This is a genomic window from Mycobacterium sp. NGS67, assembly GCF_059812185.1.
The window spans coordinates 1-56,195 of sequence record NZ_JCALCF010000001.1; the positions used below are offsets into that span (position 1 = coordinate 1).

Sequence of the window (56,195 nt, forward strand, 5' to 3'; positions counted from 1 at the left end):
TCCCTGGCCTCCTTCCCCGACACTTCCTCGGTCTGGATCGCGGCCAGCACCATGCGCAACGTCGCGGTACGCAGCTTCTCCTGCGCTTTCATCGCCTCGGTCAGGTCAGCCCGAAGCCGGGCTTTCAATTCCGCCATTGTTCAGACGCTACGCGCACGGTGGTGAGTGCAGGACCGACGTTGAGAATTGCAGCGACCATCTACAGGATGGACCCCATGACGAATGACGACAGCGGCTGCCGACGGTGAGCACGCTGCCGCCTGACGCACCGCCGCCCGCGTACGGTCCCCCGCCCGCGTACGGTCCCCCACCTGCGTACGGTGCCCCGCCTGCGTACGGTCCCCCGCCTGCGTACGGTCCGCCGCCTGGCTACGGTCCCCCGCCTGGCTACGGTGCCCCGCTTCAGGGCTACGGCGCCCCGCCTCCCGGGTACGGCCCCCCGCCTGGCTACGGCGCCCCGCCTCAGGGCTACGGCCCCCCGCTGATCCCGGGCGCCGCGAAACCCGGCATCATCCCGCTCCGACCCCTGACCCTCAGCGACATCTTCAACGGCGCTGTGGGCTATATCCGCGCCAACCCGAAACCGACACTGGGCCTGACGGCCATGGTGGTGGTCGTCATGCAGGTGCTTTCGCTGCTGCTCACAATCGGCCCGCTGACCGCCGCCAACAGTTTCGATTCCGAGGGTGCCGAACCGAACCTTGCGGCGGTAGGTGCGTGGACGACATCGATAGGTGGCAGCGCGCTGGTCGGTTGGCTGGGCGGAATTCTGCTCAGCGGGATGCTGACCGTCGTCGTGGGGCGTGCGGTGTTCGGTTCGCCGATCACCATCAGCGAGGCGTGGGTCAAGGTACGCGGTCGGATCCTTGCGCTGCTGGGTCTGGCGCTTCTCGAGGCCGCCGGTGTGGCGGTGATCGTCGGATTGGTCGTGGTGATCCTGGTAGGAGTCGCGACCGCAGCCAACGGCGCGGTGGCGGCAGTGCTGGGTTTCCCGCTGCTGCTGGCCGTGGTGGCACTGATGGCCTATGCGTACACCGTGCTGATGTTCGCCCCGGTGCTGATCGTGCTGGAACGGCTGCCGGTCTTCGACGCCATCACGCGGTCATTCGCTTTGGTACGCAATGGTTTCTGGCGGGTCTTCGGTATTCGGCTGCTGGCTGCATTGGCTGTCGGGATTATCGGCGGCGCGATCGCGATGCCGTTCGGCATCGTCGGCGAGATAGCGTTGATGGGCGCGTCGGGCACCACCGCACTGCTCGTCGGCACCACCCTGTCGACCATCGGAGGGGCCATCAGCCAGATCGTGACCGAGCCGTTCCTCGCCGGGGTGGTCGTGCTGTTGTACACCGACCGGCGGATCCGGGCCGAGGCGTTCGACCTGGTACTGCAGACCGGTACGGCCGGCGGTCCGGTCGAGTCCACCGACAATCTCTGGCTGACGCGGCCCTTCTGACGGACAGCCGACATGCCTGCCATCGACATCGATCGCGATGCCGCCCACGACGCCGCGCAACGCGAACTCAACAAACCGATCTACCCCAAACACTCGCTGACCGACGAAATCATCGCCAAGATCAGTGAATTCCTGTTCCGGGTGCTGCAGAAGACCTCGTCGGTACCGGGTGGCTGGTTCACCGTCACCGTGCTGCTCATCCTGGTGGCGATCGCCATCGCAGTCGCCATCCGAATCGCCCGGCGCACCATACGTACCAATCGCGGCGGCGACTACGAGTTGTTCGACGCCGGCCAGCTGACCGCGGCCCAGCATCGAGCCACCGCGGAAGCACTTGCCGCCGAAGGGAATTGGGCGGCGGCGATTCGCCATCGGCTACGCGCGGTAGCCCGGGAGTTGGAGGAGACCGGTGTGCTCACCCAGGTCCCCGGACGCACCGCCAACGAACTGGCCTCCGACGCCGGCTCAGCACTTCCGCATCTGGCCGGCGAATTGTCCCAGGCGGCAACGGCATTCAACGACGTGACTTACGGCGAGCGGCCGGGCACCCAAGGCGCCTATCAGATGATCGCCGATCTCGACGACCATCTGCGGTCGCGTTCGACGGCTTCGTCGGTGGTGGGACAGCCCCCGACACCGAACGCATGGGCGCAGATCCGGTGACGACGACACATGTGGCACCCGGCCCGGCCCGACAGCGACGCCCCTGGCGCGGCGTCCTGCTCGCGCTGGCCGCCCTGGCCGTCGTCGCCGCAATCACCACGTACCTGACCGCGCCGCGGCCCGGCGGCACGATGGACCCCGAAGCCACCAGCCCGTCGGGTGCACACGCGCTGGTCACACTGCTTCGCGAGGGCGGCGTCGAGGTAGTGGTCGCGGACAGCGTCGCCGACGTGGAACGCGCGGCCCGGCCCGACGCACTGCTGCTGGTGGCACAGACGCAGTACCTGAGCGACAACTCCCTGCTGGCTCGCATCGGGAAAGTGCCCAGCGATCTTCTGTTGGTGGACCCCACCACCCGGGCGCGCACGGCGTTGACACCGCAACTGCGCGTCGGCGCCGCGAGCAAGTTCGACAACGAGCCCAATTGCTCGTTACCGCAAGCCAATCGGGCCGGAACGGTCAACTTCGGATCCAGTGAGGCATACCGGGCCAAGGGCGACCTGGACCTCGTCAGCTGCTACGGCGGCACGCTGGTCACCTACCGGGATGAGGGCCGGACCGTCACGGTGGTGGGCAGCAGCGACTTCATGACCAACGACGGGCTCCTTGAAGAAGGCAACGCGGCGTTGGCGATGAACCTCGCCGGCATGCGACAGCGCCTCGTCTGGTTCGCACCGCAACACGTCGAAGGCCACAAATCCGCGCCCAACTCGATCTCCGATCTGATCCCGGACAATGTGACGTGGATCGTCTGGCAGCTCTGGCTGGTCGTCGCGCTGGTGGCGTGGTGGAAGGGACGACGGGTGGGTCCGCTGGTAGCCGAGGAGATGCCGGTGGTGGTCCGCGCCTCCGAGACGGTAGAAGGCCGGGGCCGGCTGTACCGCTCCCGTCGCGCCCGCGATCGTGCCGCCGAAGCGCTGCGCACCGCCACGCTGCAACGATTGGCCCCCCGGCTGGGTCTGGGTCCCGACGCCGCACCGGGCGCGGTGGTGACGACGGTGGCCCGGCGCAGCGGGACCGACCCGGACTTCGTCCAGTACCACCTGTACGGGCCGCCGCCGGACAACGACACCGACCTACGAAACCTCGCTCTTGCGCTCGACGACATCGAAAGGCAGGTCACCCACTCGTGACACAGTCCCCTCCCGCACAATCCCCGGTCGCAGACCAGGCTCGTGAAGCACTGCTGGGGTTGCGCACCGAGATCGCCAAAGCCGTCGTCGGCCAGGACGGGGTGATCAGCGGCCTGGTGATCGCGCTGCTGTGCCGCGGCCACGTGCTGCTGGAAGGCGTTCCCGGCGTGGCGAAGACGCTGATGGTGCGGGCACTGGCCGCCGCTCTGCAGCTGGAGTTCAAACGGGTGCAGTTCACCCCGGACCTGATGCCCGGCGACGTCACCGGCTCGCTGGTCTACGACACCCACACCGCGGAGTTCGCCTTCCGGCCCGGTCCGGTGTTCACCAACCTGCTGTTGGCCGACGAGATCAACCGCACCCCGCCCAAGACGCAGGCCGCGCTGCTCGAGGCGATGGAGGAGCGTCAAGTCACCATCGACGGTGCACCCAAGCCGTTGCCCGACCCGTTCATCGTCGCGGCGACCCAGAACCCGATCGAGTACGAGGGCACATATCAACTGCCCGAAGCCCAGCTGGACCGGTTCCTGCTGAAGTTGAACGTGACGCTGCCACCGCGGGACGCCGAGATCGCCATCCTCGGCCGGCACGCCCACGGTTTCGACCCGCGCGATCTGTCGGCCATCCAACCGGTGGCGGGACCCGCCGAACTGGCGGCCGGTCGGGAAGCGGTGCGGCAGGTGCTGATTGCCGACGAGGTGCTCGGCTACATCGTCGACATCGTCGGGGCCACCCGTTCCTCCCCCGCACTGCAGCTGGGCGTCTCGCCGCGGGGCGCGACCGCACTGCTGGGCACTGCCCGGTCCTGGGCGTGGCTGTCGGGACGCAACTACGTCACCCCCGACGACGTGAAGGCGATGGCCCGCCCGACGTTGCGGCACCGGGTCATGCTGCGGCCGGAAGCCGAATTGGAAGGCGCCACCCCGGACGGCGTGCTCGACGGCATCCTGGCCTCGGTCCCGGTGCCCCGCTAGTGATCCTTACCGGACGCACCGGGCTGCTGGCACTGATCTGCGTCCTGCCGATCGCGGTATCTCCCTGGCCGGCAAGGGCTTTCGAGATGCTGCTGGTGGTGTTGGTGATGTTGGTGGCGATCGACGTGGTGCTGGCGGCCAGTCCCCGCCGGCTCAGTTACACCCGTTCGCCGGACACCTCGGCCCGGCTCGGCCAACCGGTGGACGCCGGCCTGACGATCCACAATGCCGGTGTGCGCCGGTTCCGGGGACAGGTGCGGGACGCGTGGCCGCCCAGTGCGCGCGGGGCGCCGCGCGTCCACCGGCTGGCGATCGCCCCCGGCCAGCGCGAGCAGATTGTCACCCAACTGCGGCCGGTTCGGCGCGGCGACCAGCGTGCGGCGGTGGTCACCGGCCGGTCGATCGGACCGCTGGGATTGGCCGGGCGGCAGAGTTCGCAGTCGGTGCCCGGACACGTCCGGGTGCTGCCGCCGTTCCTGTCCCGCAAGCACCTGCCGTCGCGGCTGGCCAAGCTGCGCGAGATCGACGGCCTGCTACCGACTCTGATCCGCGGGCAGGGCACCGAATTCGACTCGCTGCGTGAGTATGTCGTCGGCGACGACGTGCGGTCCATCGACTGGCGGGCCAGCGCACGTCGCACCGACGTCATGGTCCGTACCTGGCGGCCCGAACGGGACCGGCGCGTGGTGATCGTGCTGGACACCGGACGCATGGCCGCGGGGCGGGTCGGTGTGGATCCGACGGCGGCCGATCCCGCGGGATGGCCACGACTGGACTGGGCGATGGACGCGGCATTGTTGTTGGCGGCATTGGCATCCCGCGCGGGTGACCATGTCGACTTCCTGGCCCACGACCGGGTCAGCCGGGCCGCGGTGTTCGGCGCCTCACGCACCGAACTGCTTGCCCAACTCGTCGACGCGATGGCTCCGCTGCAACCGGCGCTCATCGAATCCGATTGGCGGACAATGGTTGCCACCATTCTACGGCGCACCCGACGGCGGTCGCTGGTGGTGCTGCTGACCGACCTGAACGCGACCGCGCTGGACGAGGGCTTGCTGCCGGTGCTGCCTCAGCTGTCGGCCAAGCACCACGTCCTGGTGGCCGCGGTAGCCGACCCGCGCATCGATCAACTGGCCGCCGGGCGGTCGGACGCGGCGGCGGTGTACGACGCGGCGGCGGCCGAACGCTCCCGCAACGAGCGACGGGCCATCGCCTCCCGGCTGCGGCGCAGTGGGGTCGAGGTCGTCGACGCGCCGCCCACCGAGATCGCGCCCGGGCTGGCCGACCGCTACCTGGCGATGAAGGCGACCGGCCAGTTGTAACCGCGCGCCCATTGTGAATCCTGCGACGCATCTACGGCGTGTCGTGTCGTGAGATTCACGCTCGCGCGGGGCTTCAGCTGGTGGGTACGACGTCGGGCGCGTCCTCGATATCCCCGGTCTCCCCGGCGGCCACCCCGCGGCGCCCGAAGTAGACGACGTAAGACAGGAATGCCACTTCGGCCAGGACGCCGATACTGATCCGGGCAAAGGTCGGCAACGGCGACGGCGTCACCATCGCTTCGATAAGTCCCGAGACCAGCAGCACGCCTACCAGTCCGACGGCGACCGACACGACTCCACGGCCTTCCTCGGCCAGCACCTGTCCGCGCGGCCGATCACCAGGGGATATCACCGACCAGCCGAGCCGCATCCCGATCGCGGCGGCCAGAAACACCGCCGTCAGCTCCAGCAATCCGTGCGGCAGCAGCAGGCCCAGCAGCAGCCCGCCCTTGCCGGCCGGGAACATCAAGCCGGCGATCACCGCCACGTTCGCGGCATTGTCGAAGAGCACGAACGGTATCGGTAGACCCAGCACGACCGACATCGCGATGCATTTGGCCGCCACCCAGGAATTGTTCACCCAGACCTGCAGGGCGAATGCCCCGGCGGGGTGCTCACTGTAATAGGACTCGACGTCGTGGTTGATCAGTTCGTTGATCTCGGCGGGTGTCCCGACCAGCGACTGCACCTCGGGGTTGCCGGCGACCCAGAGCGCCATGATCACGACGACGGCGAAGAACGCCGCTGCCGTCGCCGCCCACCAGCGCCACGCCCGGTAGGCGACGACGGGAAAGGACACCGTCCAGAAACGAACGAAGGTACTGGTCATCGGGGCGTGCGCGCCGGTGACCGCAGACCGTGCCCGGGCGACCAGACTGGACAGCCGGCCGGTCAGCAGGGAATCGGAGGACACCGAACGCAGGATCGACAGATGGGTGGACACCCGCTGGTAGAGCTCGACGAGTTCGTCGATTTCGGCACCGGTCAACGAGCGACGCTTCTTGATCAACTGATCGAGCCGGTCCCACGTGCTTCGGTGGGTCAGCAAGAACGCGTCGACGTCCACGCTGCGCAGCCTACCGGCCACTTCTCAGCCTGTAGCGTTCCCAGGTATGTCGGAGGTGGTGACCGGGGACGCCGTGGTGCTCGACGTCCAGATCGCGCAGTTACCGGTGCGGGCGCTGAGCGCGATCATCGATATCACCGTGATATTCGTCGTCTACTTCGTCGGACTGGTGTTGTGGGCGGCCACGTTGTCGCAATTCGACCAAGCGCTGACCGTGGCGTTCCTGATCATCTTCACGGTGCTGGCGATGGTCGGTTATCCGGTGATCATTGAGACCGCGACGCGGGGCCGGTCGCTCGGCAAGATGGCACTGGGCCTGCGAGTGGTGTCCGACGACGGTGGTCCAGAGCGCTTCCGGCAGGCGTTGTTCCGGGCGCTGGCCGCCGTGATCGAGATCTGGATGCTGTTCGGCAGTCCCGCGGTGATCTGCAGCCTGTTCTCACCCAAGGCTAAGCGGGTGGGCGACATGTTCGCGGGCACCATCGTGGTCAGCGAGCGCGGTCCCCGGCTGGCGCCGCCGCCGATGATGCCGCCACAGCTGGCCGGCTGGGCGGCGTCGCTGCAATTGTCCGGGCTCAGCGCCGGCCAAGCCGAGATCGCCCGTCAATTCCTGTCCCGGGCAATGCAGCTCGACCCGAGGCTGCGTGACCAGATGGCCTACCGGATAGCCGGTGAGGTGGTATCGCGGATCGCGCCGCCGCCACCGCCGGGGGCGCCGCCGCAGTTGGTGCTCGCCGCGGTGCTGGCCGAACGGCATCGTCGCGAGCTGGCCCGGCTGCGGCCGGCCACGCCGCCGCAGGGCTGGCCGCAACCCCAGGGGTGGATGCCGCAGGGTGCGGGGCCGTGGCCAGTGCCGCAGGGCGCGGGTCCGTGGCCAGTGCCGCAGGCACCGCCGTCGCCCCCGCAGGGCGCGGGTCCGTGGCCAGCGCCGCAGGAACCATCGCAGGCACCGCCGTCGCCCCCGCAGGAACCATCGCAGACACCGCCCTCACCCCCGCAGACACCGCCATCACCCCCGGTGAGCGCGGACGCCGGCGGGTTCGCGCCGCCGAGCTAGAACTGCGCGACGCTGGCGGCAAGGAGGGCGACGTCGGTCACCAGCAGCCCCAATCCCGCCAGTGGCACCGCGACGCCGCCGCGTCGCTTGGCGGTGAAGACCGAGGCGACGATGACCAGCAGAGCCACCACCGGCGGGCCGTAGAACAGGACGTCGAAGTCGATCCCTCTGCCCAGTCGCGGGCACCGGTTCTCGCTGCACGAGTCGGTGCTCATGACCGCCCCGAGGGCAAAGAGCATCACGATGGCGGCTCCGGGCACCGTCAGCAAGGCCAGCACCCAGTTGACCCGGACGCGGGTTTTGGCGCCGTCATCTGGGCGGTAGCTCGGATCGGCCAAGCTCCCCGGACCCGTCCGTGCCACCAGGTCGCGGTGGTTGCCATTCATGGGTCAGGCACTTACCCGGACCCGGGGTGATGCAAACCGGGACTTCCAGCCCCCGGATGGACCTACGTTGCATCACGATAGTTTCCGATATATCGTTATAGTCAGCAAAACACACCAACCTAAAGGACTTGACTATGAACACCCCTTTCACTCCCCCCAATGGGCCGTTCGGCCCCCATCCAGGCACCGGATTCGGCTTCGGTCCCGCACAACGCCGTGCATTCCACGGCGCCAGACGACAAGCCCGCCGCGACTTCATCGAGACTCTCCGCGGCAACGCCGGTGAGCACGACGGGCCGTTCGGTTTCGGCCCGGACTTCGGGCCCGCCCCCGGCTTCGGGCCAGGCTTCGGATTCGGCCGGCCGGCATTCGGTGGACCCCGCGGCGGCGGGCGTCGCGGCGGTCGCGGCCGTCGCGGCGACGTGCGTGTGGCGATCCTGGTACTGCTCGCCGAGCGGCCCATGCACGGCTACGAGATGATTCAGCAGATCGCCGAGCGCAGCAACGGGATCTGGAAGCCGAGCCCGGGTTCGGTCTACCCGACCCTGCAGCTCCTCGCCGACGAGGGGCTGATCACCGCGGACGAGACCGACGGCAGCAAGAAGCTATTCGCGCTGACCGAGGACGGCCGGACCGCGGCGGAGAACGTCGGGACGCCGCCGTGGGACGAGATCGCCGAAGGCGTGGACCCCGCGCACCTCAACCTGCGGACCGCGGCGCGTCAACTGTTCGGCGCGGTCGGACAGTCGGCGCACGCCGCCAGTCCCGAGCAGCAGCAACGGATTGTCGACGTGCTCAACACGGCCCGCCGCGAGATCTACGGCATCCTCGGCGAGGACTGAGCCTCCCCCGCCGCGAGCGCGCTCAAATGTACGGCTGTACCGGCGTGCCGGTGTACATATGAGCGCGTTCGCGGGCGGCGTCAGGACACGTCGACCCAGTCCAGGGTCCGCTGCACCGCTTTGCGCCAGCCTTCGTAACCCTCGGCGCGCTGGTCGTCGTCCCAGTTCGGCGTCCAGCGCTGGTCTTCCTGCCAGTTGGCGCGCAGGTCGGACGGGTCCGCCCAGAATCCGACCGCCAGGCCCGCCGCGTAGGCGGCACCCAGCGCCGTGGTCTCGGCGACGACCGGCCGCACCACGTCCACTCCGAGCACGTCGGCCTGGATCTGCATGCACAGGTCGTTGGCGGTGATGCCGCCGTCGACCTTCAGAATCTCCAGGCGCACACCGGAATCGGCCGCCATCGCCTCCACCACGTCGCGGCTCTGGTAGCAGATCGCCTCCAGGGTCGCGCGCGCCACGTGCGCGTTGGTGTTGTAGCGCGACAGGCCCACGATCGCGCCGCGGGCGTCGGATCGCCAATAGGGGGCAAACAGACCGGAGAACGCCGGAACGAAGTAGACCCCGCCGTTGTCGTCGACCTGCCGGGCCAGGGACTCGCTCTGTGCGGCGCCGCTGATGATGCCCAACTGATCCCGCAACCACTGCACCGCCGACCCGGTCACCGCGATCGAACCCTCAAGCGCGTAAACGGGTTTGGCGTCACCGAACTGATAGCAGACAGTGGTCAGCAGACCGTTTTCCGAGCGCACGATCGTCTCACCGGTGTTCAGCAACAGGAAATTGCCCGTCCCGTAGGTGTTCTTGGCCTCACCGGAGTCCAGGCACACCTGGCCCACCATTGCGGCGTGCTGGTCACCGAGCACACCGGTGATCGGGACCTCACCGTCGAAGGGACCGGAATCGGTGGTAACGCCGTACGGCTGCACCGGGGACGACGGTTCGATCCTGGGCAGCATCTCCCGCGGGATATCGAAGAACGACAACAACTCGTCGTCCCAGTCCAGCGTTTCCAGGTTCATCAACATGGTCCGGCTGGCGTTGGTGACATCGGTGACGTGCACGCCACCGTGCGGGCCCCCGGTCAGGTTCCACAGCACCCACGTGTCGGCGGTGCCGAACAGCGCATCGCCCCGCCCGGCCGCCTCGCGCACGTCATCGACATTCTGCAAGATCCACTGCAATTTCCCGCCCGAGAAATACGTCGCGGGCGGCAGGCCGGCCTTGCGGCGGATCACGTCACCGCGGCCGTCGCGGTCCAGCGCGCTGGCGATGCGGTCGGTGCGGGTGTCCTGCCAGACGATCGCGTTGTAGTACGGCCGTCCGGTCTTGCGATCCCAGACCAGCGTCGTCTCTCGCTGATTGGTGATGCCAAGCGCCGCAATGTCTTTCGTCGTGACCTTGGCAGAGTTCAGCGCCGTGCGCAGCACCGAGACGGTGCGCTCCCAGATCTCCACCGGGTTGTGCTCGACCCAGCCCGCCTTCGGCAGGATCTGCTCGTGCTCGAGCTGGTGCCGGGCGACTTCGGTGCCGTCATGGTCGAAGATCATGCATCGGGTGCTGGTCGTGCCCTGGTCGATGGCGGCAATGAGATCAGGAGATTCGGCCAACGTTGCGCTCCTCGGATCCGGCACTGGCTGTAATCGTCCAATGATTGCTTCATCGTTCATGATTGCTTATATGGCTGCTGACATCGAGGGCATGCCGCGCGGCGGTCCCGACGCGTCGTGGCTGGACCGGCGGTTGGAGACCGACCGGCTGGAGTACATCGACCGCGACGACGTGGCAAGGAAGAAGCGCGCGGCGATCCGCTCACTGGACCGCGCGGGGCGGCTGTTCGGGTTGCACAAGACGGTCGCCCGCATCGTGCTCGAGGAAGTGCGCGCCGCGCCCGAGCCCAAGATCCTCGAACTCGGATCGGGCCACGGCGGACTCTCCCAGACGCTGCTGAACCTGCATCCCAGCGCCCAACTCACGGTCACCGACGTGGACCCCTCGCTGGTGGCCGCGATCGGCACCGGCGCGCTGGGCTCGCACCCGCGCGCGAGGATCCGGCAGCTGGACGCCACCGACATCGACGCCCCCGACGGCAGCTACGACCTGGCAGTGTTCGCATTGTCGTTTCATCACCTGCCGCCGCCGCTGGCGTCCCGGGTGTTCGCCGAAGGCACCCGGGTCGCGGACAAGTTGGTGATCATCGACCTGCCGCGGCCACCGTCGCTCCTGCACATCGTGCGGCTGGCGCACATGTTGCCGTTGACGATGTTCGCGATGCCCCACGACGGGGTCATCAGCTCGCTGCGGGCCTACAGTCGCTCGGCGCTGCTGGCACTCGCCCGGCACGCCGACCCTACGATTGAGGTCACGCTGCGCGGCGGCACCGTGTTCAACAGGTCGTTGCGTCCGCTGCCGCAGATCGCGGTGGCGACCCGTCGCGATCGTTCAACCTCGGCTTAGAAAGGGATCTGTGGGCGAAGAGGTCAAATGCACCACGTACGACCCCGAACAACGGCGGGAGTACCGGCACAAGGTGCAGCTGTGTCTGGACGTCTTGGAGAAGATGCTGGCCCGAACCAGCTTCGACTTCGAGCGCCCGCTGACCGGCATGGAAATCGAATGCAACCTCGTCGACGCCGACTACCAACCCGCGATGTCGAATCGGTCCGTGCTGGCAGCGATCGCCGACCCGGCCTATCAGACCGAATTAGGCGCCTACAACATCGAATTCAACGTGCCGCCGCGCCCGTTACCCGGACACACCGGACTGGACCTGGAAAGCGAGGTGCGGGCCAGTCTCAACGACGCGGAAACCAAGGCCAACGCCGGCGGTTCGCACATCGTGATGATCGGCATCCTGCCCACCCTGATGCCCGCGCATCTGGACGACAACTGGATGAGCGAATCCAAGCGCTACACCGCACTCAACGAGTCGATCTTCACCGCTCGCGGTGAAGACATCCCGATCGACATCGCCGGCCCGGAGCCGCTGAGTTGGCAGGCTGCCTCCATTGCGCCCGAATCAGCTTGCACCAGTATGCAATTGCACCTGCAGCTGGCCCCGGACGACTTCGCCGCCAACTGGAACGCGGCGCAGGTGCTGGCCGCGCCGCAACTGGCGCTGGGTGCGAATTCACCCTTCTTCTTCGGTCACCGACTGTGGGCCGAAACGCGCATCGAGCTGTTCGCACAGTCCACCGACACCCGGCCCGAGGAGCTGAAAACTCAAGGCGTGCGGCCCCGGGTGTGGTTCGGCGAACGGTGGATCAGCTCGGTCGCCGACCTGTTCAAGGAGAACATCCGCTACTTTCCGTCGCTGCTGCCCGAGATGTCCGAGGAGGACCCCGAAGCAGAGCTGAAAGCCGGACGCGCGCCGCAGCTGTCCGAACTGCGGCTGCACAACGGCACCGTCTACCGCTGGAACCGGCCGGTGTACGACGTCGTGAACGGCCGCCCGCACCTGCGGCTGGAGAATCGGGTACTCCCCGCCGGCCCGAGTGTCGTTGACATGGTGGCGAATTCGGCTTTCTACTACGGCATGCTGCGCACGTTGTCCGAAGCCGAGGACCCGCTGTGGTCACACCTGAGTTTCCCGGTGGCACAACGCAATTTCCTGCAGGCCGCGCGCCAGGGCATCGATGCGCGGCTGCACTGGCCGGGAGTCGGCGAGACCAGCACGCGAGAGTTGGTGCTGAACACCTTGCTGCCGATGGCGCATGCGGGTCTGCAGCGCTGGGGTGTCGACGTGGAAGTGCGTGACCGCTTCCTGGGCGTCATCGAGGGCCGGGCCAAGGCCGGGCGCAACGGCGCGACGTGGCAAGTGGCCACCGTTGACGCGCTGGAAAGAGGCGGCATGGACCGGTCGCGCGCCCTGGCCGAGATGCTGCGCCGGTACTGCGAGCACATGCACGCCAATGAACCGGTGCACACCTGGGACGTCTAGCCGCGCGTACGTTGGGAACATGACCACACCCGAGGTAATGGACTGGGACGACGCGTACCGGGAGAAAGTTTTCGACGCGCCGCCGCCGTGGAACATCGGTGAGCCGCAACCGGATCTGGCCGCGCTGATCGCCGCGGGCAAAGTGCACGGTGAGGTGCTCGACGCCGGATGTGGGGTGGCCGAGTTGTCGCTCGCACTGGCCGCCGAGGGTTACACCGTAGTCGGTATCGACCGCTCGCCCACAGCCATTGCCGAGGCCACCAGGGCCGCCGAGACGCGGGGGTTGTCCACGGCCACATTCGTTGCCGACGACATCACCAAGTTCTCCGGGTACGACGGCCGCTTCGGCACGGTGATCGACAGCACGTTGTTCCATTCGCTGCCGGTCGCAGACCGCGACGCCTACCTGAGCGCGGTGCATCGCGCTGCGGCGCCGGGGGCCGATTTCTACGTTCTGGCATTTGCCAAGGGCGCGTTCCCGGCGGAGTCCCCGGTCAAGCCCAATGAAGTCGACGAGGACGAATTGCGCACGGCCGTCGGCAAGTACTTCGAGGTCGACGACGTGCGGCCGGCAGCGGTGCACGGCAACATGCTCGAGGTACCCGGCATGCCGCCCTGGCCGCATCCGCGCGACGACAAGGGCCGCGTGATGATGCCCGCCTACCTACTGAGCGCGCACAAGGCTTAGGTAGTGCCTTGCAGGAAGATGCCCGCCAAGTGGTGACCGACGTTGGACAGACCCGAGACCACGCTGTCGACCGCGAGCGGCAGCGTGCCGACGTTGCCGAATCCGGAGATGGCACGACCCCAGTTCGAGATACCTGATATGCCGTCGCCGAAGACGTTCAACCCCGAGCTGGACAACAATCCCAGTGGATTCTGGTTGACGAAGCCCGACAAACCGGTTCCCCGGTTGTAGAAGCCCGAGCTTCCGCCGACGCCACTGTTGAAGAAGCCGGACGACGGGTTGTCCACCGCGTTGAAGAAGCCGGGGACCGGTGGGAGCTGAATTTCGGCGATCGTGGTCGCATCCAAAGTGATGCTCGGGATGTCGATGGCCGGCAGCAGGAAGTCGCTCAGTCCGATCGGCGGAATGGTCAACGGCGGAGTGGCGAACGGCCGGATGGTTATCTCCGGAAGGTCGAACTGGCCGAGGTTGATAGGCGGGATGGAGATGCCCGGCAGGCTGAACCGTGGCCAGCTGACCGTCGGTAGGTTGAACGGTTCCAAGTGGATTGGCGGGATCGTGATGGGGTCGATCTTGAAGCCGGAAAGGGTAATCGGCGGAATACTGTAGGGATCACCACCGGGGCCGCTGATGGTGAGTGTCGGCAGCGTCATGGCGCCGATCTGAATGCTGGGTAAGCCGAACTGGCCGATAGAGCCGCCCGCATTACTGATGGAAATCGGAATGGTGAACGAACTCAGGGTGACACCGAGCTCAGGCAAGATGATACCGGTATCGATCAGCCGGATGAGCGTCTGGCCACCGCCGGCCACACCGATGACGAAACTCGGAATCGACAGCGTCGGAATAGTAATCGGCGGCACGGTAACCGACGGCAGACTCCACGGATCAATCGTGACCAGGGGCGTCTTGAAAAGTGGAATCTCAATCCGGGGAAGGGTTACCTGTGACACCTCGAGAGGCGGCGTGGTGATCTGCGGCAGGTCGAACCCACCTATGCGGAAGGAGGGCAGCGATCCGGGCTCGATAATGATCGGCGGAACCGTGATGGCCGGCAGTTCGAATTCGGCCAGACCGATCGGCGGCAGGACGAAGCCCGGGAACTGGATCGACGGGATGGAGATCTCGGGCAGGTCGAACGCACCTACCGGGATCGGCGGGATATGTATGGGGGGCAGCGTGATATCGGGTGTGCCGATCCTGAAGTAGGCGCCGCCTTGCTGGTTGCCGGTGAAGAAGAACCCGTTGTTCTGGTTGCCAGAGTTGTAAGCGCCCGTATTTATGCTGCCGGAGTTGGCGAATCCGGTATTGGTGTTGCCGGTATTGAAGCTGCCGGTATTGATCGATCCCGGGTTGACGTCGCCGGTGTTGTAGTTGCCGACGTTGTAATTGCCCGAGTTGGTCGTGCCTGCGTTGAAATTGCCGGTATTGAAGGTGCCGGGATTGAAGAATCCCGTGTTTGCGATACCTGAATTACCGAGCCCGGTGTTGTAGCTGCCGGAGTTGAAGAGACCAAAGTTTCCGGTACCGGAGTTGAAGAAGCCGATGTTGCCGTTCCCGGAGTTGAACAAACCGATGTTGTTGGTGCCCGAGTTCAGTTGGATCCCGGTCTGGTTGTTTCCGGTGAGCCCGATGCCGACATTGTTGTTCCCGGTATTGGCGAAGCCGATATTGAAGTTCCCCGCATTCGCGAATCCCTGATTGCCGGTGCCGAAGTTGCCCAGCCCCAGATTCGAGATGCCCAAGTTACCCCAACCGAAATTCGAATCGCCGAAGTTTCCAGATCCGATGTTGAAGTTTCCGAGATTGCCGTTGCCGAAGTTGGCAATGCCGACGTTGCCCAGGCCGATGTTGGAAGCGCCGACGTTGGCGAGACCGATTGTGATGTCGAGTGTCCTGGTGGCTGCTGCGGCTAACGGCGTGCCCGCGGCCGCGCCGAGCAGGCCCTTCAACGGCGCGACAAACGGCTCGAGTGCTGACACCGCTGCCGACGCTCCGCTGTAGTAGCCGATCATCGCGGCTACATCCTGCGCCCACATCTCCTCGTAGACGGCCTCGGCGGCCGCGATCGCCGGCGCATTGAATCCCAAAATGTTCGACAGCACCAACTGCACGAAGTTGGACCGGTTGGCGGCCACCGCGAGCGGATGCACGGTCGCGGCCACTGCCGACTCGAATGCGCTGACGACCGCTTTGGCCTGCGCGGCCGCGCCGAGCGCCTGAGTGGAAGCCGCGCTCAGCCAGGCGGAGTACGGCGCCGCCGCCACCGACATCGCCGCGGACGCCGGGCCCTGCCATGCCTGACCGGTCAGGCCCGAGGTGACAGAGGCGAATGATTCTGCCGCTGAACTCAATTCGGCGGCCAGAGCATCCCAGGCGCCGGCCGCCTCCAGCATCGGGCTTGGTCCGGCACCGGTAAAGAGTCGCAACGAGTTGAGTTCTGGCGGCAACACAAAGAAGCTCATCGGAAACCTTCCTGACGGGGCCGACGTCAAAGCGGATCACCGGGCAGGGTGCACAGGCGCCCACCCTGTTCATGCACCTCAACACGTACCGAGCGTCAAGCTACTCCACACACGCGCAATATGACCAGTGCTTCGCCGCGATTCCCAGACCTTTTGCACGGAGCCAGGGCTCCGCGGCGCAGTCCTGGTTTTGTATTCAAACCGCGGCGGTCGCCGCCGTCGCCTCGATCAACGTCTCTGCGAATGTCTCCAGATCGTCCGGTGTGGTGTCGACGTGCGGGGAAATGCGCAGCACTGGCGTCGTCAGCTCCAGCGGAGCCCGTTGCACACCCGCGTACGTCGTCAAGATCCGCCGCTCAGCCAGCAACCAGGACCGGACGGCCTCGACGTCGGCACCGTCCACCGGCAGCAACGTGGTGATGGCACTGGATTCTTCGACCTCCTCGACCACCAGCCACCCGTCAACGTCGGCCAGCAGCGAACGCGCCGCCGCCCCCAATTCCGCCAGCCCGGCGCGCACCTCCTCCGGACCGTAGGCCAGGTATTCGCCTACGGCCACCGAAAAGCCCACTCGCGCAGCGACATTGGCCTCTCCGAAGCCGAGCTGAGAACCCGGTACCCGCGGCGCCAACCGCGCCAACAGTTCCGGCCGCACCGCGAGCACGCCCACCCCGCGCGGTCCGGCGATCCACTTGCGCGACGAGGCATAGGTGACGTCGGCGCCCACCGCGCAATCGATCTGCCCCAGGGCTTGCGCGGCATCCACCACCAGCGGCACACCCAGTTCCCGGCACAGCTCCGCCGTCATCGCCAGCGGTTGCACGGTGCCGCGGTGACTGGCCACCGGCGTCAAATGCACCAGGTCCGGCGGATTCTCCTGCAGCACGAACGCCGCGTCGTCGATCGCCAACCGTCCGTCGTCGAGCGTCGGCAGCTGGCGTACCTCGAATCCGTGCGCGGCCATCACGGCCAGGTTCGGCCCGTACTCGCCCGGTAGGCAGGCCAGCGTGCGGCGGTCGCGCGGCCAACTGCCCAACAACAGATCCAGGGCATGCAACGAACCCGTGGTGAAGACGACTTCGGCGTCGGGCGCACCGCACAGCGTCGCCACCGCGGCGCGTCCGGCATCCAGCACCGGCTCGGCCGCGTCGGCCGCCACGTAGCCTCCGACCTCGGCCTCGTGCCGGGCATGCCGGGCGGCGGCGTCCATCGCGGCGAAGCCCTGCCGTGAGCAGGCCGCGCTGTCCAGGTGCAGCCCGGCCACCGGGGGGCGGGCGTCGCGCCAACGCTGTGCCAGCGAGCTCATTTAATGGCCAGCGACAGACCGAAGTCACCGGGGGCGTCGGTCCACCACCGGATGCGACGCAAACCCGACTCGGCCAATTCGTCCCCGACCGCATCCGGACGGAATTTGCAGGACACTTCGGTGAGCATCTCTTCACCGGCGTCGAAGTCGACGGTCAGGTCGAGAGCACCGACGTGGACCCGCTGCCGACGGTCCGAGCGCAGCCACATCTCGATGCGTTCCTCGTCGGCGTTCCACCGCGCGACGTGCTGGTAGGCGTCGACGTCGAAATCTCCGTCGAGTTGCCGGTTGATCACCGCCAGGACGTTGCGGTTGAAGCGGGCCGTCACCCCGGCGGCGTCGTCGTAGGCCCGGACCAGGCGACCGGTGTCCTTGACCAGATCGGTGCCCAGCAGCAGGCTGTCGCCGGGCGACATCACCCCGGACAGAGCCGCCAGGAACTCGGCGCGCGGCCCCGGGGTGAGGTTGCCGATAGTGGAGCCCAGAAAGACGAACAGCCGGCGGCCGCCCTCGGGGATCTCGGACAGGTGCTCTTCGAAATCGCCACAGACCGCGTGGATCTCGACTCCGGCGTACTCCCGCTGGATCGCCTCCGCGGCGGTCGCCAGCATGCCCGCGTCGACGTCGAACGGCACGAAGCTGCGCAGGGCACCGCGCTCGCACAGGGCGTCGAGCAACATGCGGGTCTTTTCCGACGTTCCACTGCCCAGTTCGACCAGGGTGTCGGCCTGGCTCGCCGAGGCGATCTCGGCGGACCGGTCACGCAGGATCGCGGCCTCGGCACGGGTCGGGTAGTACTCCGGTAGCCGGGTGATCTGGTCGAACAGGTCGCTGCCGACGGAGTCATAGAACCACTTGGGCGGCAACGACTTCGGTGTCTTCTGTAAGCCGTGGAACACGTCGTGACGCAACGCGTGCAGAGCGGCGTCCTCGGCGAGATGATTCGACAGCGTCAGCGTCATTCGAGTCCTTTCGGCGGTGCAGTGCTGTTCAGAGGAGTCACGGTCACGCCGTCGGCGTCGACTTGCACCAGGTGGCGGTCGGGCACGTCTGTCCAGTTCGGGTCGTCGTCATAGGGTTCGCTGGCCAGGACGATCCCGTCGTCGCGGCGCAGGATGGACAGGGTGTCCCCCCACGCGGTCGCGACGAGCCGAAAACCGTTGGCCGCCAGAATGTTCAGCCTGGCCAAGGGGTCGGCGGTGCCGATCTCGATGACGGTGTCGCCCAACGCTTCCATGCCACGGTCGAAGATGGTTGCCGCGAGAAGCGCGCTGTCGCAGGAAGATTCGGCGGACGAAGAGGGCGGCAGCACGGTGCGGTCGACGACGCCGTTGTGCGACAGCAGCCACTGGCCGTCGGTGAAGGGCGCGGTCGCGCTGGGTTCGATGGGCATGCCGAGGGTTGCCGACCGTACCGCCGCCACCACGCAATGGCTGTGCAGCGCAGGGGCGATGGACTCGAAGGACGCCTCTCCCCACAGCGGCGCCGCGCTGCGCCAGCGTCGCGGGGTGGTCGCATCGAAGAAACCGACGCCCCAACCGTCGGCGTTCATCAGACCGTGCTTCTGCCGCCGCGGGGCGTAGGACTGCACGCGCAGGCCCTGCGGCGGGTCGAGCACCAGTGACGAGACACTCACCGCGGCGCCGAGCCATCCCAGATGACGGCACATCAGACGGGCGCCTCGACGTCCCAAGCCAGGCGCACACCGGAGAAGATCTGGCGACGGTAGGGGTGGTCCCAGTTGCGGAAGCTGGGCCGCAGAATCGACGACGCCACGGCCCACGATCCGCCCCGCAGCACCCGGTAGTCGCCGTCGAAGAAGGGCTGCGAATAGCGCTGGTAGATCATCGGCACGAAGCCCGGCCACGGCCGCAGTGGAGAGCTGGTCCACTCCCACACATCGCCGAGCATCTGCTCGACCCCGTAGGCCGACGCGCCGGCGGGGTATGCGCCGACGGGTGCGGGACGCAGGGCGTTGCCGTCTAGGTTGGCCTGCTCACCGGACGGCTCGTCGTCTCCCCAGGGGAACCGACGGCGCGCCCCGGCCACCGGATCCCACGCGCAAGCCTTCTCCCATTCGACCTCGGTGGGCAGTCGGGCACCGGCCCAGGCCGCGTAGGCCTCGGCCTCGAAGTAGCTGATGTGCTGTACCGGCTCATCGGCGGGGATGCGCTCGACGTAGCCGAACCGGGTGCGCGTGCCGGCGTTCCAGAACTGCGGCGCAGTAAGCCCCGCTTGCCGGCGATGCTGCCAGCCCCGATCCGACCACCACCGGGGCTGGGCGTAGCCGCCGTCGTCGACGAATTCTTGCCATTCCCCGTTGGTGACCGGCACCCGCCCGATCCGGAAGGCCGGCACGTCCACGACGTGCGCGGGTCGTTCGTTATCCAGCGAGGACGGCTCGGTCGCAGCGTCCACGCCCAGCACGAAGGGCCCGCCGGGCACCAGCACCGACGTGCCCCGCACACCGTCCCGGCCGGGCGGCAACGCGGCGGTATCGCGCAATAGCGGCACTCCGGTGCGCAGGTTCAGCGCCTGCAGCATGGTTTCCCCGTGCTGGTTCTCGTGGCTGACGACCAGCCCGAACTGGAAGTCGCCGGCATCCTCGGGAAGGGCGTCGAGAACGTCCAGCGCCGCCGAGCGGACGGTGCTGCAGTAGGTCCGCGCCTGGGTCGGCGACAGCAGAGGCAGGTCCACTCGGCTGGCCCGGGAATGCACGAACGCGTCGTAGAGCCTCTCGACCTGCGGTGACAGCGTTCCGGGGCGGTTCGGGTCGCCGTCCCGCAGCAGCCAGAGTTCCTCCTGCTGACCGATGTGGGCCAGATCCCAGACCAGCGGGCTCATCAGCGGGTCGTACTGCCGGCGCAGTTCGTCGTCGTCGAAGTCGACCAACCGCAATGTGCGTGTGCGTGCCCGCGCCAGATCGTCGGCGAGGCGTTGTCGTGCGATCACGACTCGCCCAGCGCCAACCGGGAGACCACACCGGCGATGCCGTGTTGGATCACCCGCTCGGAAAAGTCGTCGGCCGGGCTGCGTCCGACTTCGACGTCGAGCATCAGCCGCTGCATCGGTTCGGCCAGCTCGGCCGGCGCCCGTTCGGCGGCAATGCCGACGCAACGGTTGGCGGCGGTGTAGAGCCGCCGGTCGCGCAGCCCGAGCCGGGCCGCGGTGTCCCAGGCGGTGGCCACCGACTCGACCGCCTCCGCCGCGAGGTCGGCCGCGACGGGATCGTCGAGCAGGGTCACCAACGTGAACACCAGCGCGGGCCAGACCGCCTCGGGCACGCTGTCCAGATAGCGGATTTCCAGCCACTGGCGCGGCCGCACCGGCGGGAACAGCGTGGTCAGGTGGTATTCCAGATCGGCCTGGGTGGGGCGGCGACCCCCGAGCAGCACCCGCCCGTCCACCCAGTCGGTGAACGGCACGTAGTGCGTGATCGCGGTCGCCTGCTGCGGGTCCGCACTTCGGAGCAACATCACCGGAGCCTTCAACGCGTACCGCGCCCAGTCGGTGCCGGGATCGTCAGCGCTGGCTCCGAGGATCGGTCCGCACCGTGCGGAGTCCATCTGTCCCCACACCCGCTGTCGGGTGGACTGCCAACCGGAGAACTCGCCGCCCAGCATCGGTGAGTTGGCGGCGATCGCGATCATCGTCGGCCCCAGCGCGTGCGCCAGCCGGACCCGCGCGGGCCAGCCGGCCTGCGGTCCGGCGTCCAGGTTGACTTGGATCGACGCCGTGGAGGTCATCATCGCCGCACCGGCAGCCCCGCTATGGCTGGCGGCAAAGAACTGTTCCATCGCTCGGTAGCGCGCGCCGGGGTGGATCCGCGCCGGTGACCGCAACGGATCGGTGCCGAGCAACACCAACCCCAGGCCCGCATCGGCAAAGGCGGACCGGAGCTCGGCCTGGTCGCGTTTCATCGCATCGATCGCAGCGAGCGCCCCGTCGGCCGGCGGGCCCGAAAGCTCGACGGCGCCACCGGGTTCGACGGTGATGGCACTGCCGCCGGGTAGCGGACTGAGCCACTTGATGACGCGCAGGATCTCGTCCCAGGCCGGCCTGCGAAGCGGATCGGCCGGGTCGAAACAGTGCGCCTCGACCTCCAGGCCGATGCGCCGCAGCGGACCGTCCGCCAGACAACCGTCGGCGATCTGCTGCGCGACGGCCGCCGAGCTGCCCAGCTCCGCGTCGCCTCCGTCGACTTGCGGTGCGGAGGCGGTCGGGGCGCTGCGTGTCATCTCACGCTCCCTCCGGAACCGGCCGGACGCGCGGCTAGCGGAACGGCAACCACCATCACTTCATCTTCCAGATGGTGCCGACATATTCCCGCACGGTTTGAGCGCACGAGTTAGACAGGTACCCAATTTCCTTCCCGCAGCCGACTTCAGGATCCGGCCGTCCTCATCCACCCAGCGAAGTCGCGGACTAGCGTCCCGGTGGACTGCTGGGAGCGGTGCTGGTCGGGGCCTGGCCCGGCCCTGCGGGGCCGCCGGGCCCGCCCACCCCCGGTGGTGGGAAGCCCGGAGGCGGTCCGGGGAACCGATAGGGCCAGCCCGCACCCGGGCCGCCGGGACCGCCCTGCTCGAACGAGCCGTGATGATGACGATGGTGATGGCACTTGCCGGCACCCAGCACCATGGCGCCGGCGAAGAACAGCGTCGACGCGATGAACAGGATGCCGGCGACGATCACCACCCATGCCGCCACGCGATACAACCGTGGCGGCTTTTCGTGGTGGTGGGGAGGCGGGGGCGGCGGCGGGGTGTCGGGGGACGCCGGTAGGGGCGGAGGCGCGGCTGGATCACTCATGTCTTCGAATATCGCGCAGGCCTACGACACCGTAAAGGGGCGCGGCTGCAAAGTTGTCATGAATTGACGTAACCCGGTGCTCAGGTGAGCACCGGGCTACTGGGTTGTCGTGTCAGCGGCCGGGTGTCGGAGACGCAGTGGTCGACGGCGCGACCGAGGACGGCACCTGGCCGGGACCACCGGGACCGGATCCCGGGCTCACCGCCGGGGCGCCGCCGTTGTTGTTGTTGTTCCAGTGGTGATACATCGCCGGGTGGTGCTTGTGGTGCCGGTGATGCCCGCCGCCATGTCCGCTGGCGAGGCCCAGCCGGAAACCGGTGAAGAAGATGACCGAGACGATGAAGACGACGCCGGCGACGATGGCGACCCATGCCGCCGCCTTGAATACCTTGGGGGTCCGGCGCTCGAGTGGGGGCGCGACCGCGGTGGTCGTCGTTGTTGGTGGGGTGTCAGCGATTTGGCTCATAGAACCGATGATGCCCACCGGACCAGTAGTCACAGCTATGCGCCAGTTATGGAACAGCTGTGAGCGTCAGAGGGTGGCTAGAGCTGTGCGGCCAATAGCTCGGCGATCTGAATGGTGTTCAGCGCCGCGCCTTTTCGCAGGTTGTCCCCCGAAATGAACAACGCCAGACCGCGTCCGTCCGCAACTCCGGGGTCCTGCCGGATGCGGCCGACCAACGACTCGTCGACGCCGGCGGCGTCCAACGGGGTGGGCACGTCGACCAGCTTCACGCCCGGCGCCTCGTCCAGCAGTTGGCGGGCCCGTTCCGGCGAGATGGGCCGGGCGAACTCGGCGTTGATCGACAGCGAGTGCCCGGTGAACACCGGAACCCGCACACAGGTCCCGCTGACCAGCAGGTCCGGAATCCCCAGGATCTTGCGGCTCTCGAAGCGCAACTTCTGGTCCTCGTCGGTCTCCCCGGAGCCGTCGTCCACCAACGAACCGGCCAGCGGCACCACATTGAATGCGATCGGCGCGACGTACTTGCGGGGCGCCGGGAAGTCCACCGCACGTCCGTCGTGCACCAGTGCCTCCGCACCGTCGACGACGGCGCGCGCCTGGGTCGCCAGCTCCTCCACTCCGGCCAGCCCGCTGCCGGAGACGGCCTGGTAGGAGGAGGCGATGAAGCGAGTCAGCCCGGCTTCGTCGTGCAGGACTTTGAGCACCGGCATCGCGGCCATCGTGGTGCAGTTCGGGTTGGCGATAATGCCCTTGGGCCTGTTGGCCGCGTCGCGGGTGAAGTTCACCTCGGACACCACCAGCGGCACGTCGGGGTCTTTGCGCCACGCCGACGAGTTGTCGATCACCGTCACCCCGGCCGCGGCGAATCGCGGCGCCTGCACCTTCGACATGGCGCCGCCGGCCGAGAACAACGCGATGTCCAGGCCGCTCGGGTCGGCGGTCTCGGCGTCCTCGACCTCGATCTCCTGGCCGCGGAACGGCAACTTGCGGCCCTGTGAGCGGGCGGAGGCGAAGAACCGGACCGACGTCACCGGGAAGTCACGCTCGTCCAGCAACGTGCGCATCACCTGGCCCACCTGACCGGTGGCGCCGACAACTCCTATGGCAACCACTTACCGCCCCGTCCCCGCGTACACCGTCGCCTCCTCCGCGCCGCCGAGCCCGAACGCCTCGTGCAGTGCAACAACGGCCTTGTCCAATTCGGTGTCGCGGCAGAGCACCGAGATCCGGATCTCGGAGGTGGAGATCAGTTCGATGTTGACGCCCACCGCGGCCAGCGCCTCGCAGAACGTCGCCGTGACACCGGGATGGCTGCGCATACCGGCACCGATCAGCGAAACCTTGCCGATGTGGTCGTCGTAGAGCAGCTGGGTGAAGCCGATCTCGTCCTTGAGCGAATCGAGCTTGGCCACCGCGGTCGGTCCGCTGTCGCGCGCGCAGGTGAAGGTGATGTCGGTCTTGCCGTCCTCGACCTTGGAGACGTTCTGCAGCACCATGTCGATGTTCACGTCGGCGTCGGCGACGGCGCGGAACACCTTGGCCGCGTAGCCGGGGATGTCCGGGATGCCGACGATGGTCACTTTGGCCTCGCTGCGGTCGTGCGCGACACCGGTGAGGATGGGGTCTTCCATGGATATGTCCTTGATCGATCCGACGACGACGGTGCCGGGTTTGTCCGAGTACGACGACCGGACGTGCACCGGCAGTTCGTAACGGCGGGCGTATTCGACGCAGCGCAGCATCAGCACCTTGGCGCCGCAGGCCGCCATCTCGAGCATCTCCTCGAAGGTGACGGTGTCGAGCTTGCGGGCATTGGGCACGATCCGCGGGTCGGCGCTGAAGATGCCGTCGACGTCGGTGTAGATCTCGCAGACGTCGGCGCCCAGCGCCGAGGCCAGGGCGACCGCGGTGGTGTCCGAACCGCCGCGACCCAACGTGGTGACGTCGCGGGTGTCCTGACTGACGCCCTGGAACCCGGCGACCAGGACGATCCGGCCCTCGTCGAGCGCGGCCTGCAACCGGCCCGGCGTGACGTCGATGATCTTGGCGTTGCCGTGCGTGCCGGTGGTGATCACGCCGGCCTGCGAACCGGTGAACGAACGGGCGTGGGCGCCCAGCGACTCGATCGCCATGGCCACCAACGCATTCGAGATGCGCTCACCGGCGGTCAGCAGCATGTCGAGTTCGCGCGGCGGCGGCACCGGGCAGACCTGCTGAGCCAGATCCAGCAGGTCATCAGTGGTGTCACCCATCGCGGAGACGACGACGACCACGTCATTGCCCTGCTTCTTCGTCTCCACGATCCGCTCGGCTACGCGGCGGATCCGGTCGGCGTCGGCCACCGATGATCCGCCGTATTTCTGCACGACGAGCGCCACTGAAATGTTCCTGTCTGGGGCTTCGGGGTACGGGTTTCTCCCATTTAGTCCACAACAGGATACGGGGCCGCGCATCTCCAATTTTCTCGATGCGCCAGCGCGACCGGTCCTGACAAGCTGCGTAGCATCCGGCGCACCGGCCGATACGGTGCAGATGTGACCGACGACACCGAGGAAGAAGCCGGCGGTATCGGGCACCGGCTGGCTCGCGTGCGGGATCGACTGCGGAAACGGCCCACGGCGAATGTGACCTACCGCATTGCGGTGGGCATCGTCGGGTCGGCTCTGCTGGTCGGCGGTATCGTCGCGATCCCGTATCCGGGTCCGGGTTGGGCGATCGTCTTCCTGGGGTTGGCCGTGCTGGCCAGCGAGTTCGGCGTCTTCCGGCGGCTCCTGGACTATGTCCGCGATCGCTATGACACCGCGATGGGGTGGTTTCGCCGACAGCACTGGGCAGTGCAAGCGGTCGGGACGGTCTTCACCGCCGTGGTGACGGTCGCGACGTTGTGGCTGATGGGGGTGTTCGGCTGGATGGCCCGTTTGGTGGGCTGGGACTGGGCGTGGTTGAAGAGTCCCATCGGGCTCGGCGGATAGTGCGTCTGCCTACAAGTGCGGTTTTGGTGAACAAGCCCAGAGCGGTAGAGTGCAGGACGTGCAGCGGGTGCTCCTTCTCGGACGCCGCGACGGGGTCTGATCCAGACTGGCTTCCCGTCGCGGGAATTCGCGATGCGCCGGTCTGAGGTTCCTCACTCACACACCCTGGAGCACCAACCGTGACCAATCCTGATTCACCCGACGCTTACGTATCGGCTCGGACCGTCGTCAAACCCGCCGGCCCGCCCCGGCCCGGCCAGCCTTCCTGGAATCCGCAACGTGGCTCGTCGATGCCGGTCAACCGGTATCGCCCGTTCGCCGACGAGGTCGAGCCCATTCGCCTGGCCGACCGAACCTGGCCCGACCGCGTCATCGAACACGCGCCGCTGTGGTGCGCGGTGGACCTGCGCGACGGCAACCAGGCGCTGATCGACCCGATGAGCCCGGCCCGCAAGCGTCGCATGTTCGACCTGCTGGTCCGGATGGGCTACAAGGAGATCGAGGTCGGCTTCCCGTCGGCCAGCCAGACCGACTTCGACTTCGTCCGCGAGATCATCGACGACGGCGCCATCCCGGACGACGTCACCATCCAGGTACTGACCCAATGCCGGCCCGAGCTGATCGAGCGGACGTTCGAAGCGTGCGACGGCGCGCCGCAGGCGATCGTGCATTTCTACAACTCGACGTCGATCCTGCAGCGCCGGGTGGTCTTCCGCGCCGACCGGGCGGCGGTGCAGGCGATCGCCACCGACGGGGCACGCAAGTGCGTCGAGGAGGCGGCGAAATACCCCGGCACCCGGTGGCGCTTCGAATACTCACCGGAGTCCTACACCGGGACCGAGCTGGAATACGCCCGTGACGTGTGCAACGCCGTCGGCGAGATCATCGGGCCGACGCCGGACAACCCGATCATCTTCAACCTGCCGGCCACCGTGGAGATGGCCACGCCGAACGTCTACGCCGATTCGATCGAGTGGATGAGCCGCAACTTGGCGAACCGCGACTCGGTGATCCTGAGCCTGCACCCGCACAACGACCGCGGAACCGCCGTCGCCGCAGCCGAATTGGGTTACCAAGCCGGGGCCGACCGGATCGAGGGCTGCCTGTTCGGCAACGGCGAGCGCACCGGCAACGTCTGCCTGGTCACGCTGGGGCTGAACCTGTTCTCCCGCGGCGTGGACCCGCAGATCGACTTCTCCAACATCGACGAGATCCGCCGCACGGTCGAGTACTGCAACCAGCTGCCGGTGCACGAACGCCACCCGTACGGCGGCGACCTGGTCTACACCGCGTTCTCGGGCAGTCACCAGGACGCGATCAACAAGGGCTTAGACGCGATGAAGCTGGATGCAGATGCGGCAGACGTCGATATGGACGACATGCTCTGGCAGGTGCCGTACCTGCCGATCGACCCCAAGGACGTCGGGCGCACCTACGAGGCGGTGATCCGGGTCAACTCGCAGTCCGGCAAGGGCGGGGTGGCCTACATCATGAAGGCCGACCACGGCCTGGCGTTGCCGCGACGGCTGCAGATCGAGTTCTCGCAGGTCATCCAGAAGCTGGCGGACGGCGAGGGCGGCGAGGTGTCGCCGAAGGAGATGTGGGAGGCGTTCTCCGAGGAATACCTGGCCCCGGTGCTGCCGCTGGAGCGGATCAAGCAGCGCGTCGACGCCGACGAGGAAGACACCGGCACCACCAGCATCACCGCGACCGTGAAGATCGACGGCGTGGAGACCGAGATCAGCGGGGCCGGAAATGGGCCGCTGGCCGCGTTCGTCGACGCGCTGGGCGGGGTGGGGTTCGACGTGGCGGTGCTCGACTACTCCGAGCACGCGATGAGCTCGGGCGACGATGCTCAGGCCGCGGCGTATGTGGAGGTTTCGGTGTCGATCGCGAGCGCGGTGACGCCGGGCGAAGCGGGTCGGCACCCATCAGGCCCGGTGGCCGGCAAGACTGTGTGGGGTGTGGGTATCGCGCCGTCGATCACCACCGCGTCGCTGCGCGCCGTCGTGTCGGCGGTCAACCGGGCGTCCCGCTAGTTCCGAGGGCAAACCCGGCCCTGGGGGGTCGGGTCGGGCCGGGTTTGCGGTTTTGTTAGCTGGCGGGAGAGCCCCCGATCGAAATCGCTTACCGCCGGGACGGTTCGGGCTTCTCTCTTACATATGTTGAATAGCCCGGACCCGCCGCGACGAAACGTCAGAACAAAACGAACTGGTCGTCGTCGGCGGCGGCCGGGACGAACTCCTCCATGCTCCTGCCGCCCACCACGGACCCGACACAGTCCATGAACAACGCATCCGACACCACCGGCACCCCTAATTGCAGGGCGTGATAGCCCTTGCCCTGCTCGGGTGCGGGGTCGTTGCAGACCACCAACGACGTGGCACGGTCGACGTCGTCGCTGTAGGCCAGCCCGGCATTCAGGATCCGCTCGACTAGTTCGTCGTGGGTGCGCCCCACCTCGGCGGCCAGCGCCACCCGCATGCCCTGGACCAGCGGCCGGCCCGAGACGTAACGGCCCGGGTTGAGATACGGGCACGGCATCCGGGCGGCCAGCACCTTGAGCGGTCGCAGCTCGTCATGGGTCACCCGGCCGTTCGGCCAGCTGCGCCGGGTCACCGGGTGCACCGGTAGCCAGACGTCGCGGGCCCGCGCGCGTTGCAGCGCGGCGGCCAGCACTCCGGTGAGCACCATCGCGTCGTCGAACGCGTCATGCGGCCGTTCCTGGGTGACACCCCAGTGCGCGGCCAGCGTCTCCAGCCGCAGATTCGGCACGCCGAGCTCCAGCCGCCGGGCCAACTCCACGGTGCACATCACCGAATCGACCGGCAGCTCGGCGCCGGCCATCTCGGCCTCGGCGGCCAGGAACGAGTAGTCGAACGCGACGTTGTGGGCCACCAGTGTGCGGTCGCGCAGCACCTCGACGACGTCGTCGACGATCTCGGCGAACTGAGGCTGATCCTCCAGCATCGCGGCCGTGAGCCCGTGCACGTGCGTGGGGCCCGGGTCCACTCCGGGATTGAGCAGGCTGACCACCGACTGCTCGACCCGCCCGGCGCCGTCGAGGCCCAGCGCGGCGATGCTGATGATCCGGGCCTGACCGGGGCGAAAACCCGAGGTCTCGACGTCGATGACGGCCCATCCCGCGTCCGGCTCGCGCGCCGGGCGGCCCCAGGACATCGGGTTCATGGGTCGAGGATGGCACGTCGGGCCGACATCGCCGGGTCGCTGACGCGTCGTGTCGCCGGCCCGGAAACTTTGGTCGGCGACCCGCTGCACCCGGCGCGAAGCGCCGCGTTTGCGATCGCCTGTAAAAAACTTTGGTCGGCGACCCGCTGCACCCGGCGCGAAGCGCCGCGTTTGCGATCGCCTTTAAACTTCCCGGGTGATCACCGCCCGCGCACGCCTCGCTCTCGCCGCCGGCGCCAGCGCGCGCTGGGCGTCGCGGGTCACCGGGCGCGGCGCGGGCGCCATGATCGGCGGGCTGGTCGCGATGACGCTGGACCGCTCGGTGTTGCGGCAGCTCGGCACCGGCCGGCGCACGGTCGTGATCACCGGAACCAACGGCAAGTCCACCACCACCCGGATGACGGCGGCGGCTTTGGGCACATTAGACCCAAATGAGCGGGTGGCCACCAACGCCGAGGGCGCCAACATGGACGCCGGGCTGGTGGCCGCGTTGGCCGCCGACCGCCGGGCCGGGCTGGCCGCCCTGGAAGTCGACGAGATGCACGTGCCACACGTGTCGGACGCCGTCGAGCCGGCCGCCGTCGTACTGCTGAACCTGTCGCGTGATCAGCTGGACCGGGTCGGTGAGATCAACGTCATCGAGCGCACGCTGCGTGCCGGGCTGGCCCGGCATCCGGACGCGGTCGTCGTCGCCAACTGCGACGACGTGCTGATGACCTCGGCCGCCTACGACAGCCCGAACGTGGTGTGGGTCGCCGCCGGCGGCTCGTGGGCCAACGACTCGGTCAGCTGCCCTCGCAGCGGCGAGGTGATCGTGCGGGAGTCCGGTCATTGGTATTCCACGGGCGCCGACTTCAAGCGGCCGAGTCCGCAGTGGTGGTTCGACGACGAAACCCTGTACGGACCCGACGGACTGACGCTGCCGATGCACCTCGCGCTGCCGGGGGCGGTGAACCGGGGCAACGCGGCCCAGGCCGTCGCCGCCGCGGTCGCGTTGGGCGCCGACCCCGCCAAGGCCGTCGGGGCGGTCGCTGGCGTCGACGAAGTGGCCGGGCGCTACCGGACGGTCCGGATCGGCGGGCATGAGGCTCGGATCCTGTTGGCCAAGAACCCCGCCGGCTGGCAGGAGGCGCTGTCGATGGTGGACAAACACGCCGACGGCGTGGTGATCGCGGTCAACGGTCAGGTGCCCGACGGCGAGGACCTGTCCTGGTTGTGGGATGTGCGGTTCGAGCACTTCGAAGAAACCCGCGTTGTTGCGGCGGGCGAACGCGGCACCGACCTGGCCGTGCGACTGGGGTACGCCGGAGTCGAGCACACGCTGGTGCACGACACAATGGCGGCCATCGCCTCCTGCCCGCCCGGACGGGTCGAGGTCGTCGCCAACTACACCGCCTTCCTGCAGTTGAACCGGAGGCTGGCCCGCAATGGCTGAGTCCACGGTGCGGATCGGGCTGGTGCTGCCCGATGTGATGGGCACCTACGGCGACGGCGGCAACGCCGTGGTGCTGCGGCAACGGTTGCTGTTGCGCGGCATACCGGCCGAGATCGTCGAGATCACGCTCGGCGACCCGGTGCCGGACTCGCTGGACCTGTACACCCTCGGTGGCGCGGAGGACTACGCGCAGCGGCTGGCCACCCGGCACCTGATCCGCTATCCCGGCCTGCAACGGGCGGCCGAGCGCGGCGCGCCGGTGCTGGCGATCTGCGCGGCGGTCCAGGTGCTGGGGCACTGGTATGAGACGTCGTCGGGCGAACGGGTCGACGGCGTCGGGATGCTGGATGCGACTACCTCACCGCAGGACAAGCGGACCATCGGCGAGCTGGTCGCCAAGCCGCTGCTACCCGGATTGACGCAGCAGCTGACGGGATTCGAAAACCACCGTGGCGGAACGGAATTGGGCTCCGAAGCTGCACCGCTGAGTGCGGTGGTCAAGGGTGCGGGTAACCGCGCCGGCGACGGGTGCGACGGCGTGGTGCAGGGCAGTGTGGTGGCGACCTACATGCACGGGCCGTGTCTGGCGCGGAATCCGGAGCTGGCCGATCTGCTGCTGGGCAAAGTCGTCGGTGCGCTGGCGCCGCTGGAGCTTCCCGAGGTCGATCTGCTGCGCCGCGAGCGGTTGGCTGCGCGCTGATTTCGGTCTGTTCTGTCTGACGTTGACGGACCGCTTTTCTGTAACGCAACGGTTTGATCGGACCGTTTGAGCATTCTAAGACGTGGGTGACATGTGTGATCTGGGATTGCGCGGCTTGTTCCTGCGTGTACATGTAGCCCTCGGTGCTGTAGGCGGTTTTGACTTCTGACCGCTGAACAATCTGGACACTGGTTGTGAGACGTGAAAAGACGCTTGCCAGGCGCGCACGACCTGAACGTTGGTTCTGCCGATGTCGGCGACCGATTCTCGTTTCTCTAGGAGAGCAGCGTGATCATCTGTGCGTCCTGCGACAGGGGCGAATGCAGTACGGCGCATTTCCTTGGCCGGTAGCCTCAAGTTGATCCTGGCAAGCCGCATTCTTTGGGGGTGAGAAGTTTGGCCAATCGGTTCACGTTGAACCCCCACGTAGTGCGCGGGTTCGCCCACGAGGTGTACGGGGTATCCGACCGGCTGAGCGACATTCGAGCGGACGTCATCCTTGGCGAGGGTGCAGCGGCGTGCGCGGGTAGCGCGCTGGTGTCGGGGTTGGCCCTGCATGCCGCGGAGCAACACGGTCATGTGCAGGCGTTAGCGGCGCATTTCGACGGTTTCGGCGATTGGGTGCGCGACACGGTGCATGCCTTCGAACAACTCGACGGCAATTTGTCTTCGACACCACCAAATCCGCGTACTGGATGACGCTGCGGATCTCCCAAGTTCGGGACTGGAAATTGGACGGGTTGGTCAACACCGCGGCCGGGTTGCGCAGCGGCGCCGAGCAGATGAGCCAAGGCGGGTTGACCGTGATCAACGAGCTCGCCGGCATCGACACCGACTGGCAAGGCGAAGCACGTGACGCCGCGGTGGTGCGCTCCAAAGACTCCGCCGGCATGTTGCAACGAAAAGCTGAGCGCTGGCACAACGCCGCCGCTGTCCTCGACCAAGCCGCCCAACAGCTCGGACTGCTGCGCACCGCCATCCTGGATAGGGTCGATGACCCCGACAACAGCCGGATGTACCTCATCGGTGACGACGGCAGCGTGCAATTGACCAAAGACTATGCAGCAACCCTCCAAGATGAGGTGGAGCAGCGGCGTGCGGCGATAGCTCGCGCCCGTCTGGAAACGGAGCTGCGATCGCTGCTGGCGACGGCGGCGTTATCCGCCCAGCAGTACGACGAAGCCACGACAGCGGCGCTGGTCGGCTCCGAGTGGTACTCCCGCGGGTTCTTCCCGGGTGCGGCCGCACCGCCGACCGGCCCCATCGCAAGCGCTAACGCCAACGGGTCCGGCCCCGACCAATACGGGACCTATCACCCGGGCACACTGGGAAAAATGGGGCTTCAAGGCACCCAATTATGGGCGGAGGGACTGGTGGAAGGCGCCCGAGTAGCCGGAAACAAGTTCGCACCTGACGCCTTGGAACATTTCCTGCAAGGGTCAGGCACACCCATGATGGTCCCGGTGGACAACATGCTCTATGACATGCCCTGGTTCCGTGCCGCAGCCCAAGCCCAAACCCGCGACGCCGTAGGAATCGCTGTCGGTGCGATGCCCGCCGGGTACAGAGGACCCGTGGCCTTTCAAACCGGCTACCTCAACATCAAGCCAGACGGCACCCCAGCGCGCCCCGACAGTTCCTCCAATCCCGATTGGTGGGCGACCCTGGGTACGTTCAGCTACCAGAGCAGCGGAATAGCCACCCCCAGCGGCGAGGGCCACTATGGCATCGCCGCCCGCACCAGCATCTACGACTACTACAACTTCGACAGCACCGACCGACACCCCTGGCCGCAAGCCTCCGACCTCAACGATCTGCACCGCGCCGCCTGGGCACAAAACTTCACCACCACCGGCACCTCGAGCACCTACACGAGCACCTGGCCGTGACCCGCCACCGACACCGCATCACCCTGATCACCGCCGCGGGCCTGCTGGCCTGTGTGGCCAGCGGATGCGGACCGGGCTGGACCGACCAAGACCCGGGTATCGTCGGCGACCTCAAAGTCGACATCCCCAAATCTGCCACTTACTTCACCGGGGAAATGGGCAACGAAATTGACAGTGTCCACTTCCTCATGCCCAACGACCAATGGCGCGACTACGTCGCGCATTACTACCCCGGCAAGACGCTCAGGGAACACGCAGCACGGGAAAATGACGGGAGCGCCTCACCCCTATGCTTCGCCGTTCTACGCACGGGAACAAAGCTGAGCAGCCAGATGGTCGGCGACGACATCCAATACCGCAATACCAACAAACACGCATTCCGGATGGTCAGCGTCACCCCAGACTGCCAGCCAGGCAAAGCCTACGTGGAATGGAGCATCGGCCGACCAAAGTGAACCAACCCGCCAGCTGGATCACCCCCGGGCAGCGGCGACCGGACTCTGGCCGAGGGCGAATTTGAAGTTCCTAGGGAGTCTAGGTTGCAATCGCGTGTCGGGACCACGACGATACACCCCTGCTGAATCAATAGCCACACAAGCCCCGTAGGCCTCAAATCGTACGTGTGTTCGTCCACGAACTAGATCTTTTCGTCGGTAACAGTCTTACACTCCGTCTGCCTTTACAGATAAATCTTGAGTACGGCGGCCATGAGTGCGGCCACATCGAAATTGAAAACCAGCAGCGAAAATTCGAGTGCCGCCCTACCAGAATGCAATCTCGATATCGGGGCGAACGCAAACCGCCGACAGCCTCACACCATCGAGCGGCGACCGGTCAGCGCGCGACCCAAGGTCAGCTCGTCGGCGAACTCCAGATCGCCGCCCATCGGCAGCCCGGACGCGATCCTCGTCACGGTCAGACCGGGGATGTCGCGCAGCATCCGCACCAGGTAGGTGGCGGTGGCCTCACCCTCGGTGTTGGGGTCGGTGGCGATGATGACCTCGGTGATGTCGACGTCGTCGACCCGCTCGCCGATGCGCGTCAGCAGTTCACGGATGCGCAGCTGCTCGGGACCGATGCCCGACAACGGGTCCAGCGCCCCGCCCAGCACGTGGTAGCGACCGCGGAATTCGCGGGTGCGTTCCACGGCCTGGATGTCCTTGGGTTCCTCCACCACGCACACCAACGAGCCGTCCCGACGCGGATCGGCGCAGATCCGGCACCGCTCGTCGTCGGAGACGTTGCCGCACACCGCGCAGAACCGCACCCCGTCGCGGACCTTGCCCAACACCGCCGTCAGCCGATCGATCTCGGGCGGCTCGACCGATAGCAGGTGGAAGGCGATGCGCTGCGCGCTTTTGGGTCCGATGCCCGGCAGCTTGCCGAGCTCGTCGATCAGATCCTGAACGGGCCCTTCGAACATGCTGCAATCAGAGGCCCGGAGCGCCCGGCACACCGGGCGGCGGCGCCCCCGGCGCTGCGGGCGGTGCGGGTGGGCGCATCCCGCCGGCCAGCGCGCCCAGCCGTTCCTGGGCCATCTGGGTGACCTGCTTGGACGCGTCCCCCATCGCACCGACGATCAGATCCTGCAGGGTCTCGATGTCGTTGGGGTCGACGACCTTGGGGTCGATCTTGACGCCGATGACCTCGCCGCTGCCTTTGACGACGACCTCGACCAGTCCCCCGCCAGCCTGACCATGCACCTCGGAGTTCGCCAGCTGCTGCTGGGCTTCGAGCAGTTTCTGCTGCATCTGCTGGGCTTGGGCCAGCAGCTGCGACATATCGCCTCCGGGTTGCATGACAGTCCCCTCGCATCTTGGTCTCGAGTTGGTTTCGCCTGCGGGTGTCGGGCGATTCGAAACATTCAGCGTAGTCCGCGCCCGGTTACCTTGGCGCAGTGGACGTACGACTGAGCCTGCGTGTCGGTATAGCCCTGGTGGTAGGAGCGGTGGTTACGGCGGTGATGCCTTCGATCCCGGCTGCCACCGCGGCCCCCGGCAGCCTGGCCGGCATGGTCGTGTTCATCGATCCTGGCCACAACGGCGCCAACGACTCGTCCATCGGCCGTCAGGTGCCTACCGGCCGGGGCGGCACCAAAGACTGTCAGGCCAGCGGCACGTCCACCAACAGCGGTTACGCCGAGCACACGTTCACCTGGGACACCGCGCTGCGGTTGCGTGCCGCGCTGAACGCCCTGGGCGTGCGGACCGCGATGTCCCGCGGCAATGACAACGCGCTGGGGCCCTGCGTCGACGAACGCGCCAACATGGCCAACTCGCTGCACCCCAACGCCATCGTCAGCCTGCACGCCGACGGCGGACCGGCGTCCGGCCGCGGCTTCCACGTCAACTACTCGTCGCCGCCGCTCAATGCCGCCCAGTCCGGACCGTCGGTGCAGTTCGCCCGCGTCATGCGCGACCAGCTGCAAGCCTCGGGCCTGACGCCGGCCACCTACATCGGCCAGGGCGGACTGTACGGCCGCTCGGATCTGGCCGGGCTGAACCTGGCGCAGTACCCGTCGATCCTGGTGGAACTGGGCAACATGAAGAACCCGGCGGACTCGGCGCTGATGGAGTCAGCGGAGGGCCGGCAGAAATACGCCGACGCGCTGGTCCGCGGCGTCGCCGGTTTCCTGGCCACCCAGGGTCAGGCCCGCTAGCCGGACTGACCTTCCACCGCGCCCTTGAGGTTGTCCAGCGTCTCGGACTGGATCTTCTTCAGCCCCAACGGTGCGAACGTCTTCTCGAAGAAACCCTTGACGCCACCGGCTCCGGTCCACGTGGTGGTCACGGTGACGCTGGATCCCGGCCCGGCCGGTGCCACCGTCCAATTGGTCACCAGCGACGAGTTCGCGTCCTTCTCGATGACGGTGTGGCCTGCGACGTCCACGTCCACCTGGACGTTGCGCACCCGCGATTCGGTCGCCTGCAGCCTCCACTTGGCGACCGTGCCTTTACCCTGACCGCCCTGCAACACCTCGTACTCGCTGTACTGCGCGGGAAGGATCCGCGGGCGGACATTCTCGTAGTCGGCCACCGCATTCAGCACGGCCTCGGGCTCGGCGTTGATCAGGATCGTGCTGGCTGCCCGCACCTGTCCCATCGAATGCAACTCCTCTGTCGTAGTGCTGTCGGGACCACGATATAGGGGGCCTCGGCAGGCCTAACCGTCGATGCGGCGGGCGCCCAACTCGTTCTGCAGCAGCTCCAAGGCGACTTCTTCGGGGTCGCGGCGCGGTTCCGACGGGTCGCTGCGGCCGGCTTCGGCGAGCATGCTTTCCTCCTCGTCGCGCGCCGAGGTGTCGGCTGGGGCGGCGGGCGCTACCGCCTGGGGCGTCGGCGCAATGTCGGCCGTCGCCGGCGGGCCGGTTTCACATCGCACCTTCCAGTTGACGCCCAGGGCGTCCTTGAGCGCCTCGACGATCACGTCGGCGTTGCGTTGTTCGCACAGCCGCTTGGCCAGCGGCGCCGCCTCATGGGTCAGCACCAGCGTGTCGTTCTCCACTGCAAGGACCGTGGCACCGGACAGCATGACCGCGGTGGTGCGGCTGCGTTCGCGAACCTTGTCGCGCACCGTCGGCCACATGCTGCGCACGGCGGCCGCGTTGAGTTCACCAGGTGCCGCGGCCGGCGCGGAGGGGGCCGGGGTCGGGACGGGGGCGGGTTCAGGCGCGGGCTCAGGCTTGCGTGCGGGTGCCGGAGCCGCGGGGCGCTGGACCGAACGGCGCACCGGCGGCGCTGACACGGGTGCAGGTGGCGGTGCCGCCTCAGCGGCCGGGATGGAGATGGCCAACCGTGTCTCGATGCGTTCGACACGTTGCAGCAGTGCCGATTCGGCGTCGGCGGCCGAGGGCAGCAGCAGCCGCGCGCACACCACTTCCAAGAGCAGCCGCGGCGCCGTCGCACCACGCATTTCGCCGAGCCCGGCTTGCACCACTTCGGCGTAGCGGGTCAGGGTCGCCGGGCCGATGCGGGCCGCCTGCTCGCGCATCCGCTCCAGCACGTCCTCGGGGGCGTCCACCACGCCGCGGGACACCGCGTCGGGGACCGCCTGCAGCAAGATCAGGTCGCGGAAGCGCTCCAGCAGGTCGGTGGCGAAGCGCCGGGGGTCATGACCCGCGTCGATCACCGACTCGACGGCCCCGAACAATGCCGCGGCGTCCCCGGCGCCGAGGGCGTCGACGGCGTCGTCGATCAGCGCGACGTCGGTGGCCCCCAACAGACCCAGTGCCCGCTGGTAGTTGACGTGACCGCCGTCGGAGCCGGCCACCAACTGGTCCAACACCGACAGCGTGTCCCGGGGTGAGCCCCCACCGGCCCGGATGACCAGCGGGTATACCGCGTCGTCGACGACGACGTTCTCCTGCTCGCAGATCCGGGCGATCAGCCCCCGCATGGTGCGCGGCGGCAGCAGCCGGAACGGGTAGTGATGGGTGCGTGACCGGATGGTGGGCAGCACCTTCTCCGGCTCGGTGGTGGCGAAGATGAAGATGAGGTGCTCGGGCGGTTCCTCGACGATCTTGAGCAGCGCGTTGAAGCCGGCGGTGGTGACCATGTGCGCCTCGTCGACGATGAACACCCGGTAGCGCGACTGGGCGGGCGCGTAGAACGCACGGTCGCGCAGCTCGCGGGTGTCGTCGACGCCGCCGTGGCTGGCCGCGTCGAGTTCGACGACGTCGATGCTGCCCGGCGCGTTCGGCGCCAGCGCCTGACAGGAATCGCAGGTACCGCAGGGCGTGGCGGTGGGTCCGTCGGCGCAGTTCAGTGATCGCGCCAGGATGCGCGCCGACGACGTCTTCCCGCATCCGCGCGGGCCGGAGAACAGGTAGGCATGGTTGATCCGGCCCGCTTCCAGGGCGACCGAAAGCGGTTCGGTGACATGCTCCTGCCCCACCACCTCGGCGAAGGTTGCCGGTCGGTATTTGCGGTAGAGGGCCACTGGAGCAGGCTACTCACGCCCGGTGACGATGCGCGCCCGGAGGGCGCGCTGAGGAGGCGGGCAATCCAGCCCACGCCCGGTGACGATGCGCGCCCGGAGGGCGCGCTGAGGAGGCGGGCAATCCAACCCACGCCCGGTGACGATGCGCGACGGGAGTCGGCTGAGCAGGATGCGCACCGACGGTTGAGAATTGGACGGCACGTCAATCCTGCGCCTATTGATGCCCGTCGACTTGCGGCGGCGAGAGGGGGTCAGACGCGTTGGCACCCGAGGAGCCGTTTGACGACCTTGTCCCTCCCGGCACGCCCATCGACCTGGAGAACTGCGCCCGCGAACCGATCCACATCCCGGGCAGTATCCAGCCGCGGGGGGTACTGGCGGTGGTGCACGAACCCGACTTCGAGGTCCGCCAGGTCAGCGCCAATGTCGCCGAATTGCTCGGCCGCTCCGTCGAGGACGTGCTGGGCTCGCACCTGTCGGTGCTGATGGGCACCGACGAGGCCGTCCGGGTCCAGCAGACGGCATCGGCGTTCGGGGACCTGCGTCAGCGCAATCCGCTCGAATGCAACATCGACGTCGGCGGCCAGTCACGCGCATTCGACGCCATCCTGCGGCGCGAGCCCAGCGGGGTGCTCCTGGTCGAGCTCGAGATCGCCTACGGCGAGCGGCCGTTCTCGTTCCCGAACACCTATCAGGCGGTGCGCAACTCCATCGAGGAGTTGAACCGGGCCGCCACACTGACCGAGTTGTACGACACTGCGGCGCGGGCGGTCCGGGAGCTGACCGGCTTCGACCGGGTGATGGTGTACCGCTACGACGAGGATTACCACGGTGAGGTCGTCGCCGAGTCCAAGCGCGAAGACCTCAATTCCTTTCTCGGCCTGCACTATCCGGCCACCGACATCCCCACGCAGGCGCGGGCACTGTACGAGAAGAACTGGATCCGGCTCATCTCGGACGTCAACTACACACCAGCGCCGCTGGTCCCTGCCGTCGACCCCGCGACCGGTCTACCACTCGACCTCACCTTCGCGACACTGCGAAGCGTTTCGCCCATCCACATCGAGTACCTGCAGAACATGGGCGTGCACGCATCGATGTCGATCTCGCTGCTACGACACGGACGACTGTGGGGACTTATCGCCTGCCATCACTACGCCGGCCCCCACCTGCCCCCGTTCGGTACCCGGGCAGCGGCGGAGTTCCTGGGTTCGACTCTGTCGCTGCGGCTCGTCGACCGTTTCGAAGACGATCAGCTGCATCAACGCCTGGCCGCGAATGCGGTGCTGAGCAAGCTCATCGCCGCCACGCTGGACGACAGCGAACCCCTCGCGGCCGCTCTGCTCGCTGCACCCAACCTGCTGGACCTGGTTCCGGCCGACGGCGTCGCTGTCAACATGCAAGGCGACCTCCGGACAAGCGGGACGGTTCCGCCACCGGAGATCGTGTCCGCAGTAGCTGCCTGGGCCCGCGGCGCGGGCGAGGACATCGCGAGCAGCGAAGCCCTGTCTCAGGAATTGATCACGGTCGAGCTCGACCCCCGCCTGCTCGCCGGGGCGCTGGCGCTCAACCTGCCCGACGGGCAGTACGCCATCTGGTTCCGCCGCGAGGTGCTGCGCTCGGTGGACTGGGGCGGCGACCCGCACAACAAGGCGATCGCGGTGACCGAGGACGACGGGGTGCGGCTCAGCCCGCGCAAGTCGTTCGACCGGTGGCGCGAGGTCGTGCGGCAGCGCAGCGAACCCTGGACGCTCAGCGAGACCGAGTCCGCCGAGGCACTGCGCCGCCACCTGGTCGAGTCGCTCTACCGCCGCGCACGCGGGGCGCTGCGCACGGCCGAGACGCTGCAGCGCAGTTTGCTGCCTGAGTCGATCCCGAAGCTGAAGGACTGGCACCTGTCGGCACATTACGAACCAGCCGCGGGCGACAACGTCGGCGGCGACTGGTACGACGCGTTCGAGTTGCGCGACGGCCGGCTGATCCTGCTGCTTGGTGACGTCGCCGGGCACGGCGTCGCCGCGGCCGGCACGATGGCGCAGCTGCGCAACGCCCTGCGTGCGCAACTGTTCGCCGGCGCCGCACCAGCGGAGGCGTTGGAGCAGCTCAACGACTTCTGCCTGCACATGCTCTCGCACGCCTTCGCGACCGTCGTCGTCGCGCGGATCGATCTCGACTCGGGGCAGGTCGAGGCCGCCTGCGCCGGTCACCTGATTCCCTTTCTGACCCATCCGGGTGCCGTCGCGGCGCCTATCCGACTGTCGCCGCCGATCGGGGTGCGCGGCGTGACGTACGCACCGAGCACATTCACCATCGAGCCCGGCCAGGGCCTGGTCTTGTACTCCGACGGGCTAGTGGAACGGCGGGGCGAGCCCATTGACGACGGTCTGGATCGGTTGGTCGCGATCCTCGGCCGGTTAGGCGACGCACCGGCGTCGCGAATCTGGTCGGCGATGGCATCGACGTCGGGGGCCACCGACGACGACGTCGCCATCGTCACCCTGCGGCGGCCCTGACTCCCAGCAGCGATTCGCTGGCCGCCAGCAACGCGCAGGTCGACAGCCCGTCGACCGCGTCCCGCAGGTCCGGCAGCGACGGGAACGACGGCGCGATCCGGATGTTCTTGTCCTCGGGATCCTTGCGGTACGGGAAGGACGCGCCCGCCTCGGTCACCGCGATGCCGGCGTCCTTGGCCAGCGCGACAGTTCGGCGGGCCGTGCCGGGCAGGACGTCGAGGCTGATGAAGTAGCCGCCCTTGGGATCCGACCAGGACGCGATCTTGGACTCACCGAGCCGTTGTTCGAGGATCTCGGCGGCCAGCGCGAATTTCGGCGCCAAGATCTGCTGGTGACGCAGCATGTGCAGGCGCACCCCGTCCGCGTCGCCGAAGAAGCGCAGATGCCGCAGTTGGTTCACCTTGTCCGGGCCGATCGACTTCTTCGCGGCGTACTGCAGGTACCAGGCGATGTTGCCCAGCGACCCGCCGAAGAAGCTGACCCCGGCTCCGGCGAAGGTGATCTTCGAGGTGGAGGCGAAGATGTAAGGCCGATTGGGGTTGCCGGCCTTGGTGGCCAGGCCGAGAACGTCGACTTGACGGATGAAGTCGTGGGTGAGGATGTGCACCGCGTAGGCGTTGTCCCAGAACAGCCGGAAGTCGGGGGCAGCCGTCTGCATCTGCACCAGTCGGCGCACGGATTCCCACGAGTAGGTGATCCCGGTGGGATTGCCGAACACCGGAACCGTCCACATCCCCTTGACCGCCGGGTCAACGGCGACCAGCTCTTCGATCAGGTCGACATCCGGGCCGTCTTCGAGCATCGGGATCGGGATCATCTCGATGCCCAACGCCTCGGTGATCGCGAAGTGACGGTCGTAACCGGGCACCGGGCACAGGAACTTGACGGCCGGTTCCTTGATCCACGGCTGCGGCGAGTCCACGCCGCCGTGCAGCATCGAGAACGCGACGACGTCGTGCATGAACTCCAGGCTGGCGTTGTTACCGGCGATCAGGTTCTGCACCGGCACGCCGAGCAGTTCGGCGAAAATTCCCCGCAGCCCGGGCAGGCCGTGCAGTCCACCGTAGTTACGGGTGTCGGTGCCCTCTGGGTCCTTGAAGACGTCGCCGGGCAAGCTCAACAGCTGGTTGGACAGGTCGAGCTGCTCCGGGGACGGTTTGCCCCGGGTGAGGTCCAGGGAGAGCTTCTTGGCTTGCAGCGCCGCGTAGTCCTGCTGGTGTTGGGCGTGCACGCCGGACAGGTCTTCAGGGCTGAGGGAATCCAGCGACACCATGCGGCCCTTTCGCCGTCGTGACATGAGGGGACCCCGCGCACCCGACAGAGCCCATTGACCCTTGCTGCCTTCCGGCCCTGGGGGAGTTCACAGGATAGACGCCGCGCGGGGTCCACCGGCGAGTGTAATACCCGGCCCCGGACCCGCTTTTGCCGACTCGGCGGCGGTCGCAGGACACTGGGCTCGTTTCAGCGGCTACCATGACCACGGAGGATTCGCCTAGTGGCCTATGGCGCTCGCCTGGAACGCGGGTTGGGTTAACAGCCCTCGCGGGTTCAAATCCCGCATCCTCCGCTGTATGGTCTGCCGAGTGACCAGGGCGGACAACATCCTGGTCACCCGTCGGCAGCGCGAGTTGATTGCTTGAGGAGGGGTATGGGGCGCAAAGTCGCCTTGCTTTGGCACGCGTCGTTCTCGATCGGCGCCGGCGTCCTCTTCTTCTACTTCGTACTGCCCCGGTGGCACGAACTCGTCGGCGACACGTCACACGGGCTGGGGACGACGCTTCGGATCGTGACCGGTGCGCTGATCGGCCTGGCCGCTCTGCCGGTGGTCTTCACCCTGTTGCGCACCCGCAAGCCCGAACTCGCCACTCCGCAGCTGGCACTGTCCATCCGGACCTGGTCGATCGTGGCTCATGTGCTGTCCGGGGTGCTGATCATCGGCACCGCGATCAGCGAGATCTGGTTCAACCTCGACAAAGCGGGCCAGTGGTTGTTCGCGATCTACGGGGCCGCCGCCGCGATCGGGGTGCTGGGCTTCTTCGCGTTCTATCTGTCGTTTGCCGCGGAACTGCCGCCGCCACCGCCGAAGCCGATCAAGCCTAAGAAGGAAAAGAAGCGTCGCACCCGCGGGAAGCAGGCCGCCGAGGACGACGTCGACGAGGACATCGACGAAGAGACCGAGGACGAGGACGAGGACGAGGTCGACGAGACCGAGGACGTCGAAGCCGACGCCGAGACGGTCCAGGCGGCGACAGCCGAAGCCCCGACGGTCGAGGCACCCGCCAAAATCAGCCTGGACAAGGACGAGCCGGCAGCGACCGAGGCCGACGAGGTTAAGGACGAGGTCCCCGCGGCCTCTGAGGTCCCCGCGGCCTCTGAGGGCTCCAAGTTCTCCAAGGTCTCTGAGGTCGAGGACGACGCGGCCGACGAGACCATCGAAGCGCCGGTCCCCGAAACCGCACAGCCGCGACTGCGCAACCGCCGCCCGACGGGCAAGACCTCGCATCGCCGTCGCCGCACCCGGGGTGGGGTCGCGGTCGAGGACCAGTGACGATCGCGAGCGCGGCGTAGCCGGGCAAAGCGGGTCGTCACCAGCAAGACCCGCGACGATCGCAAGCGCGGCGTAGCCGGGCGAAGCGGGTCGTCACCAGCAAGACCCGCGACGATCGCAAGCGCGGCGTAGCCGGGCGAAGCGGGTCGTCACCAGCAAGACCCGTGACGATCGCGAGCGCGGCGTAGCCGGGCGAAGCGGGTCGTCACCCGTGCTTAGGCCTCAGCGGCGCCGCAGCCGCTCGACGTAGTCGGCGACACCTTGCTGGGTCTGGTCGGCGGCCCACACCCGGCGCACCTCCCGGTCGATCTCGGCGCCCGCTTCGATGCGCGCCAGAGTCGGTGCCCGCAGCTGCTCCTTGGTGTGGCGATAGGCGACCGCTGGGATCTCGCTGAGGTCCTTGGCCTCGGCGACCGCGGCATCCAGCAGGTTTTCGGCTACCACGCGGTGGGCCAATCCCCGTGCGACGGCGTCCTCGCCGCGGTAGCTACGCCCACTGAGCAGGACCTCCTCGGCGCGGTCGCCACACGCATAGCGCATCACCTCGAGCGCGGCGACCGGGAACGGCACACCGACCCGGACTTCGGCGGCTCCGATCTGAGCGGCAGGGTCGGACAGGCGCCAGTCGCAGGCGCAGGCCAGCACGCACCCACCGGCTATTGCGGCACCGTTTATCGCTGCCACCGTCGGCCCGGGATACCTGAACACCGCCTCGAACAGATCCGACAAGGCCGGAACCAATTGGTCGGTGTAGGCGGCCCCGCCCTCGACGAGCCGGTTCAGGTCGACCCCGGCCGAGAACACCCGTCCGGCGCCGGTGATGACCAACGCGGCGCCACCCGAACGTTCCTGCTCCCGCACCGTCTGGGTCAGCTCGCCGAGGAATTCGACGTCGAGCGCGTTGACCCGTCCCGACATGAGGGTCACGACCTGCACCGATCCCACAGCTTCGATCTCGATCACAGGGCTACTCCACCACAACCCGCTCGATTACTTGGGATCGGTAGCGACGAGGGCGATCTGTACTTCTCCCATGACGCCGCCAACGGGGCGGCGCATGACGGAAGGAAGTCCGATGAAACGTGTTATCGCGGCTGCGATTGGCGCCCTTGGCTGCGCATCGGTGCTGGTGGGGTGCTCCAGCGGCGGCCACACGGCCAGCCCGGCGTCCAACGCACCGGCAAGCATCTCGACCGGCGGCGGCAAGACCGAGGTCAAGGTGGGCGGCACCGACCTCGCCGGCCTGGATCCGGCTTCGGTGACGTGTGTCAAGCAGGCCGGAAAGATCAACATCGGCAGCGGCTCGACCGGCGGCCCGCAGCAGGCGCTGGCGGTTGTGATGACCGACGCCAACCCGCCGACGGTGGACTCGCTGGCCATGGTCGTCGACGGCAACGCCCTGTCGGTCGCCGACAATATGGGCGCCAAGGTCGGTTCGGCCAAGGTCGCGGTGGACGGCAAGACCTACACCATCACCGGTCAGGCGCAGGGCGCCGACCTGAAGAACCCGATGGCCGGGATGATCACCAAGGACTTCAGCATCAAGGTGACGTGCGGCTAGGAACAGCGGTTCGGGGCGGCGGGCATGCAACGCATGTCCGCCGTTTCGGCCTGGACTTATGATTCAGCCGTGTCGATCCGCGACGACCTGGTGCGCGCGCGTCACCTGGCGTGCGCGGCCGAGGAGGACATGGCCCGCGACTTGTTGTTGTCGTTGATGCCCAGGATCGAGCAGGAAGACCGAGACGACCTGCTGTTGGAAGTGTTCGCCGAGCTCGGCGAGATCTACCTGGTCCGTGGCGCGAATGACGGAGTGCGCGAATGCATTCGGCGCATCGAAGAACCGTTGGCGATCTACCGCGGCATCCTGGCCGGCACCATGCCGGAGGCAGCGGCTCAGGTGCCTATGTCGCACACCGAGATCGCCCACATGATCCGGCGCTACTCCCGGCGCGCGCAGTTCCTGCGCACGGGTTTGGCTGCGGCGCAGGGCGACCACGAGGGCGCCGCAACCGCCCTGGCCGCACTGACCGACTCCGACGAGACCTTCGCAGACCTTGCCGACGAGCATGCGCAACTGATCTGCTTCGCCCGCACGCTGTGCGCGACCGCCCTGTGCGACGACGATCTGCACGTGCGATCGGTACCGCTCTGGGAGCAGGTGGTCACCTACTTGATGGCGAGCAGACGCAGAATCGCACAAAATCCGGTGGATTTGGGCGATTCTGCGTCTGCTCGCGGGGAGGGGTGCGAGGAGGAGGGGCGCGGGGAGGAGGGGCGCGGCGCATATGCCGATCACCTGTGGGTGCTGGCGGCCACCGGCTACGGGCGATTCTGCGTCGAGACCGGGCGGCTTTCCGAGGCGGAACCCTGGCTGCGTCGTGCCGGTGCCCGGGCGCAGGCCAACGGCTGGGAACTCGCCAGCGCCAGAACACAACTCGAGCGCGCCGCGGCGTCGTGGGCGCTCGGTGACCATCACACCACCGAACAGTTGGTGTCCGACGCCTACCCGGTGATCGCGCGCTATGCGCGGGCCCACGACGTGTCTCGCTGCTGGCTCTACTTGGGTCTGACCCGGTTGGCCGGCGGCGCACTACAGGCCGCCGACGAGTGCTGGGAGCACGCCGAACGGCACTGGCGCGAACTGGGCAAACCGTTGCATCTGCACCGGATCCTGTTGCAGCGCAGCTGGATAGCGATCTTCTGCGGGCGCTTCGACACCGCCGTCGAGCTCATCGCCCAGGCGCGGGAGTTGCTGGACTCCGCACCGCGCAGCAGCTGGCTGCAGTACGCGCTGCTCGACAACCATCTCGGAACGGTGTGGCGTGCGGATGCCCTGGCGGACCTGGGTTTCGACGGATCGGGCGATCCCGGTGAGTCGTTGCAGCAGAACGAGGCCCGTCATGCCGCATCGCTCGGTGTGCTCCGCGGCGAGGTCGGCACGCCCCAGTATCAGCGGGCGATGACCAAGCTCCAACAGGCGGCCGAGCTCAAGATACCGGCGGCGCTGGCCGTGGACTCGGTGCGCTATTCGATCTCCGACGCCGCCGCGAGATCGCGCTGGGCGACGCATGTTTCGGCACCCGTCCTGGCCGGTGCCTTCGCAGTCGCCTGGGAGTGGGAAAACACCGAGCTGATCAGTGAGTTGGTCGAGTATCACAGTGCGCGAGGCACTCTGAACACCGAACAACCCGTCCGGCAAGTCGTCGAATGGGAGTCGACCGCCGTCTCCCCGGCGTTCGTCGACGACGAATCAGCGACCGCCGCCTCCGGGCCGTCGCCGCGAGAAGTCCGGTCGCTGAACAGGCTCGGCCCGTTGCCTCCATTGCGGATGCACCCCGACGACGAGCCGATCATGAGTCACTATCGTGCACTGGCATTGCATCGGTACGGCCGTGAAGTCACCGCGGCCGAGCCGGCCTGGTCGACGTGGCCGTGACCGTCCCGACACTGGTCCTGCGGTATGCCGACATCGGCATCGCCACCTACGTCAGCCTGCGGGTGGTGGGCGAGCCGTCCAGAACGGTCAACTGGGTGGTCGAAGATCCAATCCTGTTGGCGGCATTGGCGGAACTGGCCGATGCGCTTCCGGAACCGGTGGGTGCCGAGAGCCGGCGTGAGGCGATCGAGCGGGCACTGACACGCGGTCCGTTCGCGACACAAGATGCCGAGCTGACAACCTCCTACATTTTGGGTGTGCTGCTGATCGGCGCTGCCGGCTGGCAGTTGCTTGCCGAGTGCACGGGCCAGTCTTCGGGAACGCGGCCGAGACTGTTCGTTTCGCCCAGTGCGCGGCTGGCCCGCGTCCCGTGGGGGCAACTCGCACTGCCGAAGTCGGGTCCGAGCAACGAAGAGCTGGCTCGCGCGCGACACGATGCGATCACCGCCAGCGGCAGGCGTGCCGCCCGAATCCCTTGGCAATTGGCTGATATCAGGGAACACACCGACGGTTACCGGTTGATGGAGCTGGTTGACGTGCTGCTGGCGGCGCCGCAGCACATAGTGCACGCACACCGCGCACCGGCCAGCTGGGCTGCCCGGCAGGCCGGGCCGGTAGTGCTGGTCCTGGACCCTCGGGTGCCGGGGCAACGACCGAACTCGGCGCTGGGTTCGGTGCTGGGCAGACCATCCGAACAGACCCCGCTGGCTCGCCATTTCGCCGGGTTGATGCAGCGCCGCGCGGTTTTGCCGGAAGTGGACTCCGTCGTCGCGCTGTTCCGCCGGCAGGATGCCGATCGCGGGTGGTTGGCCAAATTGCTTGCACGACAACCAAGCCGGTTGCTCTACCTGGGCCACGCGAGTTCGGCCGACGGTGAAGTCGGTCACGCCGACCGGGCTTCACTGCACCTCGCGTGTACCGCCCGCATCCCCGGGGACGCCGCGGCCGTCGGCGATCACCGACCGCTGACCGCGTCGGACCTGATGGCACTGCGCTGGCCGATGCCGCCCCGGGTTGCGCTGTTGGCCTGTGCATCCGGCGGTGACTACCAGTTCGACGAGGCAACGGGTCTGGTGGCGGCGATGATCCTGAGTGGCGCCCAGTTGGTGACCGCAACCCTGTGGTCACTACTCACCACGGCGGCGTACCGCCAATTCGTCTCGCCCACAGCCGGTTCCGTCGACCCGATGGCCGAGCTGGTCACGGCGGTCGACGACGCGCACGAAGAGGCCGACGCGGGATGCGCGGTAAATCGTTGGCAACGCGCCCAGATGCGGCGCTGGCGGGACGGCGATGTCACCGCCAGCCCGCTGTACTGGGGCGCGCTGGTCACCTTCGCCGTCGATGGTGCGCGATGACGTTCAGGCAAGCGCCAATCCGCCGGCGCGGACGGCCAATACGTCATCGGGCAGCGTGAGTTGCTCGCGGGCCTCGGGATCGAAGGCCACCAGCACCAGCAATCCCGGCCGCAAACTCGGCAAGTCCCCGTCCTCGCCATGCACCAGCCGGCCGATGAAGGTGTCGCCGTGCACGCTGGACACCTCGATCAGGATCTGGCGTTCCTCGGCGGCGCGCACCGTGCCCACCCCGACGGCCAGACCCCGACCGGCGCGCGGAAGCAACAGCTTGCGGAGGGCGCGGTAGATGGTGGTTGCGATCAGGGCGATCTCGGCGCCCAGCGCCGACATTTTCGTCTTGTTCATGCCAGCAGCTTCACCGGGCCGGCCGGCTACCGAACCCAACTTTGCGGGTACCGGGATTTTCGGCACTGCCCCTATCCTGTGGTCATGAGCGCCGATCCGCAGCTGCCGACTGCCTTGAACGGGCATCCGCGCCGCGCGGTCATCGACCAGGCCTGGCGCGCAATCGGTCCCGGGGTCGAGGTGCTCAGCAGCGACGACGGCGGTCCGCTCAGCAGGACGGTCAAACGCATCCTTGATCCGCTGGTGCTTCGGCTGCGCTCCAACCCGCAGTATTCGGCGCCGGTGGTGGCTGCCGACACGGCCGCCGCCATGCACGACCTGATCGTCGACAGTGCCGACCAATTGCGTTTCGCCGCAGCCTGGTTCGAGGTATTGAAGCTGGAGCGACGCCGGTTGCGGATCCGCAGCGGCAACGCTCAGGAGCTGTACTTTCCGGTGTGTTTCGAGCTCGCGGTCACCAAAGGCGCACCCGCACCTCAAGATCGCGAAACCGCGGCCGCGGTGTTGCACGACGTGCACCAGGGCCGGGACCGCACTGCGATCGAGGTGCTCAACGACTATGTTGCCGATCCGCGGGTGGTCGCCTCCTTGTCGGCGCAGTTGCAACGGAGTTGGCGTGACGTGCGGGCCGAAGCCGCCGTGCTGGAGCCGTTTCTGGCCGAGCTGGCCACCGTGCTGGGCCCGGCCAACACTCACAACGCAACCATGACGCGCCAGCGGGTGTGGTCGGCCATGATCGAGGACCCGGCCCCGTACCAGCTGGGTGCCCTGGCCCGCGTGTCGGACGTCGAGCTGCCCTGGTCCGTCGTCGAATTGGGATTGAGTTCGGTTGCGCCCCAACGGATCCCGCAAGTCGTCGGCGGCCCGGACAGCGACCGGCCGCTGGACCGCACCGTGGTGGACCGCGTTCGCGCGACGTTGCGGCGTTCACTGGACCGCGACGCGCTGCCCGACATCCCGTTGCTGTGCGCCGAAGAAGTGGACCGGGCCAGCGCGCCCTGGGGTCTGCTGTCCGAGGACAAGCAGGCCACGATGGTGGCCGGCATCGAGGTCGCCGTCGAACTGAAACCGTTGGACCGCACGGTGACCAGCCGCTACGCGCTGGCCGCCCAGATTCAGGCCAGGCTGCGCAAGGAGGCGTACGTGCTGCACGCCCGGCGATACCTGGCCGCTGGCGGGCCGATCCATCCACGGCAACGACAGGTGGTCGACGACCTGGCCGCATTCGCGCAGCCGTACCTCAGCCGCTTGTGGGCCCGGTTGCACGGCCGCGACGTGTGGCAGGAACCGTGCGATGACGTCGACGAGGTGCGTGCGTTGCTGGACGGAGTCGCCAGGTCGGTGAGCCTGGATCACCGGCAACGGATCAAGTCGATGCTGGAATTGCAGGTGGCGGGATGAGACTGGTCGCCGAGCTCGGTCAGCACCCGTCGCCGCTACTGGCCGTGCTGGAAGTCAGCGGCGCGGTGTTGTCCTGGCTGGTGGACGAGCCGGCTGCGGATGCCGCGATCGCCGTGACCGACCCGATCCAAGCGGATTGGCTGTGGCGCATCGTAGGTCCGCACGGCCACGCCGCGCTGCTCGCGACCGACGAACCTGCCGATCTCTCCGGCGTAGCCGTCGTGCCGGGTTCGCTGGAACCGTTGCGCCGACTGGCGATCGGGCACTGGCTGCGGCGGTGGTGGCCGGCCAGCCAGCGCGACGGCATCCCCCACCTCGACCAAACCCTGCTCGACGTCGAGGTCGCGCTGCTCACAGCCGCCGCGCAGGACTACTTCACCGAAGACACCCTGGACTCCGACGCCACCGGTCTGCTCGTTCCGCACGCGGCGGCATTGACCGCCTACCTCGGTGTGGACGATCCGCGGGTACGCAAGCTGGTGCGGGCCGGCTCCGAACTCGCCGACGAGATCGGACTGGACGGCACCGGATGGTCGGAACTGGCTGCGGCACTGGATGATTCGAGTCCGGTGGCGAGTATGCAGACCGGCCGTCAGGATGACTACGCGCTGGCGGCCGGCTCCGAAGCGCCGAGCCGGACCGGCACAGCGATCGGCCGCGGAGTCGTGTCGATCAACTGGGCGGCGGTGCCGCCGGGAATCTTCGACGCGGCCGAGGACACGGTCGAGTGGAGCGTGCAGGCGAGCGGTCCGACCGTCGTCGCCGTCGTGCGTGCGGCCGTCATCGGCCCCGAACCGGCGACCGATGTCACGGTCCGCATCGAGTCGGGGGATGTCGGCGGCGCCGGCGCGCTCGATGCGGGTGGCCGGGCCACCGTGCCGCTGTCGGACGCGCAGCGACAGGCGATGACGGAATCGGCGGCCTGGAACCACGATTGGCCGGTGACGTCGGTGGTCGTCGGTGCGCCGGTCGACGAGTCGCGCGAGGTCCGGGACCGAGTCCGCCGCTGGGTGCGGGCACGACTGGACCAGCCGCCGGCCGACGCATTCCTCGCCGAGATCCTGGCGGCCGAATCCTCTTACTGAGCGCGACCCACGTGCCTATGCTGAGCGAGTGCCCAACAAATATCGCGTCGTGCAATGGACCACCGGCAATGTCGGCAAGAGCTCGCTGCAGTCACTTGCGACCAATCCCCTGTTCGAAGTGGTGGGTTGCTACGCCTGGTCGGCGGACAAGGCCGGCCGGGACGCCGGTGAGCTGGTCGGCATCGAGCCGCTGGGGATAAGCGCCACCAACGACGTCGAGGAGTTGCTGGCCCTCAAACCGGACTGTGTGGTCTACAACCCGATGTGGATCGACGTCGACGAGCTGGTGCGGATCCTGTCGGCGGGTGTGAACGTGGTGACGACGGCATCGTTCATCACCGGGCACAACCTGGGCGCCGGGCGCGACCGGATCCTCGAAGCGTGCGAGAAGGGCGGCTCGACGATGTTCGGGTCCGGAGTGAGCCCGGGTTTCGCCGAGCTGTTGGCCATCGTGTCGGCGATGGTGTGCAACCGGGTCGACAAGGTCACCGTCAACGAGGCCGCCGACACCACGTTCTACGACTCACCCGACACCGAGAAGCCGGTCGGGTTCGGCCAGCCGATCGACAACCCCGACCTGCCGCAGATGGCAGAGAAGGGCACGGCGATCTTCGGGGAGGCGGTCCGGTTGGTCGCCGACGCGCTCGGTGTCGAACTGGACGAGGTGCGCTGCGTGGCCGAATTCGCCCAGACCACAGAAGATCTCGCGATGGAGTCCTGGACCATCGACGCCGGCTGCGTGGCCGGGGTCTATATCAGTTGGCAGGGGATCGTCGGCGGCAACACCGTCGTAGACCTGAACGTGCGCTGGCGCAAAGGGCAGACCCTGGAACCAGACTGGAAGATCGACCAGGATGGTTGGGTCATCCAGGTCGACGGCCAGCCCACGGTGACCACCAAGGTCGGCTTCCTGCCGCCGCCATACTTCCAGGCCACCACGCTTGCCGAGTTCATGACGCTCGGCCACATCATGACGGCCATGCCGGCGATCCACGCGATCCCCGCCGTGGTGGCCGCCGCACCCGGCATCGCGACCTACGCCGACCTGCCCCTGACGCTGCCGCGCGGCACGGTTCCCACCGGATGACCCGTATGAAGCGGTAGGCCAGCGGGTATGCCACACCCATGGCTAACAACAGGTTCAGCAACAGCGCCCAGTACTGGGGCGGCAGGGCCAAGGAAACCTTCGGCAGACTCAGCGGCAACAGACGCACCGAGTTCGAGGGAATCCTCGATCAAACGAAAGCGAACATCAAGGACACCGGGGTCCGGGTCAGGGACGCGTGGCGACAGCAACAGCGGCGAGGGTTTCGTCGGCACCCGCAGTCGGGTATTCGCTGAGGGTCCCCAACGCAAACCGACAGGAGTGAGGACGCGATGAGCGGCGAAGACAAGGTCAAGAACAAGATCGAAGACGTGGGCGGCAAGGCCAAGGAGGCCGTCGGTAGGGCTACCGGCGACCGGGACACCGAGAACGAGGGTCGATTCGACCAGGCCAAGTCGAGCCTCAAGGACGCCGGCGAGAAGATCAAGGACGCGTTCAAGAAGTAATCCTGCCGCTGAATTGTCCCGCGCGAGCGCCGGATCCGGTCCGTCTCGCGCGGGACAATTTTGTCCGAAACCCATTGCGGCGCCGAAATTCCCGCGGTTGAGTCACCGAATTCTGGTTATCCCTAGCGGATCGTCGAGAGAGGTTTGCACATGACTGTCATCGAATCAACTCGCCGCTTCGGGGCGGGCACCGCAGTGGCCGCGTTCCTCGGCGCCGCCACGCTGCTGGGCACGCCCGCGCCTGCCGCGTCGGCGGCACCCTGCCCCGATGTCGAGGTGGTGTTTGCCCGGGGCAGCGGCGAAGCGCCCGGCGTGGGCGGTGTCGGGCAATCGTTCGTCAACGCATTGCAGTCGGCGATCGGCGCCAGGTCGCTGGCCGTGTACGCGGTCAACTACCCGGCGAGCACCGACTTCAACAGCAGCGAGTTCTCGCTCGGCGTCATCGACGGGATCCGCGACGCGGGCGGGCACATCGAGTCGATGGCGTCGAACTGTCCCAACACCAGGGAAGTCCTGGGCGGATACTCTCAAGGCGCGGCAGTGGCGGGCTACGTCACTTCCCCGGCCGTGCCGGAGGGCGTGCCGGCGTCGGCGGTGCCACAGCCACTGGCGCCGGAGATCGCGAACCACGTCGCCGCGGTCACCCTGTTCGGTACGCCGTCGCCGCAATTCCTCAGTCAGTATGGGGCGCCGCAGATCACGATCGGTCCGCTGTATCAGCCCAAGACCATCCAGCAGTGCGCCCAGGGCGACAACATCTGCTCGGGTCCACCCGGGGGTCCTGGGATCGAGCACATTTCGTACTCGGTGAATGGGATGGCAAACCAGGCCGCGGAATTCGCCGCGAGCCGTCTGTAGCAGAATCGCAGCATGCGCGTTCTGATAACCGGTGGCACTGGATTCGTCGGCGGTTGGACCGCCAAAGCTATTGCGGACGCGGGCCATTCGGTCCGCTTCCTGGTTCGGACCCCGGCAAAGCTGGAGACCTCCGTCGGCAAGCTGGGCGTCGACATCTCCGATTACGTCCAGGGCGACATCAAGGACCGCGAATCGGTGCGCGAAGCGCTGACCGGTTGCGACGCCGTCGTGCACGGTGCGGCCCTGGTCGCCACCGACCCGCGGCAGACCCCGGAGATGCTCAGCACCAACATGGACGGCGCCCGCAATGTCCTTGGTCAGGCCGTCCAGCTCGGGCTTGACCCGGTGATTCACGTCTCGAGCTTCACCGCGCTTTTCCACCCCGGTTTGGAGACGTTGAGCGCGGACCTGCCGGTGGTCGGCGGCAGGGACGGTTACGGCACATCCAAGGCGCAGGTCGAGATCTATGCCCGCGGTCTCCAGGACGCCGGCGCCCCGGTGAACATCACCTATCCCGGCATGGTGCTCGGCCCGCCGGTCGGCGACCAATACGGTGAAGCCGGCGAGGGTGTGCGGGTGGCGCTGCAGATGCACACGATCCCGGGACGCAGCGCGGCCTGGCTGGTGATCGATGCGCGCGATGTCGCGGCGGTGCACGCCGCGCTGCTGGAGCCCGGACGAGGGCCGCGACGGTACATGGTGGGTGGGCACCGGGTCCCGGTCGCCGATCTCGCGGACATGCTGGGTCAGGCCGCAGATACCCGGATGGTCACCGTCCCGGTGCCTGACACGGCGCTGCGAGTCGCCGGGACGCTGCTGGACCTGGCGGGACCGTATCTTCCGTTCGAGAACCCGTTCACCGGGGCGGGCATGCAGTACTACACGCAGATGCCCAGGTCCGACGACTCGCCGAGCGAGCAGGAACTGGGCGTCACCTATCGGGATCCACGCACCACGATCTTCGATACGGTCGCGGCACTGCGCGGGTGACGATCAGTCGTCCTCGTCGTCCGGCTCGATCAGCGGCGGCAGGGGCGGCGAATTCTTGAGCCAATCCTTCAGCCGCAGCAGTCCGTTGATCACGATGGCGAGGCCCAGCAGCACCAGCGTCACCACGATGATGGTGGTGGTCACCGTTCTATGGTGACAGGCTACGAGGCGGGTGCGACCTCCAGCCCGACGTGCACCTTGTCGATGCCGCCCCGCACGATCGAGTGCACGTAGAACCACGGCGCGTGATACCAGTACCGCTTGAGCACGGCGTTGTACACCCGGCGCGTCTCCGACTTGGGCAACACCCGCGCGACGCCCTCGACCGGCTCGCTCTTGGACTTGCCCAGCGACCCGCTCTTGGCGATGGTCACCCTCGGTGTGTTGCGGATGCGCTTCACCTTCCACGAATCGTCGTCGGTGATGATCAGCAGCTTGTCACCGTCCGGGACGCCCCAGATCGCGGTCGGCTTCGCGCGGCCGTCTTTGGTGAACGTCGTCAACAGCAGGTACTTGGACTTGATCACGTCCTGAAAGGTGGGAGCCACGCCCAAACCATTCCCCGTCGCGGCCGGACCCAACCGTGGTTCGGCCCACAGCGGGTCTACTGGATCGGTTCGTCGCCCAGGACGGTGGTGCGCAGCATGTGGCGTGGCGAGTCCGGGTCGTACGGGGCGGCGCGGTGCAGGACGCCGCGGTTGTCCCAGATCACCGTGTCGCCGACCGACCAGTTGTGGCTGTACACCCGCTCGGGAACGGTGGCCCGTTCCAGCAACTCCGCCAACAGGTTCCGGCCCTCGTCGAGGTCCATGCCCACCACGTAGTCCGCAGAAGCGCCGAGTACCAACGACTTTCGTCCGCTGCGATGGGTCCACACCAACGGGTGTTCGTGGGTGCGCCGCGACCGCCACCGCGCCAGTTGCTCCGGGGTGGGGTCGGGGGTGATACGGCGTTGCGAGGCCTCCAACGAGTGCACCACCCGTAACGCGCCGTAGCGCTGCTTCTCCTCGTCGGTCAAAGCGTCATATGCCGCATAGGAATTGGCGAATTCGGTCTCGCCGCCCCACTCGGCGACCTGAATGGCCGAGAGCACGGTGGCCTTCTGTGGGCATTCGTCCCCGGTGGGGGTGCATCCGTCGATATGCCAGTCGAACGTCGCCTTGAGGTAGGCGGCCGAGGAGTTCTTGGACAGATCCAAGGTGATCGGGTAGATGCCGGCCACCGGGTGATGCCCGTCGGAGGAGTGGTCGATCTCGCCGAGCCGACGGCAGAATTCGACCTGCGCTTCAGGCTCGAGCCGCAGATCGCGGAATACCAGTACGCCGTTGTGCTCCAACGCATCCAGGATGGCGCTGCCGTCGTCGGACGCCAGCCGGCTGGGATCCAGGCCGGTGACTTCGGCGCCGACGGACTCGCTGAGTTTGGTGATGGTGAGCAGACTCATTTCGTTCCCTCGTCAGGGCACCGGCTCGCCGGTGCGGATCATCACCGCGTCGGCGGCGTCGGTCGGGGCGGGCTGGTGCATGATCTCCACCGCCATGGCCACCATGATCAGCGAATAGATCAGGTGCAGCAGGTTCAGCACGTCGTCGGGCAGGTCGTCGAGCGGGAACTTGTCGCAGTACTCGATGGCCTCTTCCAGGCGCGGGAAGAACGCATCGTAGAACTGCCGCATCTCGGCCATGCTGCTCGCCAGCCGTTGGTTCCAGCGTTCGGTCTCGGTTGCCAGACACCAGATGCGGGCGTGATCCTCCAGCTCGGCGAATGCGCTGGGCAGCAAGGAATCTGGCATGGTCAGGCTCCCACCGGCGCCGGATTGCGTTCGCGCTGGTACCCCTCGACCCAGTCGACCACGACCTTGTGCAGGTGGCGCACCAGGATCTCCTGGTCGTTGAGCGGGAAGTCGTCGACGATGCCGTATTCCAGTGCGGCCTGGGTGCCGCCGAGCATCCCGGCGTCCTGTAGCGCGAACTCCTTGAGCACCACCGCCGCGACCTCGTGCTCGATGCGTTCCCGCACGGTGCTTGCCGGTGAGAAGTACGTATAGGCCTCGAACCGGTGGGTGTTGTAGGAGGTCGGCCAGTACCGGTAGAGCAGGTACCAGCCACCGTAGATCAAGATCTCGGTGTTGGGGAAGATCTGGAAGTTGCTGATTCCCCACGGATCGATGCCGCCGGGATTCAGACCGGCCGGCAACTCACCGATGTCCGGGGTGCGCCACGGACCGACCAAGCCGCTTCGGGTGGCCCGCTCGATCGGGTACATGTAGTCGGCAGGCAGCAGCCAGCGGCGCCGTCCCGCCGTCGACACCAACCGGTGCGGACCGTCGAGTTGGAAATGGCCGCAAGTGAATCCGGCGTTGGGATCGCGCACCTCGGGCGGCACCTGCTGGGGGTGCAACGAGGGCACGTGGTAGT

Annotated in this window: 57 protein-coding genes, 1 tRNA gene and 1 other RNA gene (1 of these 59 running past the window's edge); 31 read left to right on the forward strand and 28 right to left on the reverse strand. The window is 67.5% G+C overall.

The window, feature by feature from the left end; genetic code table 11:
• On the reverse strand, window positions 1-137 hold a 137-nt coding region (locus AC5Y4D_RS00005), incomplete at its 3' end, for a GatB/YqeY domain-containing protein (protein ID WP_500036166.1).
• 98 nt (window positions 138-235) lie between these two features.
• On the opposite strand from AC5Y4D_RS00005, the gene AC5Y4D_RS00010 reads away from it, so the two are divergent.
• The 5 genes from AC5Y4D_RS00010 to AC5Y4D_RS00030 are packed head-to-tail and all read left to right on the forward strand — an operon-like array spanning window position 236 to window position 5,545.
• Window positions 236-1,453: a hypothetical protein gene (locus tag AC5Y4D_RS00010; RefSeq protein WP_499993465.1), complete on the forward strand. Its 1,218-nt coding sequence runs from the start codon at window positions 236-238 to the stop codon at window positions 1,451-1,453.
• Window positions 1,454-1,465: 12 nt separating this feature from the next.
• Window positions 1,466-2,116, forward strand: coding sequence for a DUF4129 domain-containing protein (locus AC5Y4D_RS00015; RefSeq protein ID WP_499993461.1), 651 nt, complete (start codon window positions 1,466-1,468; stop codon window positions 2,114-2,116).
• Window positions 2,098-3,249 (forward strand): DUF4350 domain-containing protein, encoded by a 1,152-nt coding sequence (locus tag AC5Y4D_RS00020; protein WP_499993460.1) that lies wholly within the window; start codon window positions 2,098-2,100, stop codon window positions 3,247-3,249. The genes AC5Y4D_RS00015 and AC5Y4D_RS00020 overlap by 19 nt, the downstream gene beginning before the upstream one ends.
• The gene (locus AC5Y4D_RS00025) at window positions 3,246-4,223 is read left to right on the forward strand and encodes an AAA family ATPase (protein ID WP_499943321.1); all 978 of its coding nucleotides are present in this window, start codon (window positions 3,246-3,248) and stop codon (window positions 4,221-4,223) included. Before AC5Y4D_RS00020 ends, AC5Y4D_RS00025 begins: the two co-directional genes overlap by 4 nt.
• Window positions 4,223-5,545, forward strand: coding sequence for a DUF58 domain-containing protein (locus AC5Y4D_RS00030; RefSeq protein ID WP_499943320.1), 1,323 nt, complete (start codon window positions 4,223-4,225; stop codon window positions 5,543-5,545). The genes AC5Y4D_RS00025 and AC5Y4D_RS00030 overlap by 1 nt, the downstream gene beginning before the upstream one ends.
• Window positions 5,546-5,618: 73 nt before the next feature.
• Here AC5Y4D_RS00030 and AC5Y4D_RS00035 read toward each other — a convergent pair whose 3' ends face one another.
• Window positions 5,619-6,611, reverse strand: a complete 993-nt coding sequence (locus tag AC5Y4D_RS00035) for a stage II sporulation protein M (RefSeq protein ID WP_499943319.1) — start codon at window positions 6,609-6,611, stop codon at window positions 5,619-5,621.
• A 46-nt stretch (window positions 6,612-6,657) separates the two neighbouring features.
• On the opposite strand from AC5Y4D_RS00035, the gene AC5Y4D_RS00040 reads away from it, so the two are divergent.
• Window positions 6,658-7,668 (forward strand): RDD family protein, encoded by a 1,011-nt coding sequence (locus tag AC5Y4D_RS00040; RefSeq protein ID WP_499943318.1) that lies wholly within the window; start codon window positions 6,658-6,660, stop codon window positions 7,666-7,668.
• On the opposite strand, the gene AC5Y4D_RS00045 is transcribed toward AC5Y4D_RS00040, so the two are convergent.
• A complete protein-coding gene (locus AC5Y4D_RS00045; RefSeq protein WP_499943317.1) occupies window positions 7,665-8,054 on the reverse strand; it encodes a hypothetical protein in 390 nt (129 codons plus the stop codon). The two genes, AC5Y4D_RS00040 and AC5Y4D_RS00045, sit on opposite strands and share 4 nt — an antisense overlap.
• A gap of 134 nt (window positions 8,055-8,188) precedes the next feature.
• On the opposite strand from AC5Y4D_RS00045, the gene AC5Y4D_RS00050 reads away from it, so the two are divergent.
• A complete protein-coding gene (locus tag AC5Y4D_RS00050; RefSeq protein ID WP_499943316.1) occupies window positions 8,189-8,896 on the forward strand; it encodes a PadR family transcriptional regulator in 708 nt (235 codons plus the stop codon).
• Between the two features lie 80 nt (window positions 8,897-8,976).
• Here AC5Y4D_RS00050 and glpK read toward each other — a convergent pair whose 3' ends face one another.
• The gene (gene glpK / locus AC5Y4D_RS00055) at window positions 8,977-10,503 is read right to left on the reverse strand and encodes a glycerol kinase GlpK (protein ID WP_500036096.1); all 1,527 of its coding nucleotides are present in this window, start codon (window positions 10,501-10,503) and stop codon (window positions 8,977-8,979) included.
• Between the two features lie 70 nt (window positions 10,504-10,573).
• Here glpK and AC5Y4D_RS00060 point away from each other — a divergent pair, with 70 nt between their 5' ends.
• Genes AC5Y4D_RS00060 through AC5Y4D_RS00070 form a run of 3 tightly spaced genes read left to right on the forward strand, consistent with a single transcriptional unit; the run spans window position 10,574 to window position 13,521 of the window.
• Window positions 10,574-11,350 (forward strand): class I SAM-dependent methyltransferase, encoded by a 777-nt coding sequence (locus tag AC5Y4D_RS00060; protein ID WP_499943314.1) that lies wholly within the window; start codon window positions 10,574-10,576, stop codon window positions 11,348-11,350.
• A 10-nt stretch (window positions 11,351-11,360) separates the two neighbouring features.
• Window positions 11,361-12,833: a glutamate-cysteine ligase family protein gene (locus AC5Y4D_RS00065; RefSeq protein WP_499943313.1), complete on the forward strand. Its 1,473-nt coding sequence runs from the start codon at window positions 11,361-11,363 to the stop codon at window positions 12,831-12,833.
• Window positions 12,834-12,852: 19 nt separating this feature from the next.
• Entirely contained in the window at window positions 12,853-13,521 is a 669-nt protein-coding gene (locus tag AC5Y4D_RS00070; RefSeq protein WP_499943312.1) for a class I SAM-dependent methyltransferase, read from the forward strand.
• Here the strand turns inward: AC5Y4D_RS00070 and AC5Y4D_RS00075 are convergent.
• The 10 genes from AC5Y4D_RS00075 to AC5Y4D_RS00120 form a co-directional block, all read right to left on the reverse strand.
• Window positions 13,518-15,986 (reverse strand): PPE domain-containing protein, encoded by a 2,469-nt coding sequence (locus tag AC5Y4D_RS00075; RefSeq protein ID WP_499943311.1) that lies wholly within the window; start codon window positions 15,984-15,986, stop codon window positions 13,518-13,520. The two genes, AC5Y4D_RS00070 and AC5Y4D_RS00075, sit on opposite strands and share 4 nt — an antisense overlap.
• 196 nt (window positions 15,987-16,182) lie before the next feature.
• A complete protein-coding gene (gene egtE / locus AC5Y4D_RS00080) occupies window positions 16,183-17,292 on the reverse strand; it encodes an ergothioneine biosynthesis PLP-dependent enzyme EgtE (RefSeq protein ID WP_499943310.1) in 1,110 nt (369 codons plus the stop codon).
• Entirely contained in the window at window positions 17,289-18,254 is a 966-nt protein-coding gene (egtD, locus tag AC5Y4D_RS00085) for an L-histidine N(alpha)-methyltransferase (protein WP_499943309.1), read from the reverse strand. The genes egtE and egtD overlap by 4 nt, the downstream gene beginning before the upstream one ends.
• Window positions 18,251-18,961, reverse strand: coding sequence for an ergothioneine biosynthesis protein EgtC (gene egtC / locus AC5Y4D_RS00090; protein WP_499943308.1), 711 nt, complete (start codon window positions 18,959-18,961; stop codon window positions 18,251-18,253). Before egtC ends, egtD begins: the two co-directional genes overlap by 4 nt.
• A complete protein-coding gene (gene egtB, locus AC5Y4D_RS00095; protein WP_499943307.1) occupies window positions 18,961-20,244 on the reverse strand; it encodes an ergothioneine biosynthesis protein EgtB in 1,284 nt (427 codons plus the stop codon). The genes egtC and egtB overlap by 1 nt, the downstream gene beginning before the upstream one ends.
• Window positions 20,241-21,530 carry an ergothioneine biosynthesis glutamate--cysteine ligase EgtA gene (gene egtA / locus AC5Y4D_RS00100; protein ID WP_499943306.1) on the reverse strand — a complete coding sequence of 430 codons (1,290 nt, stop codon included), beginning with the start codon at window positions 21,528-21,530 and terminating at the stop codon, window positions 20,241-20,243. The genes egtB and egtA overlap by 4 nt, the downstream gene beginning before the upstream one ends.
• A gap of 187 nt (window positions 21,531-21,717) precedes the next feature.
• Window positions 21,718-22,101 (reverse strand): hypothetical protein, encoded by a 384-nt coding sequence (locus tag AC5Y4D_RS00105; RefSeq protein WP_499943305.1) that lies wholly within the window; start codon window positions 22,099-22,101, stop codon window positions 21,718-21,720.
• A 112-nt stretch (window positions 22,102-22,213) separates the two neighbouring features.
• Window positions 22,214-22,567 (reverse strand): hypothetical protein, encoded by a 354-nt coding sequence (locus tag AC5Y4D_RS00110; RefSeq protein ID WP_499943304.1) that lies wholly within the window; start codon window positions 22,565-22,567, stop codon window positions 22,214-22,216.
• A 77-nt stretch (window positions 22,568-22,644) separates the two neighbouring features.
• The gene (locus AC5Y4D_RS00115; protein WP_499943303.1) at window positions 22,645-23,679 is read right to left on the reverse strand and encodes an aspartate-semialdehyde dehydrogenase; all 1,035 of its coding nucleotides are present in this window, start codon (window positions 23,677-23,679) and stop codon (window positions 22,645-22,647) included.
• Window positions 23,680-24,945, reverse strand: coding sequence for an aspartate kinase (locus AC5Y4D_RS00120; protein ID WP_499943302.1), 1,266 nt, complete (start codon window positions 24,943-24,945; stop codon window positions 23,680-23,682). It lies immediately after the preceding gene.
• Between the two features lie 156 nt (window positions 24,946-25,101).
• Between AC5Y4D_RS00120 and AC5Y4D_RS00125 the strand changes: the two genes are divergently transcribed.
• Both AC5Y4D_RS00125 and leuA read left to right on the forward strand, forming a co-directional pair.
• Window positions 25,102-25,539 carry a TIGR02611 family protein gene (locus AC5Y4D_RS00125; RefSeq protein ID WP_499943301.1) on the forward strand — a complete coding sequence of 146 codons (438 nt, stop codon included), beginning with the start codon at window positions 25,102-25,104 and terminating at the stop codon, window positions 25,537-25,539.
• A 179-nt stretch (window positions 25,540-25,718) separates the two neighbouring features.
• The gene (gene leuA, locus AC5Y4D_RS00130; RefSeq protein WP_499943300.1) at window positions 25,719-27,578 is read left to right on the forward strand and encodes a 2-isopropylmalate synthase; all 1,860 of its coding nucleotides are present in this window, start codon (window positions 25,719-25,721) and stop codon (window positions 27,576-27,578) included.
• 157 nt (window positions 27,579-27,735) lie between these two features.
• Here leuA and AC5Y4D_RS00135 read toward each other — a convergent pair whose 3' ends face one another.
• The gene (locus AC5Y4D_RS00135) at window positions 27,736-28,728 is read right to left on the reverse strand and encodes a DEDDh family exonuclease (RefSeq protein WP_499943299.1); all 993 of its coding nucleotides are present in this window, start codon (window positions 28,726-28,728) and stop codon (window positions 27,736-27,738) included.
• A gap of 196 nt (window positions 28,729-28,924) precedes the next feature.
• Between AC5Y4D_RS00135 and AC5Y4D_RS00140 the strand changes: the two genes are divergently transcribed.
• The 5 genes from AC5Y4D_RS00140 (at window position 28,925) to AC5Y4D_RS00160 (ending at window position 33,207) form a co-directional block, all read left to right on the forward strand.
• Window positions 28,925-30,163, forward strand: coding sequence for a MurT ligase domain-containing protein (locus AC5Y4D_RS00140; RefSeq protein ID WP_499943298.1), 1,239 nt, complete (start codon window positions 28,925-28,927; stop codon window positions 30,161-30,163).
• Window positions 30,156-30,863: a type 1 glutamine amidotransferase gene (locus AC5Y4D_RS00145; RefSeq protein ID WP_499943297.1), complete on the forward strand. Its 708-nt coding sequence runs from the start codon at window positions 30,156-30,158 to the stop codon at window positions 30,861-30,863. The genes AC5Y4D_RS00140 and AC5Y4D_RS00145 overlap by 8 nt, the downstream gene beginning before the upstream one ends.
• Before the next feature lie 387 nt (window positions 30,864-31,250).
• Entirely contained in the window at window positions 31,251-31,562 is a 312-nt protein-coding gene (locus AC5Y4D_RS00150; protein WP_499943296.1) for a hypothetical protein, read from the forward strand.
• Window positions 31,559-32,752 (forward strand): hypothetical protein, encoded by a 1,194-nt coding sequence (locus AC5Y4D_RS00155; protein ID WP_499943295.1) that lies wholly within the window; start codon window positions 31,559-31,561, stop codon window positions 32,750-32,752. Before AC5Y4D_RS00150 ends, AC5Y4D_RS00155 begins: the two co-directional genes overlap by 4 nt.
• Window positions 32,749-33,207, forward strand: coding sequence for a hypothetical protein (locus AC5Y4D_RS00160; RefSeq protein ID WP_499943294.1), 459 nt, complete (start codon window positions 32,749-32,751; stop codon window positions 33,205-33,207). Before AC5Y4D_RS00155 ends, AC5Y4D_RS00160 begins: the two co-directional genes overlap by 4 nt.
• 356 nt (window positions 33,208-33,563) lie before the next feature.
• Here the strand turns inward: AC5Y4D_RS00160 and recR are convergent, their stop codons facing one another.
• Entirely contained in the window at window positions 33,564-34,175 is a 612-nt protein-coding gene (gene recR / locus AC5Y4D_RS00165; RefSeq protein ID WP_499943293.1) for a recombination mediator RecR, read from the reverse strand.
• Window positions 34,176-34,182: 7 nt separating this feature from the next.
• Window positions 34,183-34,551 (reverse strand): YbaB/EbfC family nucleoid-associated protein, encoded by a 369-nt coding sequence (locus AC5Y4D_RS00170; RefSeq protein WP_499943292.1) that lies wholly within the window; start codon window positions 34,549-34,551, stop codon window positions 34,183-34,185.
• A 98-nt stretch (window positions 34,552-34,649) separates the two neighbouring features.
• Here AC5Y4D_RS00170 and AC5Y4D_RS00175 point away from each other — a divergent pair, with 98 nt between their 5' ends.
• Window positions 34,650-35,411 carry an Rv3717 family N-acetylmuramoyl-L-alanine amidase gene (locus AC5Y4D_RS00175; protein ID WP_499943291.1) on the forward strand — a complete coding sequence of 254 codons (762 nt, stop codon included), beginning with the start codon at window positions 34,650-34,652 and terminating at the stop codon, window positions 35,409-35,411.
• Here the strand turns inward: AC5Y4D_RS00175 and AC5Y4D_RS00180 are convergent.
• Together AC5Y4D_RS00180 and AC5Y4D_RS00185 are read right to left on the reverse strand one after the other, a co-directional pair.
• Window positions 35,408-35,854: an SRPBCC family protein gene (locus AC5Y4D_RS00180; RefSeq protein ID WP_499943290.1), complete on the reverse strand. Its 447-nt coding sequence runs from the start codon at window positions 35,852-35,854 to the stop codon at window positions 35,408-35,410. The two genes, AC5Y4D_RS00175 and AC5Y4D_RS00180, sit on opposite strands and share 4 nt — an antisense overlap.
• A gap of 60 nt (window positions 35,855-35,914) precedes the next feature.
• Window positions 35,915-37,690, reverse strand: coding sequence for a DNA polymerase III subunits gamma/tau (locus AC5Y4D_RS00185; RefSeq protein WP_499943289.1), 1,776 nt, complete (start codon window positions 37,688-37,690; stop codon window positions 35,915-35,917).
• A 260-nt stretch (window positions 37,691-37,950) separates the two neighbouring features.
• Between AC5Y4D_RS00185 and AC5Y4D_RS00190 the strand changes: the two genes are divergently transcribed.
• Window positions 37,951-40,203, forward strand: a complete 2,253-nt coding sequence (locus AC5Y4D_RS00190) for a SpoIIE family protein phosphatase (protein WP_499943288.1) — start codon at window positions 37,951-37,953, stop codon at window positions 40,201-40,203.
• Here AC5Y4D_RS00190 and AC5Y4D_RS00195 read toward each other — a convergent pair.
• A complete protein-coding gene (locus AC5Y4D_RS00195; protein ID WP_499943420.1) occupies window positions 40,184-41,473 on the reverse strand; it encodes an aspartate aminotransferase type Ic in 1,290 nt (429 codons plus the stop codon). The genes AC5Y4D_RS00190 and AC5Y4D_RS00195 overlap by 20 nt on opposite strands.
• 25 nt (window positions 41,474-41,498) lie before the next feature.
• Window positions 41,499-41,593, reverse strand: an RNA gene (ffs, locus tag AC5Y4D_RS00200) — signal recognition particle sRNA small type.
• A gap of 91 nt (window positions 41,594-41,684) precedes the next feature.
• Between ffs and AC5Y4D_RS00205 the strand changes: the two genes are divergently transcribed.
• A tRNA-Ser gene (locus AC5Y4D_RS00205) sits at window positions 41,685-41,770 on the forward strand.
• A gap of 81 nt (window positions 41,771-41,851) precedes the next feature.
• Window positions 41,852-42,751, forward strand: coding sequence for a lipid uptake coordinator LucA (gene lucA, locus AC5Y4D_RS00210; protein ID WP_499943287.1), 900 nt, complete (start codon window positions 41,852-41,854; stop codon window positions 42,749-42,751).
• A gap of 222 nt (window positions 42,752-42,973) precedes the next feature.
• On the opposite strand, the gene AC5Y4D_RS00215 is transcribed toward lucA, so the two are convergent.
• The gene (locus AC5Y4D_RS00215) at window positions 42,974-43,714 is read right to left on the reverse strand and encodes an enoyl-CoA hydratase/isomerase family protein (RefSeq protein ID WP_499943286.1); all 741 of its coding nucleotides are present in this window, start codon (window positions 43,712-43,714) and stop codon (window positions 42,974-42,976) included.
• Window positions 43,715-43,826: 112 nt separating this feature from the next.
• Between AC5Y4D_RS00215 and AC5Y4D_RS00220 the strand changes: the two genes are divergently transcribed.
• The 3 genes from AC5Y4D_RS00220 (at window position 43,827) to AC5Y4D_RS00230 (ending at window position 47,548) form a co-directional block, all read left to right on the forward strand.
• On the forward strand, window positions 43,827-44,312 hold the full coding sequence (locus tag AC5Y4D_RS00220; RefSeq protein ID WP_499943285.1) for a lipoprotein LpqH: 486 nt from the start codon (window positions 43,827-43,829) through the stop codon (window positions 44,310-44,312).
• 69 nt (window positions 44,313-44,381) lie between these two features.
• Entirely contained in the window at window positions 44,382-46,190 is a 1,809-nt protein-coding gene (locus AC5Y4D_RS00225; RefSeq protein ID WP_500036097.1) for a hypothetical protein, read from the forward strand.
• Window positions 46,181-47,548 (forward strand): CHAT domain-containing protein, encoded by a 1,368-nt coding sequence (locus tag AC5Y4D_RS00230; RefSeq protein ID WP_500036098.1) that lies wholly within the window; start codon window positions 46,181-46,183, stop codon window positions 47,546-47,548. The genes AC5Y4D_RS00225 and AC5Y4D_RS00230 overlap by 10 nt, the downstream gene beginning before the upstream one ends.
• Window positions 47,549-47,551: 3 nt before the next feature.
• On the opposite strand, the gene AC5Y4D_RS00235 is transcribed toward AC5Y4D_RS00230, so the two are convergent.
• Window positions 47,552-47,893, reverse strand: a complete 342-nt coding sequence (locus tag AC5Y4D_RS00235) for a hypothetical protein (protein WP_500036099.1) — start codon at window positions 47,891-47,893, stop codon at window positions 47,552-47,554.
• An 84-nt stretch (window positions 47,894-47,977) separates the two neighbouring features.
• Between AC5Y4D_RS00235 and AC5Y4D_RS00240 the strand changes: the two genes are divergently transcribed.
• The 7 genes from AC5Y4D_RS00240 to AC5Y4D_RS00270 all read left to right on the forward strand — a co-directional run bounded on the left by AC5Y4D_RS00240 (window position 47,978) and on the right by AC5Y4D_RS00270 (window position 53,778).
• Complete coding sequence (locus AC5Y4D_RS00240; RefSeq protein ID WP_500036100.1) at window positions 47,978-49,294, forward strand: hypothetical protein; 1,317 nt, start codon at window positions 47,978-47,980, stop codon at window positions 49,292-49,294.
• Window positions 49,291-50,379: a hypothetical protein gene (locus tag AC5Y4D_RS00245; RefSeq protein ID WP_499946195.1), complete on the forward strand. Its 1,089-nt coding sequence runs from the start codon at window positions 49,291-49,293 to the stop codon at window positions 50,377-50,379. Before AC5Y4D_RS00240 ends, AC5Y4D_RS00245 begins: the two co-directional genes overlap by 4 nt.
• A gap of 28 nt (window positions 50,380-50,407) precedes the next feature.
• Complete coding sequence (locus tag AC5Y4D_RS00250) at window positions 50,408-51,466, forward strand: NAD(P)H-dependent amine dehydrogenase family protein (protein WP_499946196.1); 1,059 nt, start codon at window positions 50,408-50,410, stop codon at window positions 51,464-51,466.
• Window positions 51,467-51,504: 38 nt separating this feature from the next.
• Entirely contained in the window at window positions 51,505-51,720 is a 216-nt protein-coding gene (locus AC5Y4D_RS00255) for a CsbD family protein (RefSeq protein ID WP_499946197.1), read from the forward strand.
• Window positions 51,721-51,756: 36 nt separating this feature from the next.
• Window positions 51,757-51,930: a CsbD family protein gene (locus AC5Y4D_RS00260; protein ID WP_499946198.1), complete on the forward strand. Its 174-nt coding sequence runs from the start codon at window positions 51,757-51,759 to the stop codon at window positions 51,928-51,930.
• A gap of 150 nt (window positions 51,931-52,080) precedes the next feature.
• Window positions 52,081-52,788 (forward strand): cutinase family protein, encoded by a 708-nt coding sequence (locus AC5Y4D_RS00265; protein ID WP_499946199.1) that lies wholly within the window; start codon window positions 52,081-52,083, stop codon window positions 52,786-52,788.
• A 12-nt stretch (window positions 52,789-52,800) separates the two neighbouring features.
• Window positions 52,801-53,778 (forward strand): NAD-dependent epimerase/dehydratase family protein, encoded by a 978-nt coding sequence (locus AC5Y4D_RS00270; RefSeq protein WP_499946200.1) that lies wholly within the window; start codon window positions 52,801-52,803, stop codon window positions 53,776-53,778.
• Between the two features lie 3 nt (window positions 53,779-53,781).
• On the opposite strand, the gene AC5Y4D_RS00275 is transcribed toward AC5Y4D_RS00270, so the two are convergent.
• The 5 genes in view from AC5Y4D_RS00275 to AC5Y4D_RS00295 are tightly spaced (at most 56 nt apart) and all read right to left on the reverse strand, a layout consistent with a single transcriptional unit that may run on beyond the window.
• Window positions 53,782-53,922, reverse strand: a complete 141-nt coding sequence (locus AC5Y4D_RS00275; RefSeq protein ID WP_499946201.1) for a hypothetical protein — start codon at window positions 53,920-53,922, stop codon at window positions 53,782-53,784.
• 17 nt (window positions 53,923-53,939) lie between these two features.
• Complete coding sequence (locus AC5Y4D_RS00280) at window positions 53,940-54,326, reverse strand: PPOX class F420-dependent oxidoreductase (protein ID WP_499946202.1); 387 nt, start codon at window positions 54,324-54,326, stop codon at window positions 53,940-53,942.
• Window positions 54,327-54,382: 56 nt separating this feature from the next.
• A complete protein-coding gene (locus AC5Y4D_RS00285; RefSeq protein WP_499946203.1) occupies window positions 54,383-55,222 on the reverse strand; it encodes a TauD/TfdA dioxygenase family protein in 840 nt (279 codons plus the stop codon).
• Window positions 55,223-55,234: 12 nt separating this feature from the next.
• Window positions 55,235-55,570 (reverse strand): hypothetical protein, encoded by a 336-nt coding sequence (locus AC5Y4D_RS00290; RefSeq protein WP_499946204.1) that lies wholly within the window; start codon window positions 55,568-55,570, stop codon window positions 55,235-55,237.
• Between the two features lie 2 nt (window positions 55,571-55,572).
• Window positions 55,573-56,195, reverse strand: the final stretch of a protein-coding gene (locus AC5Y4D_RS00295; RefSeq protein ID WP_499946205.1) for an aromatic ring-hydroxylating oxygenase subunit alpha. Its footprint extends 646 nt past the window's final position; 623 of the gene's 1,269 nt are visible here — the last part of the coding sequence; its start codon lies beyond the right edge, outside the window; it ends in the stop codon at window positions 55,573-55,575.

Coding starts and splice junctions, on each gene's coding strand:
- AC5Y4D_RS00110 (WP_499943304.1), bottom strand. CDS start 22,567: ATGAGCCAAATCGCTGACACCCCACCAACAACGACGACCACCGCGGTC.
- AC5Y4D_RS00270 (WP_499946200.1), top strand. CDS start 52,801: ATGCGCGTTCTGATAACCGGTGGCACTGGATTCGTCGGCGGTTGGACC.
- egtA (WP_499943306.1), bottom strand. CDS start 21,530: ATGACACGCAGCGCCCCGACCGCCTCCGCACCGCAAGTCGACGGAGGC.
- AC5Y4D_RS00070 (WP_499943312.1), top strand. CDS start 12,853: ATGACCACACCCGAGGTAATGGACTGGGACGACGCGTACCGGGAGAAA.
- AC5Y4D_RS00245 (WP_499946195.1), top strand. CDS start 49,291: ATGAGACTGGTCGCCGAGCTCGGTCAGCACCCGTCGCCGCTACTGGCC.
- AC5Y4D_RS00075 (WP_499943311.1), bottom strand. CDS start 15,986: ATGAGCTTCTTTGTGTTGCCGCCAGAACTCAACTCGTTGCGACTCTTT.
- lucA (WP_499943287.1), top strand. CDS start 41,852: ATGGGGCGCAAAGTCGCCTTGCTTTGGCACGCGTCGTTCTCGATCGGC.
- AC5Y4D_RS00260 (WP_499946198.1), top strand. CDS start 51,757: ATGAGCGGCGAAGACAAGGTCAAGAACAAGATCGAAGACGTGGGCGGC.
- egtD (WP_499943309.1), bottom strand. CDS start 18,254: ATGACGCTGACGCTGTCGAATCATCTCGCCGAGGACGCCGCTCTGCAC.
- AC5Y4D_RS00015 (WP_499993461.1), top strand. CDS start 1,466: ATGCCTGCCATCGACATCGATCGCGATGCCGCCCACGACGCCGCGCAA.
- AC5Y4D_RS00265 (WP_499946199.1), top strand. CDS start 52,081: ATGACTGTCATCGAATCAACTCGCCGCTTCGGGGCGGGCACCGCAGTG.
- AC5Y4D_RS00105 (WP_499943305.1), bottom strand. CDS start 22,101: ATGAGTGATCCAGCCGCGCCTCCGCCCCTACCGGCGTCCCCCGACACC.
- AC5Y4D_RS00020 (WP_499993460.1), top strand. CDS start 2,098: ATGGGCGCAGATCCGGTGACGACGACACATGTGGCACCCGGCCCGGCC.
- AC5Y4D_RS00240 (WP_500036100.1), top strand. CDS start 47,978: ATGAGCGCCGATCCGCAGCTGCCGACTGCCTTGAACGGGCATCCGCGC.
- AC5Y4D_RS00235 (WP_500036099.1), bottom strand. CDS start 47,893: ATGAACAAGACGAAAATGTCGGCGCTGGGCGCCGAGATCGCCCTGATC.
- AC5Y4D_RS00040 (WP_499943318.1), top strand. CDS start 6,658: ATGTCGGAGGTGGTGACCGGGGACGCCGTGGTGCTCGACGTCCAGATC.
- AC5Y4D_RS00255 (WP_499946197.1), top strand. CDS start 51,505: ATGGCTAACAACAGGTTCAGCAACAGCGCCCAGTACTGGGGCGGCAGG.
- AC5Y4D_RS00050 (WP_499943316.1), top strand. CDS start 8,189: ATGAACACCCCTTTCACTCCCCCCAATGGGCCGTTCGGCCCCCATCCA.
- egtE (WP_499943310.1), bottom strand. CDS start 17,292: ATGAGCTCGCTGGCACAGCGTTGGCGCGACGCCCGCCCCCCGGTGGCC.
- AC5Y4D_RS00060 (WP_499943314.1), top strand. CDS start 10,574: ATGGCTGCTGACATCGAGGGCATGCCGCGCGGCGGTCCCGACGCGTCG.
- AC5Y4D_RS00135 (WP_499943299.1), bottom strand. CDS start 28,728: ATGAACCCGATGTCCTGGGGCCGCCCGGCGCGCGAGCCGGACGCGGGA.
- AC5Y4D_RS00170 (WP_499943292.1), bottom strand. CDS start 34,551: ATGCAACCCGGAGGCGATATGTCGCAGCTGCTGGCCCAAGCCCAGCAG.
- AC5Y4D_RS00220 (WP_499943285.1), top strand. CDS start 43,827: ATGAAACGTGTTATCGCGGCTGCGATTGGCGCCCTTGGCTGCGCATCG.
- AC5Y4D_RS00290 (WP_499946204.1), bottom strand. CDS start 55,570: ATGCCAGATTCCTTGCTGCCCAGCGCATTCGCCGAGCTGGAGGATCAC.
- AC5Y4D_RS00155 (WP_499943295.1), top strand. CDS start 31,559: ATGACGCTGCGGATCTCCCAAGTTCGGGACTGGAAATTGGACGGGTTG.
- AC5Y4D_RS00145 (WP_499943297.1), top strand. CDS start 30,156: ATGGCTGAGTCCACGGTGCGGATCGGGCTGGTGCTGCCCGATGTGATG.
- AC5Y4D_RS00045 (WP_499943317.1), bottom strand. CDS start 8,054: ATGAATGGCAACCACCGCGACCTGGTGGCACGGACGGGTCCGGGGAGC.
- egtC (WP_499943308.1), bottom strand. CDS start 18,961: ATGTGCCGTCATCTGGGATGGCTCGGCGCCGCGGTGAGTGTCTCGTCA.
- AC5Y4D_RS00285 (WP_499946203.1), bottom strand. CDS start 55,222: ATGAGTCTGCTCACCATCACCAAACTCAGCGAGTCCGTCGGCGCCGAA.
- AC5Y4D_RS00180 (WP_499943290.1), bottom strand. CDS start 35,854: ATGGGACAGGTGCGGGCAGCCAGCACGATCCTGATCAACGCCGAGCCC.
- recR (WP_499943293.1), bottom strand. CDS start 34,175: ATGTTCGAAGGGCCCGTTCAGGATCTGATCGACGAGCTCGGCAAGCTG.